This window comes from Olivibacter jilunii, assembly GCF_900607235.1.
Lineage (GTDB): Bacteria > Bacteroidota > Bacteroidia > Sphingobacteriales > Sphingobacteriaceae > Olivibacter > Olivibacter oleidegradans.
The window spans coordinates 288,358-346,028 of sequence record NZ_LR027851.1 but is presented as its reverse complement, the minus strand read 5'-3'; the positions used below and the strand labels follow the sequence as shown (position 1 = coordinate 346,028).

The 57,671-nt window shown below is 40.0% G+C and carries 50 protein-coding genes (1 of these 50 running past the window's edge); 18 read left to right on the top strand and 32 right to left on the bottom strand.

The window, feature by feature from the left end:
- Nucleotides 1-20 precede the first annotated feature (20 nt).
- The 3 genes from E0E36_RS15390 to E0E36_RS15380 are packed head-to-tail and all read right to left on the bottom strand — an operon-like array spanning nucleotide 21 to nucleotide 3,459.
- Entirely contained in the window at nucleotides 21-833 is an 813-nt protein-coding gene (locus E0E36_RS15390) for a DUF4249 domain-containing protein (RefSeq protein WP_130856681.1), read from the bottom strand.
- 17 nt (nucleotides 834-850) lie between these two features.
- Nucleotides 851-3,175 carry a TonB-dependent receptor gene (locus E0E36_RS15385; protein WP_130856680.1) on the bottom strand — a complete coding sequence of 775 codons (2,325 nt, stop codon included), beginning with the start codon at nucleotides 3,173-3,175 and terminating at the stop codon, nucleotides 851-853.
- A gap of 59 nt (nucleotides 3,176-3,234) precedes the next feature.
- Complete coding sequence (locus E0E36_RS15380; RefSeq protein WP_130856679.1) at nucleotides 3,235-3,459, bottom strand: hypothetical protein; 225 nt, start codon at nucleotides 3,457-3,459, stop codon at nucleotides 3,235-3,237.
- Between the two features lie 302 nt (nucleotides 3,460-3,761).
- Between E0E36_RS15380 and E0E36_RS15375 the strand changes: the two genes are divergently transcribed.
- The gene (locus E0E36_RS15375) at nucleotides 3,762-4,838 is read left to right on the top strand and encodes a sensor histidine kinase (RefSeq protein WP_130856678.1); all 1,077 of its coding nucleotides are present in this window, start codon (nucleotides 3,762-3,764) and stop codon (nucleotides 4,836-4,838) included.
- Nucleotides 4,835-5,551 (top strand): LytR/AlgR family response regulator transcription factor, encoded by a 717-nt coding sequence (locus tag E0E36_RS15370; protein ID WP_130856677.1) that lies wholly within the window; start codon nucleotides 4,835-4,837, stop codon nucleotides 5,549-5,551. The genes E0E36_RS15375 and E0E36_RS15370 overlap by 4 nt, the downstream gene beginning before the upstream one ends.
- A 103-nt stretch (nucleotides 5,552-5,654) precedes the next feature.
- Here E0E36_RS15370 and E0E36_RS15365 read toward each other — a convergent pair whose 3' ends face one another.
- On the bottom strand, nucleotides 5,655-6,752 hold the full coding sequence (locus E0E36_RS15365) for a Fic family protein (protein ID WP_130856676.1): 1,098 nt from the start codon (nucleotides 6,750-6,752) through the stop codon (nucleotides 5,655-5,657).
- Between the two features lie 443 nt (nucleotides 6,753-7,195).
- Here E0E36_RS15365 and E0E36_RS15360 point away from each other — a divergent pair, with 443 nt between their 5' ends.
- The 5 genes from E0E36_RS15360 to E0E36_RS15340 all read left to right on the top strand — a co-directional run bounded on the left by E0E36_RS15360 (nucleotide 7,196) and on the right by E0E36_RS15340 (nucleotide 12,944).
- The gene (locus tag E0E36_RS15360; protein WP_130856675.1) at nucleotides 7,196-7,774 is read left to right on the top strand and encodes a Crp/Fnr family transcriptional regulator; all 579 of its coding nucleotides are present in this window, start codon (nucleotides 7,196-7,198) and stop codon (nucleotides 7,772-7,774) included.
- 383 nt (nucleotides 7,775-8,157) lie between these two features.
- Nucleotides 8,158-8,847 carry a hydrolase gene (locus E0E36_RS15355; protein ID WP_130856674.1) on the top strand — a complete coding sequence of 230 codons (690 nt, stop codon included), beginning with the start codon at nucleotides 8,158-8,160 and terminating at the stop codon, nucleotides 8,845-8,847.
- 57 nt (nucleotides 8,848-8,904) lie between these two features.
- Nucleotides 8,905-10,680, top strand: coding sequence for an amidohydrolase (locus E0E36_RS15350; protein ID WP_130856673.1), 1,776 nt, complete (start codon nucleotides 8,905-8,907; stop codon nucleotides 10,678-10,680).
- A 43-nt stretch (nucleotides 10,681-10,723) separates the two neighbouring features.
- Nucleotides 10,724-12,088, top strand: coding sequence for an alginate export family protein (locus tag E0E36_RS15345; RefSeq protein ID WP_130856672.1), 1,365 nt, complete (start codon nucleotides 10,724-10,726; stop codon nucleotides 12,086-12,088).
- A gap of 100 nt (nucleotides 12,089-12,188) precedes the next feature.
- Nucleotides 12,189-12,944, top strand: a complete 756-nt coding sequence (locus E0E36_RS15340; protein ID WP_242627237.1) for a M17 family peptidase N-terminal domain-containing protein — start codon at nucleotides 12,189-12,191, stop codon at nucleotides 12,942-12,944.
- A gap of 444 nt (nucleotides 12,945-13,388) precedes the next feature.
- On the opposite strand, the gene E0E36_RS15335 is transcribed toward E0E36_RS15340, so the two are convergent.
- The 6 genes from E0E36_RS15335 to E0E36_RS15310 all read right to left on the bottom strand — a co-directional run bounded on the left by E0E36_RS15335 (nucleotide 13,389) and on the right by E0E36_RS15310 (nucleotide 16,696).
- A complete protein-coding gene (locus E0E36_RS15335) occupies nucleotides 13,389-13,610 on the bottom strand; it encodes a hypothetical protein (RefSeq protein ID WP_130856671.1) in 222 nt (73 codons plus the stop codon).
- Between the two features lie 48 nt (nucleotides 13,611-13,658).
- Nucleotides 13,659-13,880 (bottom strand): hypothetical protein, encoded by a 222-nt coding sequence (locus tag E0E36_RS15330; RefSeq protein WP_130856670.1) that lies wholly within the window; start codon nucleotides 13,878-13,880, stop codon nucleotides 13,659-13,661.
- 172 nt (nucleotides 13,881-14,052) lie between these two features.
- Nucleotides 14,053-14,496 carry a DUF5675 family protein gene (locus E0E36_RS15325; protein ID WP_130856669.1) on the bottom strand — a complete coding sequence of 148 codons (444 nt, stop codon included), beginning with the start codon at nucleotides 14,494-14,496 and terminating at the stop codon, nucleotides 14,053-14,055.
- Between the two features lie 214 nt (nucleotides 14,497-14,710).
- Nucleotides 14,711-15,262, bottom strand: a complete 552-nt coding sequence (locus tag E0E36_RS15320) for a DUF6266 family protein (protein ID WP_130856668.1) — start codon at nucleotides 15,260-15,262, stop codon at nucleotides 14,711-14,713.
- 50 nt (nucleotides 15,263-15,312) lie between these two features.
- Entirely contained in the window at nucleotides 15,313-15,957 is a 645-nt protein-coding gene (locus tag E0E36_RS15315) for a DUF6266 family protein (protein WP_130856667.1), read from the bottom strand.
- 430 nt (nucleotides 15,958-16,387) lie between these two features.
- Entirely contained in the window at nucleotides 16,388-16,696 is a 309-nt protein-coding gene (locus tag E0E36_RS15310; RefSeq protein WP_013668124.1) for a MerR family transcriptional regulator, read from the bottom strand.
- Nucleotides 16,697-16,986: 290 nt separating this feature from the next.
- Between E0E36_RS15310 and E0E36_RS15305 the strand changes: the two genes are divergently transcribed.
- Nucleotides 16,987-17,238 (top strand): hypothetical protein, encoded by a 252-nt coding sequence (locus tag E0E36_RS15305; protein WP_130856666.1) that lies wholly within the window; start codon nucleotides 16,987-16,989, stop codon nucleotides 17,236-17,238.
- Here E0E36_RS15305 and E0E36_RS15300 read toward each other — a convergent pair.
- Genes E0E36_RS15300 through E0E36_RS15285 form a run of 4 tightly spaced genes read right to left on the bottom strand, consistent with a single transcriptional unit; the run spans nucleotide 17,219 to nucleotide 20,657 of the window.
- A complete protein-coding gene (locus tag E0E36_RS15300; RefSeq protein ID WP_130856665.1) occupies nucleotides 17,219-17,812 on the bottom strand; it encodes a hypothetical protein in 594 nt (197 codons plus the stop codon). The genes E0E36_RS15305 and E0E36_RS15300 overlap by 20 nt on opposite strands.
- A complete protein-coding gene (locus E0E36_RS15295; protein WP_130856664.1) occupies nucleotides 17,813-18,547 on the bottom strand; it encodes a LytR/AlgR family response regulator transcription factor in 735 nt (244 codons plus the stop codon).
- 2 nt (nucleotides 18,548-18,549) lie between these two features.
- Nucleotides 18,550-19,635, bottom strand: a complete 1,086-nt coding sequence (locus E0E36_RS15290; protein WP_130856663.1) for a sensor histidine kinase — start codon at nucleotides 19,633-19,635, stop codon at nucleotides 18,550-18,552.
- Complete coding sequence (locus E0E36_RS15285) at nucleotides 19,623-20,657, bottom strand: lysophospholipid acyltransferase family protein (protein ID WP_130856662.1); 1,035 nt, start codon at nucleotides 20,655-20,657, stop codon at nucleotides 19,623-19,625. The genes E0E36_RS15290 and E0E36_RS15285 overlap by 13 nt, the downstream gene beginning before the upstream one ends.
- Before the next feature lie 500 nt (nucleotides 20,658-21,157).
- Between E0E36_RS15285 and E0E36_RS15280 the strand changes: the two genes are divergently transcribed.
- A complete protein-coding gene (locus tag E0E36_RS15280) occupies nucleotides 21,158-22,192 on the top strand; it encodes a helix-turn-helix domain-containing protein (RefSeq protein ID WP_130856661.1) in 1,035 nt (344 codons plus the stop codon).
- A gap of 79 nt (nucleotides 22,193-22,271) precedes the next feature.
- Here the strand turns inward: E0E36_RS15280 and E0E36_RS15275 are convergent, their stop codons facing one another.
- The 5 genes from E0E36_RS15275 to E0E36_RS15255 all read right to left on the bottom strand — a co-directional run bounded on the left by E0E36_RS15275 (nucleotide 22,272) and on the right by E0E36_RS15255 (nucleotide 30,294).
- Nucleotides 22,272-23,174, bottom strand: a complete 903-nt coding sequence (locus E0E36_RS15275) for a DUF6528 family protein (protein WP_130856660.1) — start codon at nucleotides 23,172-23,174, stop codon at nucleotides 22,272-22,274.
- A 1-nt stretch (nucleotide 23,175) separates the two neighbouring features.
- The gene (locus E0E36_RS15270; RefSeq protein ID WP_130856659.1) at nucleotides 23,176-24,930 is read right to left on the bottom strand and encodes a RagB/SusD family nutrient uptake outer membrane protein; all 1,755 of its coding nucleotides are present in this window, start codon (nucleotides 24,928-24,930) and stop codon (nucleotides 23,176-23,178) included.
- 12 nt (nucleotides 24,931-24,942) lie between these two features.
- Entirely contained in the window at nucleotides 24,943-28,494 is a 3,552-nt protein-coding gene (locus tag E0E36_RS15265) for a SusC/RagA family TonB-linked outer membrane protein (protein WP_130856658.1), read from the bottom strand.
- 138 nt (nucleotides 28,495-28,632) lie between these two features.
- Nucleotides 28,633-29,589 carry a FecR family protein gene (locus E0E36_RS15260; protein WP_130856657.1) on the bottom strand — a complete coding sequence of 319 codons (957 nt, stop codon included), beginning with the start codon at nucleotides 29,587-29,589 and terminating at the stop codon, nucleotides 28,633-28,635.
- A gap of 114 nt (nucleotides 29,590-29,703) precedes the next feature.
- Nucleotides 29,704-30,294, bottom strand: a complete 591-nt coding sequence (locus tag E0E36_RS15255; protein ID WP_130856656.1) for an RNA polymerase sigma factor — start codon at nucleotides 30,292-30,294, stop codon at nucleotides 29,704-29,706.
- Nucleotides 30,295-30,609: 315 nt separating this feature from the next.
- Here E0E36_RS15255 and E0E36_RS15250 point away from each other — a divergent pair, with 315 nt between their 5' ends.
- Both E0E36_RS15250 and E0E36_RS15245 read left to right on the top strand, forming a co-directional pair.
- Entirely contained in the window at nucleotides 30,610-31,089 is a 480-nt protein-coding gene (locus E0E36_RS15250) for a MauE/DoxX family redox-associated membrane protein (RefSeq protein WP_130856655.1), read from the top strand.
- Nucleotides 31,090-31,229: 140 nt separating this feature from the next.
- Nucleotides 31,230-31,502, top strand: coding sequence for a hypothetical protein (locus tag E0E36_RS15245; protein WP_130856654.1), 273 nt, complete (start codon nucleotides 31,230-31,232; stop codon nucleotides 31,500-31,502).
- Nucleotides 31,503-31,555: 53 nt separating this feature from the next.
- Here E0E36_RS15245 and E0E36_RS15240 read toward each other — a convergent pair whose 3' ends face one another.
- From E0E36_RS15240 to E0E36_RS15230, 3 genes are read right to left on the bottom strand one after another with little or no spacing between them, the layout of a single operon-like run.
- Nucleotides 31,556-32,911, bottom strand: a complete 1,356-nt coding sequence (locus E0E36_RS15240) for a RagB/SusD family nutrient uptake outer membrane protein (protein ID WP_165447003.1) — start codon at nucleotides 32,909-32,911, stop codon at nucleotides 31,556-31,558.
- 11 nt (nucleotides 32,912-32,922) lie between these two features.
- Entirely contained in the window at nucleotides 32,923-36,072 is a 3,150-nt protein-coding gene (locus E0E36_RS15235) for a SusC/RagA family TonB-linked outer membrane protein (protein ID WP_165447002.1), read from the bottom strand.
- A gap of 54 nt (nucleotides 36,073-36,126) precedes the next feature.
- On the bottom strand, nucleotides 36,127-37,962 hold the full coding sequence (locus E0E36_RS15230; RefSeq protein ID WP_130856651.1) for a TlpA family protein disulfide reductase: 1,836 nt from the start codon (nucleotides 37,960-37,962) through the stop codon (nucleotides 36,127-36,129).
- A 476-nt stretch (nucleotides 37,963-38,438) separates the two neighbouring features.
- Between E0E36_RS15230 and E0E36_RS15225 the strand changes: the two genes are divergently transcribed.
- The gene (locus tag E0E36_RS15225; protein ID WP_130856839.1) at nucleotides 38,439-39,296 is read left to right on the top strand and encodes a helix-turn-helix domain-containing protein; all 858 of its coding nucleotides are present in this window, start codon (nucleotides 38,439-38,441) and stop codon (nucleotides 39,294-39,296) included.
- A gap of 364 nt (nucleotides 39,297-39,660) precedes the next feature.
- On the opposite strand, the gene E0E36_RS15220 is transcribed toward E0E36_RS15225, so the two are convergent.
- Genes E0E36_RS15220 through E0E36_RS15205 form a run of 4 tightly spaced genes read right to left on the bottom strand, consistent with a single transcriptional unit; the run spans nucleotide 39,661 to nucleotide 42,706 of the window.
- Nucleotides 39,661-40,932 carry an AlbA family DNA-binding domain-containing protein gene (locus E0E36_RS15220; RefSeq protein ID WP_130856650.1) on the bottom strand — a complete coding sequence of 424 codons (1,272 nt, stop codon included), beginning with the start codon at nucleotides 40,930-40,932 and terminating at the stop codon, nucleotides 39,661-39,663.
- Nucleotides 40,933-40,976: 44 nt separating this feature from the next.
- Nucleotides 40,977-41,774: an ImmA/IrrE family metallo-endopeptidase gene (locus E0E36_RS15215; RefSeq protein WP_130856649.1), complete on the bottom strand. Its 798-nt coding sequence runs from the start codon at nucleotides 41,772-41,774 to the stop codon at nucleotides 40,977-40,979.
- Nucleotides 41,764-42,069 (bottom strand): hypothetical protein, encoded by a 306-nt coding sequence (locus E0E36_RS15210; protein WP_130856648.1) that lies wholly within the window; start codon nucleotides 42,067-42,069, stop codon nucleotides 41,764-41,766. The genes E0E36_RS15215 and E0E36_RS15210 overlap by 11 nt, the downstream gene beginning before the upstream one ends.
- On the bottom strand, nucleotides 42,059-42,706 hold the full coding sequence (locus E0E36_RS15205) for an RNA polymerase sigma factor (protein ID WP_130856647.1): 648 nt from the start codon (nucleotides 42,704-42,706) through the stop codon (nucleotides 42,059-42,061). Before E0E36_RS15205 ends, E0E36_RS15210 begins: the two co-directional genes overlap by 11 nt.
- Before the next feature lie 158 nt (nucleotides 42,707-42,864).
- Between E0E36_RS15205 and E0E36_RS27795 the strand changes: the two genes are divergently transcribed.
- The 4 genes from E0E36_RS27795 to E0E36_RS15190 all read left to right on the top strand — a co-directional run bounded on the left by E0E36_RS27795 (nucleotide 42,865) and on the right by E0E36_RS15190 (nucleotide 45,463).
- A complete protein-coding gene (locus E0E36_RS27795; protein ID WP_165447001.1) occupies nucleotides 42,865-43,038 on the top strand; it encodes a hypothetical protein in 174 nt (57 codons plus the stop codon).
- Nucleotides 43,039-43,114: 76 nt separating this feature from the next.
- Nucleotides 43,115-43,879, top strand: coding sequence for an SMODS-associated NUDIX domain-containing protein (locus E0E36_RS15200; protein WP_130856646.1), 765 nt, complete (start codon nucleotides 43,115-43,117; stop codon nucleotides 43,877-43,879).
- A gap of 2 nt (nucleotides 43,880-43,881) precedes the next feature.
- Nucleotides 43,882-45,057 (top strand): nucleotidyltransferase domain-containing protein, encoded by a 1,176-nt coding sequence (locus E0E36_RS15195; protein WP_130856645.1) that lies wholly within the window; start codon nucleotides 43,882-43,884, stop codon nucleotides 45,055-45,057.
- Complete coding sequence (locus E0E36_RS15190; protein ID WP_130856644.1) at nucleotides 45,023-45,463, top strand: type II CBASS E2 protein; 441 nt, start codon at nucleotides 45,023-45,025, stop codon at nucleotides 45,461-45,463. Before E0E36_RS15195 ends, E0E36_RS15190 begins: the two co-directional genes overlap by 35 nt.
- Nucleotides 45,464-45,525: 62 nt before the next feature.
- On the opposite strand, the gene E0E36_RS15185 is transcribed toward E0E36_RS15190, so the two are convergent.
- Nucleotides 45,526-46,524, bottom strand: coding sequence for a HEPN domain-containing protein (locus E0E36_RS15185; RefSeq protein ID WP_130856643.1), 999 nt, complete (start codon nucleotides 46,522-46,524; stop codon nucleotides 45,526-45,528).
- A 541-nt stretch (nucleotides 46,525-47,065) separates the two neighbouring features.
- On the opposite strand from E0E36_RS15185, the gene E0E36_RS15180 reads away from it, so the two are divergent.
- A complete protein-coding gene (locus E0E36_RS15180; RefSeq protein ID WP_130856642.1) occupies nucleotides 47,066-47,962 on the top strand; it encodes a flavin reductase family protein in 897 nt (298 codons plus the stop codon).
- A gap of 384 nt (nucleotides 47,963-48,346) precedes the next feature.
- Here E0E36_RS15180 and E0E36_RS15175 read toward each other — a convergent pair whose 3' ends face one another.
- Entirely contained in the window at nucleotides 48,347-49,711 is a 1,365-nt protein-coding gene (locus E0E36_RS15175) for an MATE family efflux transporter (RefSeq protein ID WP_130856641.1), read from the bottom strand.
- A 168-nt stretch (nucleotides 49,712-49,879) separates the two neighbouring features.
- Between E0E36_RS15175 and E0E36_RS15170 the strand changes: the two genes are divergently transcribed.
- Nucleotides 49,880-51,211 carry a glycosyltransferase gene (locus tag E0E36_RS15170; RefSeq protein ID WP_130856640.1) on the top strand — a complete coding sequence of 444 codons (1,332 nt, stop codon included), beginning with the start codon at nucleotides 49,880-49,882 and terminating at the stop codon, nucleotides 51,209-51,211.
- A 514-nt stretch (nucleotides 51,212-51,725) separates the two neighbouring features.
- On the opposite strand, the gene E0E36_RS15165 is transcribed toward E0E36_RS15170, so the two are convergent.
- The 4 genes from E0E36_RS15165 to E0E36_RS15150 form a co-directional block, all read right to left on the bottom strand.
- On the bottom strand, nucleotides 51,726-53,483 hold the full coding sequence (locus E0E36_RS15165; RefSeq protein ID WP_130856639.1) for a carbamoyltransferase N-terminal domain-containing protein: 1,758 nt from the start codon (nucleotides 53,481-53,483) through the stop codon (nucleotides 51,726-51,728).
- Between the two features lie 118 nt (nucleotides 53,484-53,601).
- Nucleotides 53,602-54,588 (bottom strand): hypothetical protein, encoded by a 987-nt coding sequence (locus E0E36_RS15160; RefSeq protein ID WP_130856638.1) that lies wholly within the window; start codon nucleotides 54,586-54,588, stop codon nucleotides 53,602-53,604.
- Complete coding sequence (locus E0E36_RS15155) at nucleotides 54,554-55,783, bottom strand: cytochrome P450 (protein WP_130856637.1); 1,230 nt, start codon at nucleotides 55,781-55,783, stop codon at nucleotides 54,554-54,556. Before E0E36_RS15155 ends, E0E36_RS15160 begins: the two co-directional genes overlap by 35 nt.
- Before the next feature lie 80 nt (nucleotides 55,784-55,863).
- Nucleotides 55,864-57,671, bottom strand: partial view of a TonB-dependent receptor domain-containing protein gene (locus E0E36_RS15150; RefSeq protein ID WP_165447000.1) — the 3' portion only. 517 nt of this gene lie beyond the right edge of the window; only the last 1,808 of its 2,325 coding nucleotides appear in the window; the start codon falls outside the window, past its right edge — the gene reads right to left on this strand; the stop codon is at nucleotides 55,864-55,866.

The window sequence follows — 57,671 nt, the reverse complement described above, 5'->3', positions numbered from 1 at the left end:
ACCAACAAACTCCATCAACATTATTTCACCGTTATACTTTTTCTTTCCGTGGTATGTGCACTAAAATATCCCAATGATGTGGGTGTGATATTCGTAGGTGGGTCTGCCGGGGTTACGCTTCCGCCCGGGCCATCGCTTCCCTGCTGCGAGGCCAATGAATACCAATAGGTGTAAATTGGCTTATCGATACATTGCATCTCCACCTCAACACGGTCGCCCGGAAGTACTTCTAAATCATCGTCATCATCGCCTAAAGGTAGATCCAATTCAACAGAACGTCCGTCGCTAAACCGATCGTCATTCACAAAATCGCGTTTAACAAGTACGCCGTTCAAGTATAAGACAAACCGGTATTGATTAGAAACGCCTGGAGGATCCTGATAATGGACACTGATTATCCGCGCATTTTCATTATCTCCGAATTCATCCTTTCGGGCGGTTATCGAATCCAATTTTACCCGGGAAGGCATTTTTGACCGGGCACTAAACGTTGTATCTCCCGTAAGCACCTTCAACGAATAAGTTCTTCCATAAACACCAGCCACCGTATCGGTTGTATATATACCGGCGGGGCCCTCCTTAAATATATAAGTGTTACCCGCGTCGTCTTCCACACTAACTTGCGCTCCCGTCACAGGGGGATAGGTATTTGGTTCCGAGAAACGAACGTTGGTGCTAAGCCGAACAGTTTGCGCCCCCTGTTGATCATGAAAGTTAGCCTCTATCACCAGGCGTCCTATATCATCTCGTAGCTCGAGTTCAATCACCCTTTCGCAGGAGCTTAGAAAAGAAACGATAAGGAGATAAATGATGCAGTTTATTGAATTTTTCATCCGTGCTTGTATAAATGTTAAAATTTAAAGTTCCAGGTTACAGAAGGTATCGGTATGGGAAACAGACTCGTCCGTACCGCCTCAGTAGTATTTGGATTGGTCTTGCTATCCCGAAAAGTAATTGCATAAGGATTGTGGTAGCCATATACGTTGTAAATACTAAAAGTCCAGCTCGAGTGATAGCGCTTATGCTCTTTTCCTTCCAGCGTAGCCCCTATATCCAGCCGGTGCGTAGCGGGTAGGCGATACCCATTGCGTTCCGAATAAGAAAACCTGGTTCGATCGCCGAGGCTATACTTGCCGGTAGGATAAGTAACCGCATTGCCCGTTCCGTATATAAACGTACCGGAGAAAGTCCAACGATCGTTTAATTTGTAAATTCCCACGATTGAAAGATCATGCGTTCTATCCTGCCGTGCAGGGTAATAATTACCTTGGTTTATTGCATCAAACTTTCTTTCCGTGCGTGATAAGGTATAACCGATCCAGCCATTGAGTCGGCCGCGTCTCTTTTTCACAAATAACTCCATGCCGTAAGCCCTTCCCGTACCATAGGTTAACTGTGATTCAGCATCCTGATTAACCATCAGTTCAGCACCGTCTTTATAGTCGATCTGGTTTTGCATCCATTTATAATAAACTTCAGCAGAGAATTCGTAATTATTATCGCTGAAATTCCGGAAATATCCGGTTGATAGCTGATCGGCAATTTCCGGCTTAATATTATTACTACTCATCACGTACAGATCAGTAGGCGTACTACTGGTAGAGTTGCTGAGCAAGTGTATATTTTGCGTATTGCGATTATAGGACAACTTAACCGAAGTCCGATCGTTCAACAGATAACTAGCAGAAAACCGTGGCTCCAGCATAAGGTAGGATTTCACCAGATCGCCTGAGCCAACTGCTGTAGTTGTTGAGACCGTCCCATCCGGATTGTATGTTTTAAACGTTCCGGGGCCCATCACAAACATCCCATTCAAGCGTAGCCCATAAAGCAATGTAAGCTTATCAGTTGGCCTCCACTCGTCGCTCGCGTAAATTGCAGCCTCATAACCGTATCGATCTTCTACATGAAGATCATTAAAACTGGAATTAGCGCTAGCGCGGACATCACCCGGCGATATTTTGTGATGCACCACATTTGCGCCAAATTTGATGGCATGATTACTATTTAGTGTGTACTGAAAATCCTGTTTCAGATTAAAATCCCGTATACGCGAGGTAATCTTAACATCCTCCTCATTTTGAAACTGTTGAACGGCGTACCGATAATTACTGTAAATCAGGGAAGTATTAGAAAACAGCTTACTGCTGAACAAGTGATTAAACCGTATAGTAGCCGTGCTGTTGCCCCAATCCGTCCCGAAGATATCTTGCACGCCCAATACGTCCTTACCGAAATACCCCGATAAATAGAGCGCGTTCTTGTCGTCAAAATGATAATTGGCTTTGGCGTTCAGATCATAAAAATATAAGGTACTGCTATTAACCGTAGAATCTGAGGAAGCCTTCAGAAATAGGTCCACATATGTTCTGCGGCCGCTTATCATAAAAGATCCTTTATCTTTCACAATCGGCCCTTCCACCTTTAAACGCGAAGCAATCAATCCCAGGCCACCCTCAACGGTAAATCTTTTATTATTGCCCTCATTCATCTTTACATCAAGCACAGATGATAAGCGCCCTCCGTATTCAGCGGGCATCCCGCCTTTATAAATACTCACGTCTTTGATGGCGTCCGAATTAAAGGTAGAGAAAAAGCCCAGTAAATGAGATGCGTTATAGACAGGCGCTTCATCCAGAAGAATAAGGTTCTGGTCGGCAGCACCACCCCGAACGTAGAACCCCGTGTTCCCTTCTCCTCCCGATTTAATGCCGGGCATCAGCGTGACTGTCTTTAAAATATCCCGCTCACCCATTACCACGGGCACCATATTGATCTGTGCCATATTGAGTTTCTCTACCCCCATCTGTGGCGATCGGATTTGATCATGATCTGAACGATCTGCCCGGATAACCACTTCCTCTAATGTACCCCTCGGTGTAAGCGATACGTTCAACGTTTGATTGCCATGCAATGAAACCTTTTCAACAACCGTTTCATAGCCTATATAACTAAACAACAAGGTGTGTTCTCCTTCCACGGGGGAGAGCGAATAAAAGCCATAGCTATTGGTGGTAGTACCTAAAGCACTAAAGCCCTGCACCCTTATGGACGCCCCGATAAGGGTCTCTCCTGTGCTGGCATCTTTGATCGTTCCATGGATCGTGAATTTCTTTTGCGCATAGCTACTTAAGCCTGGAAGTAGCAGGATAATTAAAAACAGTGATCTACTCATTAAATATAATTGATGTCGGTGAATGTGATACGTTGCTATTAGCCGAGGATAGTTACTCGTTATAATTCATAAGCCATGTTTTCGCAGCAGATCCCTTCTGCTCGTAATAATTTTTCAATTGTTCGCGGATGCAGATCGGTTGAGACAAGCCGCAAGACTCTGTCGCAATCCGTAAGATCAAAACTCCATTGCCTAACCTTACCGGTTGATTCTAAAAGAGCGGCTAGCCGATTTACATCGTCCATACAATCAACGTCTGTTTTAAAAATTAGCACCTGATCCATAATCTCTTTTTTTATTTGAAAAATCCCGCCTGTTGCTCGGAATTAGTGTGGGACAAATGTATATGGCGGTATCATGGCCGGCTGTTTTTTTATACAAAGGGGGGTGGTTTTTTATACCAAATCCGGCTATTGGTCTCATTTGTATACCATCCCCGAAAGACCGGTCAGAAGCATCCCCTAATACGGTGAAAATGGTAGGTTTATATAAAAAAAAGGTACGTTTGTATAAAAATCAGTTTACGACAACAATCTTTTACCTTACTTTGGTATAGCATAATTGGGTGTGCTCACGAATATTGTAAATGAAAGACAATTCCTCCCGACAACACTGGTTTGTAGATTTTCTTGTCGAAGACAAGTATCGGATTTATCGGCATTTACTGATCTGGATTTACATCATCTTAACTGAAATTCCGAATTTCAATGGAACAAAGAAGTATGCAGGAAATTACGACCTATTTTATGGTGCTACAAAATTACTGCTATTTATACCGATGGTGTATATGAATATGTATATTCTTGTTCCCAAGCTATTGTTCAAAGACCGTTATTTCGTTTACTTATTTACGATCCTGATGATGATCCTGATCATGATATCGATCATGCAGGTGCTGTCAAACGGTATCTTCGACTACTTTTTCAAAACCTATCGATTGACAAACGATCAGGAGAATTACGGCCCACTTGCTACCATCATAGATAATTTGAACATATTGGGCATAGCCGTAATAGCCTCCACCTCAATTAAGCTATTGCAGCGGTGGAAAAAAGACTCCACACGGATTAATGATCTGGAAAAAAACACCTTGCAGATTGAGCTTCGCGAACTAAAAAACCAGATAAACCCACATTTTCTGTTTAACATGCTCAACAACGTCAATGTACTGATTTCAAAAGATCCACAAAAAGCCTCAACCGTTATCAAGAAGCTATCTCAGTTTTTGCGCTATCAACTCTATGAAACTCGTGGACAGACCGTATCATTACAGTCAGAAATTGAATTTTTACGGGATTTCTTAGCACTGGAAAAAATTAGGCGTGACGAATTTAGCTTTGAAATTACCAACGAACAACCTACCGATTTATTGGACACTTCAATACCCCCCGGTCTTTTTCTTACTTTTGTAGAAAACGCCGTGAAGCACAGTGCAGATACCGAAGCGCCTTCGAGCATTTCATTATGTTTTAAAAACATCGGAAAAAGGTTGATCTTTACCTGTGTCAATACAAAACCGAATGAACCTTTTTTTATACGAACGGGTGGGCTGGGACTTGCCAACATCATTCGTCGATTAGATTTATTATATGGAAAGAGCTACAAACTTGACATCGACAATGGGGACGATTTATATAAAGTAATCTTAAGTATACCGATATGAATTGTATTATCGTCGACGATGAGCCATTGGCCAGGGAAGGGATACTATTGCACCTGCAAGGAATTCCGGATATCGTCATATTAGGCAGTTTCAACAGTGCAAGAAAAGCCCATGATTTTATCAGCAACAATCCCGTCGATCTTATTTTTTTAGATGTAGAGATGCCCGGAATAAACGGGGTAAATTTTGCCGCATTACTTCCGAAGGAAATATTAGTGATTTTTGTTACCGCCTACTCCGAATATGCTTTAGAAAGTTATGAAGCCGATGCGATCGATTACCTCGTAAAGCCGGTTGAAAGAGAACGATTAGAGCGAGCCATCGCAAAGGCGTTTTTCTATCGCGGCCTTTTAGACAAGCAAGGGATTACAGAAAGTATCGAAAGTGATTTTATCCTTATAAAAGCCGAGCGGCGCTACCACAAAATTTTCTTCGACGATATTTTGTATGTTCAGGGATTAAAAGATTACGTCGTGATCTTTACAGAAAATAACAAGATCGTCACCGCCATGAACCTGAAGACAATTTCCGGATACCTAAAGCCCGGTCGTTTTGTCAGAGTGAGTAAATCTTACTTGGTAAACCTCAAGCGCATCGATTCGTTTGATGTGCACACTATTTATATAAAAAATGCCGAAATCCCGATCGGCGAAGTTTTCAAGAGGGCTTTTTTTGAAATATATCTAGGTAAAAATCTCCCCGATAGCTTGTGATTAGCTGTCAGCCATCAGCAGTCAGCTTTCGGCTATAAAGGGCAGCAACAAAAAATTCCTGCCTACCGGCAGGCAGGCATCACTTATTTCCACGAACGCGCATTTACAAAACCAATTCGTACCTAACAGATCTGCCGGCACCAATTTGATTTAAAATCCCTATAGCATGCAAATGCTGTAAATCTCGCGTAGCAGTTGCTTTAGAAGTTTTAGCTATCGCCATGAACTTTTTAGCCGTCATTCCACCTTCAAAGCCCTCCAATCCATTTTCCAGCATTCGTTTAATGACCTTTAATTCCCGCTCATTCAGAAGAGCGGTAAACCGATCAAAAAATTTGGCCTTTTTTACGGTGAACTCAACCAGCTCTCTTGCATTTCGTTGTGCCTCTACTATAACCTGCGTAAAATAATGAATCCATGCTGTTAAGTCTAAGCCCGCTTGTGCCTGCTTTAGTGCATCGTAATATTGCTTTTTGTCTTTTTCAATGGTTTTAGATATGGATAGCAAAACAGGGCTCCCGAGTGTGTTGGAGAGTGTATATTCGGCCAGGGCTCTTCCAACGCGTCCGTTTCCATCTTCAAAGGGATGGATAGATTCAAAATAAACATGGGCTACTGCAGCCTTTAACAAAGCCCGCATGATGTCGTCTTTTACGTCAAAATGATCGCGGTGAAACCAGTCCATAAACTGTTCCATCTCTTTTGGCACTTGGGAAGATGGAGGTGCCTCGTAATGTATAGTCTCTTTTCCATAAGCGCCCGAGACAACCTGCATCGGCTCTTCACCTTTACGCCATTCGCCTCCACTAATTTTGGGAAAGCCCTCCATTAAAAGTTGATGCCAATGCCGGATCATATTGAGAGACAACTTTTCCGCAGCATCTGTTCTAACAGTGGTCATCAATTTAGCTATCCCGGTCGCTCGCTTATCGCGAACGGGAGCTTCATCATTTAACCCTAAATTTCTCTTGATAGAAGACATAACATCTTCACGGCTCATAAATTCTCCTTCGATTTCAGATGTTTTGATGGCCTCTGCTATCAGAACCTCTATTAGAGCCTCCTGCCTCAACTCATCATTCAAGCCGGTTATAAGACCACCTATCAATCCGAGTTCCTTCGCAAATGCAACACCGGTAGATGCCAGGTGTGTTGTTGAATAGGTAAAATTGGGCCAATCTTTATATTGCCAGTTGTACATAATGAGCCGATTAGCATAATTAATCGGCTCAAATATAACGTTTTTTTGAGCCGATTAAAAGAAATAATCGGCTCAGGTCTTTGCTTTTTGTTAGACTTTCGCACTCATCCTCACATTGGCTAATTATTTCAGCTTTCGGCCATCAGCAGTCAGCTTTCCGCTATAAGGGACAACAAAAAAAATTCATCATTCAACACTCATAACTCCTGCCTACCGGCAGGCAGGCATCACTTATTTGCGTCGGCTTTAGGCAGCACCAGCCGTCATCAAATTGGCTAATCATCACATTGGCTAATTATTTCAGCTTTCAGCCATCAGCTTCCCGAAAGAAAATTAAGCCGTATATTTACACGCTCATAGAAGCGCAGACTGGATAAGCAATTACAGCAGCGGAAACATTTTAAAAAAGCAATCGGCCAAAATTGAACTGCTAATACAGATTTATGTATTCAAATATTATTAACAATGTAAGCAAGCATATTACATTAACCAAAGATGAAACGCAATTCTTCACCGAACTGCTAACTTTCAAGAAAGTACCTAAAAAAACTATTCTGCTTCAACAAGGTGAGATCTGCAAATTTGAAGTTTATATCCAGAAGGGCTGCATCAGGTCCTATTATATTGACGAAGATGGCCTTGAAGTAACACTTTTATTTTCAGTAGAAGATTGGTGGGTAAGTAATATGGCCTCGTTTCACGAACAAACACCTTCACAGATGATTATTGAAACCATGGAGGACTGCGAGCTCTATATAGTGACCCCCCAAACCAAAGAAATACTTTTAAAGAAGATCCCTAAATTCGAACGATTCTTCCGCATCATCGTACAGCGCCATTTATGTACGTTTCAAAATAGAGTGCTTCATACGATCTCCAAGAGTGCAACAGACCGCTATTTAGACTTTTTGAAACTATACCCCGGCATCCCCACAAGAGTGGCACAACACTATATCGCCTCCTACCTAGGCATATCGGCTGAGTTTCTAAGTAAAATAAGAAAGCGTCTTTCCGGAAAATAATTTGGCGGACAACATAGCAGAATAAGCTCGAAATTCCGGTTTTTGCTGAAATTAACGTTATATAAAAAACACCTGCGGCGAATACTCCACGTAAAGCAAAGCTATTTGTTTTGAATTGACCCCATACCACCTTCACCTGCCATCCTAAAGCGAGGTGGGTTTTTCGAAAATAAACATACCGCATTAAGCGGAAAGCGCCCTACTCCAAAGTGTCACATAAAAACTTTATGGGCTTATCATTTCTTGAACCAGTTCAATGGAAAGCGCCCATAGAGTCCCTAGTTTTGCTTAACAAAAGCTTTGTACACAAACCTCTTAAAAAACATATCAAACACAAGGCAGAAACACAATTAATTATAGCAATCACAACAACAAAAACTAAAATGAAAAAGTTACTTTCCACATTCGCTGTCGTATCATTTTCAATAGCGGCATTTGCGCAAAAACCAAGCCCCGAGCTACTAAACCCTACCAACCATACGTTGGTAATGATTGATCACGAAGGGCAAATGTCTTTTGCCACGAAGAGCATTACAATGGATGAATTGAGGAATAATGTCGGTATTGTAGCCGGTGCCTCCAAAATATTTAAAGTGCCCACAGTGGTCACCACTGTGGCCGAGAAATCATTTAGCGGACCGGTATTTCCCGAGATAGAAACGTTCTATCCACAATCTACAAGCGGTTATATAGACAGAACCACCATGAACACATGGGAAGATACAAATGCACACCAAGCAATTACCGGAAAGAATAAAAAGAAAATTGTTTTCGCCGGGTTGTGGACCAGTGTTTGTATCGTAGGCCCTACATTATCCGCTATCAGCGAAGGATATGAAGTGTACGTGATTACAGACGCTTGCGGCGATGTCAGTAAAGAGGCGCATGAGCAAGCTGTTACCCGTATGGTACAAATGGGTGCAAAACCCATAACCGCTATTCAGTATCTGTTAGAATTGCAACGCGATTGGGCAAGACAGGAAACCTACAAACCCGTAACCGATCTAGTAAAAAAATATGGCGGTGCGTACGGCCTCGGTATACTATATGCCCACGATATGCTAAAACACTAATTCTATCAATCGAAGCAGGCTTAGTTCCTGCTTTTGAATTAAATAACAGTTCACAACATGAATATATTTAAAACGCTACCTCTCTTATTTCTACTTTTCAGCTCTATTGCGGTACACGCCCAAAAAGCGGACATCGTTATCATTAACGGAAAAATCACGACGCTCAGCGATGAAAACGCAGAAGTACAGGCAGTGGCCGTCGCCGGCAACAAAATTCTACAAACCGGAACCAACGCTCAAATACTCAAACTCAAAACAAGCAAAACAAAGGTAATAGACGCCCGTGGAAGCCGTATTATCCCCGGCTTATTTGACAGTCACTTGCACGTTATCCGTGGTGGCCGCTTCTATAATACCGAACTACGCTGGGATGGTGTTACTTCGCTAAAAAAAGCCCTGCAAATGCTCAAAGAGCAGTCGGCCCGCACACCCGAAGGGCAATGGGTTCGCGTAGTAGGTGGTTGGAACGAATACCAGTTTGAAGAAAAACGATTACCCACTTTGGCAGAAATCAATGAAGCCACTGGTGATGTACCTACCTTCATTCTTTACCTGTATGGCAAGGCCTGGCTCAACAAGGCAGGATTGAAAAAATTAGCCATCAACGGCGACACCCCTAATCCCTTCCAGGGTTTGATTGAAAAAGACACCGAAGGTAACCCCACTGGGCTCCTAGTAGCAGAGCCGAACGCATCGATCTTATATTCTACCTTGGCAAAACTGCCCGAGCTTTCGCACGATGAAAAGGTAAACTCAACGCTGCAATATATGACGGAACTCAACCGCCTGGGGGTAACCGGCGGAATGGATGCCGGTGGCGGTTTCCAAAATTTTCCGGATGATTACGGCATTACCGACGAGCTGAATAAAGAAGGAAAAATAACGGTACGTTTACCTTATTACCTCTTTGCCCAGAAAAAAGGTACAGAGCTTGCCGATTATAGCAAATGGACAGGAATGGTAGAAATAGACGATCACGGGCACAACGGTTTTAACGATGTAGATTATTACGTAGAAGGCGGCGGTGAGAATTTGGTAATGGATGGGGCCGATTTCGAGAATTTTCTTTTTCCCCGCCCCGAACTACCACCTACCATGGAAAAAAACATGAAGGAAGTACTCTCATTATTGGTAAAAAAACGGTGGCCATTTCGTATTCACGCCACCTATAATGAAAGCATCACCCGCTTCCTGAACGTGATTGAAGATATTGACAGGGAAACACCACTTAATGGGCTGGTTTGGTTTATTGATCACGCAGAAACGGTAACAGATGAAAACCTCAAACGTATAAAAGCGCTGGGTGGTGGTATAGCCGTGCAACATCGAATGGCCTATCAGGGCGAAAGCTTCATCCACCGTTATGGCAAAAAAGGTGCATTGGCAGCTCCACCCGTGAAACGTATGTTAGCACTTGGGCTACCAGTAGGTTTAGGCACAGATGGAACCCGCGTAGCAAGCTACAATCCGTGGGTGGCCTTGTATTGGATTACCTCAGGTAAAACCATTGGCGGCACACAGGTAATGGCAAAGGATAATACACTGGACCGAAAAACCGCATTGGGTCTTTTAACGTACGGAGGGTACAAGTTGATTAAAGACACGTTAAAAGGAAAGATTGAAAAAGGATATTTCGCCGACCTGGCGATCCTCGATAAAGACTATTTCACGGTAAACGAAGAAGAAATCAAAAACATCACTGCTAAGCTCACCATTGTAGACGGAAAGATAGTATACGGAAATGAAGAATATAAAACCGTAGCACCCGCTACACTTCCGGTTATTCCCGCCTGGTCGCCCGTGAAGTATTTTGGCGGATACCAGAAAAATTAAGGTTTTAGCACCGTCCGAAGTTAAGTATTCTGAAAGTCAACGTATGAGGTCTATTTTATTATACTTGTTCTTATTGTCTATACCGATGCATATGCTGGCGCAGCGTTTTCAGCTGATGCGGTATGATGAAGATTATTCAACACTGAAAGACAGTACAAGAACTTTTTACAACAAGATAAAATACATCCCTCTTTCCCAAACCGGTGCTATTTACCTTTCACTTGGAGGGGAAGTACGCGAAGAATTGGATTACTCCGCCAATGAAGACTGGGGAGAAATGCGCGTTGGCCAAGATGTTTTTTTGCTTCAGCGTTATCAAGTCCACGCTGATTTGCATGTCGGAAATCGCATTCGTTTTTTCGGGCAATTGCGGAGCGGTTTAGAAAATGGACGCAAGAACGGTCCGCGCCGTATCGACGAGGATAAACTAAATGTCGAAAATCTCTTTGTTGATTTTGTGGCCTATCGCAAATTGGATAAAGCACTTACACTTCGCGTAGGCCGGCAAGAAATCCAATATGGCAGCGGTCGTTTGATTGATGTACGAGATGGTCCTAATCTTCGTCTTTATTTTGATGGAGCTAAACTTGCTTATGCATCACCAAGCTTAAATGTTGACGCTTTTGTTATGGCGGAGGCCAAAATAAACACTGGCTTTTTTGACAATAGCTCCACACGTGAAGCCAACCTTTGGGGTATTTACAGCACCTATATTATTCAGCAAAGTGGCAATTTTGATTTTTATTACCTCGGCATTAACCGTGCCGATGCTACGTTTGATGAAGGTGTAGCCAAAGAATCCCGGCATACACTTGGTGCCCGGTTTTGGAGAAGAGGCGGTGGTTTTATATATAATTTTGAAGGAGCCTATCAGTTCGGAAAATTCGGTATCGGCAATATAAAAGCGTGGACAGCATCAGCGGAGGTGGGCTATATGTTTGAATACATACCGGGGGCCCCTACCATAAACCTTCGCCACGATTACATTTCAGGCGACAAAACCAAGGGCGATGGTACATTGGGAACATTTAATCCCTTGTACCCAAAAGGGGGGTATTTTGGATTCAATCCCCAGGTGGGCCCCGTAAATTTAATAGACCTTCATCCTTACCTTGCATGGAATGCCGCTAAAAACGTAGCACTCACGTTGGATGTTGTGTTCAACTGGCGCTATTCTTTGCAAGACGGCGTTTACCGTCCCGATGGATCATTCAACATGTCGTCTTCAAACTCCGCAAAAAGATACATCGGAACGGCATACCTCACAAGTGTATCCTGGGATATGAATCGTTTTTTAAATTTCAACATCGGCATACAATACTTTAAAACGGGAGATTACATAAAGGACGTAATACCGCAGTATAAAGACGGCTTCTTTGCAAGTTCCGTCATCGGATTTAAATTTTAACCAAAATGAAAGATAAACCGCCCCTATCTCCGCCGTTCTAATACACCGAGTTAATATGCCTGTATTGCTGTTATTAACAATAATATTAAATCGTATAAAAATGAAAAATCAAAAACTCAGCTTTATTAAAGCAGTGACTTTACAAACCCTATGGATGGTATTTTTCGCTGCAGGGAGCATGGCTACCTTTGCGCAAACCGTTTCCACAAAAACCACACAAGCAAGCCCCGTAGGGACCTCAAAAGAGTGGGGCAGTGTTGATGGGGTTTCATTAATTGGTTTGGTACAGGGGCCTTCCGCTGCCGTGGCCGATTTACAAATAGCCTGTGTGTTTGAGTACACAGAAGGAGATATTTTTAATTCTCCACCTGCCTTACCTGCTGCTCTTAACGGGTTAGTTCACCTTGACGAAGCACTGAAAGGTCAGCTCACCGAAATTCGTAAAACAGGTAAATTTGATGGGCACTTTCTGGAAACTTTTCTTATTACCCCAGACGAAAAAGTGCTAGGCGCAAAAAAACTATTGCTGATAGGGCTTGGTAACCGAAATAATTTTAACGAAGACATTATGGTTGCCGTGGGAGCAATTGCCGCTCGTGAAGCGTTGAAACTAGGTGTTACCAACATAGCATTTGCCAGTGATTTGAAGGATGCGGGTATTGACAGTAAAACAGCCGTAGTATCCGGAAATGTGGTAAAAGGCATCATCAACGAATACCGCACACAAAATGGTTTAAAAACGCAAAAGCTTGCTCAATTTAAACCGTTGAAAAAAGTGTACCTTCTTGCCGGGCCCTCGTTTTTTGAAACAGCAGGTAATGGCATCAAGGAAGCCATCACCGCTTTCAAGAATTGATAACCCTTGATTTTTTCTCACAGAATCTTTGCCGGGCGCACTGCTCGGCAAACTTAGCAGACAGTAAACTATAGATTTTAGTTATCGGATTTCGGATGTCAGTCAGCTTTCGGCTTTACTTGGTGTTACTGCTAATAAGGTTTATGCTATAAGCTCTATGCTTTAGGCAGCACCAGCCATCATCAAATTGGCTCATCATCAAATTGGCTAATTATTTCAGCTTTCAGCCATCAGCTTTCGGTTATAAAGGCGGTAACAAAAAAATTCCTGCCTACCGGCAGGCAGGCATCATTCATCATTTGTATCGGCTTTCAGGCCGCACTAGCCCTTCTTATTATCACATTGGCTAATTGGCTAATTGGCTAATTAAACCTCAACGACTTTTGCACCTGTTAATTCATAAAGAAAGCCCCCTCATATAATTCTATACAAGGGGACTTTCCGTTATTTATCAACTCGCGTATCATCTTTGGCCACAGTTGAGATGGCTGATGCTACAATACCAGCCGTTGCGAGGTAACCGGCGATGGTAACTACCGTTGTCGGTAAAGTAATCGGAGCTGTTAGCAACGCTCCGCCTACCGCACCCAAGGTTAAACCGATGGTTCTTATTCTTTTAAAGAACTTCGGTGTGGGTGATTTGATTCTATCTGTTATTTCGTTCATTTTCGTTATTTGTTGTTCGTTATTTGTTATTGGTTATTGGTTATTGGTTTACGGCTTATGGCCATTTTCCAAAAACTCCATCCGCTGTCGCAGTAAATTATAATTCGCTTTTAAATCTGCTTTCAGCAATTGTATACTCGCTTTCATGATGGACACATCCTGCTCCATTTTCCGGAAGTTACCATGTAACTGTTTTAGAAAATAAGCGATGATTGATAGTAATATGGAGATAAGGGTTCCTAATAAGGTTATTAATTCTAATGATTTCATTGTTATTTAGCTTTTAGGGGTTAGAAATTAAGTATAAGCTATCGGCTTTCGGATGTCAGCTATCAGCGATCAATAAGATGTAAGCTTTAAGGTATAAGCTCGCACTACTACCACAGTTACTTATAAGACCGTAAGCGATTAGCTTTATGTAGCCAAAACATTATCATATTGGCTAATGATCACATTGGCTAATGATCAAACTACTCCCCGCGGCAGCACATTCAGCTAATAAAGGATACACCCGTTTATAGGCATCTGCCGAATGCAGTACCCGATAATCGCCGTCAATCAGCTGATAGTAACTTCCAGTTAAGGGGCAACCACGGGTGTCCGTATGGTAATTTCCGATATGGAAGAACACCAAATTGAAATTGGGAATACCTCTGATTTCTACCATTCCCTTATGCATGGAACTGTATCGGCTCTGATATTTGGCATTCATACCCGCCAGCTTGTTCAAGCCGAGTTGATAGGTCCCGGCCGGGATGGCCGTTTCTCCCGGGATTTTTTCATCCCGTATTTTATCTTCCAGTATATAGCACTGGAAGAGATTGTCAATGTATAACTGGCCGAGGGTCGTGTTTATGCCTTCGGCGATTCTTATTAGTTTAATCATATTATTTAGTTTTTAGGTGTTAGGAATTAGGCGTTAGCTCTCAGCCATCAGCGGTCAGCTTTCGGATGTCAGCTATCAGCTTTATGCCGTAGGCTATAAGCGGTAGGCACTCACTCAAAATTCCTGCCTACCGGCAGGCAGGCATCACTCATAACTCATAACTCAACACTAATAAACCTACTCAACCACTTTCCTACTTAACTACTCAACCACTTCACCATTCCCCCAGATAAACGCTTCGTGAAAAATGTTTCCAATCGCGCGTACGAAATAGGATATACACAAGTACCTCCTGATCTTTCAGTTGCGGAGGCAGTGTAATACTGACCTTTCCATCCGCCCGAATGGATGGTTCTTCATTGATTCCCGCAATACGCAGAGAAGGACTATAGGCACATAAGAGCACGCCATCGTCCGGGTTACCAAAAATGTAATCCGATCTTGCGTTAAACGTTGCTGTCAGGGTGTTTCCATCTCTCTTCAGCTCTATTTCGCGAGCAGACATTAAGGTTCCCTCACTGAGCAGCACCTTAGCCGGATTCACGTATTGATTGGGATACGCCCCTTCAATCGCTCCGCTAAGCACCTTTGACATTGCTCTTCCCATGGCCGATTTTCCACGCTTCCTGGTACTGTATGTGCTTTGCAGGAGTTTTCCCAAGGGTGCCAAAAATTCCATTGCGATCTTAAAACGTTGCTGTACAGCCAATCGTCCATTTGGTTCTTTTTTAACTTTCGGTAATTCAATTTTTGATATCCATTCCATTCTTTCTGCGTTAAGCGGAGGGCACGGTTACCCGTACCCTCTGTCACATACTAAGCAAGGTTCACCGTTCCGAGATACGTGCTTCTCGACACTTTCCTGCCCTGCCTATCGGCAAAGAAAGTCCACACATGCCCCTCACCTCCCAGGAAGTGATTTGGCAGCGTGATATCCACACTTCCATCGCCCCGTAAAGGTGGTGTCGGTGCCGATAAAAACTGATCGATCTCCGGTTGATATAACAGGATGTATACCCGATCGTCATTGTTGGTATCGTATAACGTATTCTGCGTAGTATCCCAGCTCACCGTCATAACACCGGCGTCCACCGTGACACTTTCAGAGCCACCGCCTGCAAAGAAGCCGTCGCTGATACGGATTTTACTATAATCCAGCGAATAATCGGGATAGTCACCCATAAGCGCCAGCACCAGGTTCTCCCTGAAAGCTGTGTTCATGGGGGTCATGCTGTCCACTCGCTTCTGGCCGAAACCGATACGAATGAACGCTGTGATGGGGAGCAGGAAGCGCATCACTGTACGGAATTTAGCCTGTTGCATCAATTGCTCTTCCGTTGCGGGTTTCGTGCGTTTTTTGTAGAGGCCCTTAATGTAGTCTATGCTCTTCCAGCTGCTGCCGATCACACTTCCCGCTTTACCTTTGAAGCCACCATTTGCTCCATTTCTGATAGTTCCCATTTTTTTCTATTTTAAAGTTTAACCATACATTCCGCAATCATTTATACCGGTATCTCATGCGTCATGAGGCAAACATAAAGCGTAAAAAAGGGCTTTCATAGGCGCCGAAGCGCATTGAAGGGAGGGTGAAGGGGATGTATCGAAAAATTGAAGGGATCATGAAGGGAGCGATGAAGCATGTCTTTAGGTTTTTTGTCTTCGCAGAGGTGCTGCGTCCACCGGTCAACTACTTAGCTATTTCCCTAGGTAATATCTTCGCAACCGGCAACCAACTCTCCCTTTTTTTCTAAACGTCATCGGGATTTTATCGAGGTGGTATCGGGACCTGATCGGGAAATTGCCGACAAAAAGCCGATCAGGAGTAAGTAAAAAGCAAGTAAGCGGCAGCATTTGGTCAGAAATTGGCAGGTAATTAGCTTGCAACACACAACTAAAAACCCCAATACATCGTCCTCAACCGTTCCACATCGGCATCCCGAAAATACTTCTTACCCTTTTCCACTTTAGCCACTTTGATCAGGCCCTTATGCTGACAGCGAAGTAAAGTGCTGTCACTAATCCCCACCCGATCCATCGTATAAGCCGCATCACGGTAAACGGTTTCTTCCTTTTCCTTTTGGAGAATGAAGCGTTGAATTTCGATTGTATATTCTTTAAGGCCTCTCACTTCGCGATACAATAAGCGAAGGAGATAAGCACACTGCGGGCATGGCGCAGGCCCTTTAGGTCTTGCGTTCATGATGATTTGATTTAGGGTTTATAGTTTAAAAATTGATTCTTGCCTCATCAGCATTTTATCAATATCTTTGAGAGAAGAATTTTAAAAATTAACAGATGATATAAAAAGGAATATTTAACATATAAATTATTTAGCGACAGCTATTTCACCAAGCACCTCGAAGTCTCAAATTATTGAATGCACATGGTAAATAGACTGATCGCCCGCCAATGCGCGGGTGTCAGTTTGTTCATGTGCAATGGGTTTGAGACCCCAGAGGTGCTGAATGTACGGCCCGTTGCATTATTAACATGGCAGCAATTATCAATACTCAAGACCTCCTATCCCAAAAAATATACACCTTGGGATTTAGCAAAAATTTTCAAGACATCTGCAAGCGGCAAAAGCTCTATACCCTACAAAACATCATAGATCTTGGCCATCAGGACATAGCACACAATCCTGTTTACACTATTCCCTGGTTTAATGAACTCATGGATTTCCTAGACCAAAGGCAGATGCTCTATCTCTTAAACACGAATGTTAGAGGTGGTGGTTATTAATCAGATTAACTAGGTCCATCAGTAAGCGCCTTACCTTTATAATGGTATTGCGATCAGCAGTATGGTACTTTTTCCGCAGGCTTTCGTACGATAACTCTTCATGCTGCAGCGTGCCAATATGCTTACTAATAAACCGGAATAAGTTGCCTTTCTTAGGTGTTTCAACAATACGTGCCTCGTGCATCAGATGAATCAAGAAAAGTAATTGCATCGCTGAGATAGACACTCGAAAATATAAATCCTCTGTCTCTTTCTGCACCGATAATACCGCATTTAGTTCATCCCACACTTCCTTATAAAAGCGGTAATGATCCATTCCAAACAACTTCTTGGTAAGTGGAATGTGCAACTTCTCTTCATCCCAGAGGTCAATCAGCTCACCACGCGAAAGTAACTCCTGTTGCATATCGCCAAAATACTGCTGTATTTCCGTAAGCAGTAACATAAAAGCATCTTGTAATCGCAGCAAGTCGTCCTTTTGCCAATATTCCAATAATTTCTCCTCCTTGAAATAAGCCAAAAGTTTTTCTATACGCTTTAACCTTTCCCGCCAATCATTCATGCCACTTCTCATTTATGACGGATATAAAGCTTGCACGTTCGCTTTAAACTTCGCCCCTACAGATAAAACGGTTTTATTTTTACCTTTCAGTATCACGCATTTCGCCTGTACAGTAGCGATACGGTTACGGGCTACGATGGTCGATTTGCTTACTTGAATAAAACGCGGCGATGAAAGACGTTGCATCAACTCACTCAACGTATGGTCTACTGTAATCACCCCGTTTATAGTGTGAATCTGCACCCGTTTATAATTTGTGGTGATATAATCGATATCAACTAATTCAATAATATCCTTTTTACTTTTACCTGTTTTCACAGATATGACTGCATCTAAATCGTCCGCCTCACCACTATATTGCAGCCCATTACTCCGATTAATTACCCGTTCTACCGCCTTACTGAAACGATCGAACGTAAATGGCTTTACCAGATAATCCACTCCATCCACATCAAAGACCTCGCTACCCAAGCGATTGTCCGCTGAACAGAATACTACATGAATATCCGGTTCCACTATCCGCCTAACCGCCCAACCATCTTTCCCTTTCATGTGAATATCTAAAAAGAGTAAATCAATTCTATGCCTTTCCAATAAAGCAGGTACTTCCTCGGGGTTCGTTGTTGAACAAACCAAATTTAAGTTTGGTATTGCGCTAATGTAATTCTTAACAATGGTAACAGAAGCCTGCTCATCATCTACTACCATGCAGTTAAAGACTTGCTTAATTGAGTATTCGTTTATCATATTTATTGGTTAATGCTAATTTTTACAGTAAAATATGCTTCTTCTTCCGCCACCGTTAATTGAAATTCATTTTTAAATACGATCTCCAACCTTCTCCTTAAGTTTGACAAACCTGTTCCACTTGACGTGATCGGTCTTGACCGCCGATCAAAGCGATTCCTACAGGTAAATTCAACCAGGTCATCTGTCAAAAGTAATTTTATGTAAAGCGCATCTCCGTCGCCTGTAAAATCCCCATACTTAAACGCATTTTCCAAGGGTGTAATGAAGGCCATGGGCAATACGCGCTGGCCGGCAAACTCTCCTTGCACTTCGGGTTTCAGGATTGGAATTTCCGGAAAACGGGCTTGTTGCAAAGCAAGAGCGGCTTCTACTTGCTGCCACTCTTTCGATACGACAATTTTGCGGGTACCTTGAGACGCATGTGTAAACGTATAGCGCGTTAGACCGGAGAATGAGGCCATTAGTTGGGCCCAGCGAGGCGAATATTTAAGTAATTCTCCGAAGAATAAATTAAAAATATTATGCACAAAGTGCGGATCAGCTTGCTTCGCTAATACGTCGTATTTTAGCTTTTCTAGTTCTTTCGCCATCAACGCTGCATACATCTTTGTCTTATATTCAATAATGGCCATTTCTATTTGCTTATTTTTGTATGCGCGGTATTTCAAAAAAACAAAAAGCCCCACAGCAAAAATGACCAATAAAATATAGTGCTTTGCCATGCGCCCTAGAAAACTCCAATCTAGTGGAGGCACCTTTTGATTTACCTTAAAGCCCAAATGAACCATCAACTTGTAGAGATATAAATATGCACCTGGTGCTGCCAAAAAATAAAATATTAGCAATAGCAGTAATCCTTTATACCAATGCTTCTTATTGAATACCAGAAATAGGATCCCTAGCAAAAGGTAAAATACAATCACTTTTAGAACAAAAATTCCAATAAGCGTACCGACACGTTGTTGCGGAAAATTTAATCGGGTGCCGATGTACACGATACCGAAATAAAGTAACCAACAAGCTGCTTGGATGCCCAGTAGCTTTTGTTGACCGGGCGATCGTTTAAATCGTGTTAATTGTACCATTGTTGATGCAAAACGTTAAACTGAGATTGAGGGATTTGATAGGCCTTATAGGTTAGCTTATCCAATAGAAAGAAATCATTACCAAGGGCTAGCAAAGCATGCAGCATCTCCTGAGGTTCTCTTCTACTTTCCGGTTGTTTTTTTGCGGGCACAAAGAAATCATTTCTATTGGCATAGAGGTGTAAGCTCGACCAGTTTTGCCATTGTGCCGGATAATGTTGTAAGTAAGAAGCAAAACCACTGTAGATTTTATACAAGGTGTACTCAATAAAATCCGGCAATGTCATCTCTTTTTTTTCAAAAGGGCCGAGCCATATATAGCGGAGACTCTTGTCTGCTTCACGGAAACAGCAAAGCGTATAAATCGGCACATCCAGTTTGTAGGCGAGGTAAGGCAAACCTTTCCGAAGCAATTGATGCTGTGCCAAAAATGGTGTGCGCACGGTATTGACACCCGTTATAGCCTGCGCTCCTTGGTACCCATCCAAATACGTTAAAACATTCGATCCCTGTTCAAGCGCACGCTTCATTTTAAACGCCACCTTTGGATCTGTTGCATTTAATGTTGAAAAGGCAGTTTTTCTTGAAGTAGAACGCATTCCTTCTTTGATCTTATCAAAGAATTGCCTTTGCTCGCGATATGCATAATCGCCTATCAGCAACGCTAAAGGAATTTGTGATCTGTATAGTAAATAATTAATTAGCCGGTAAGACCCGGTATGAAACGTGCAGATCAATCCGGGTCGTTTCCTTAACCGTTCTAGGTATACCTCATCCCATCCTTGAATTATAAAAGGGTGTTCATCGTTAAAAAATGATTCATCAAGTCTGTTCCATTGCCTATTTAAAATGGCTTCACTAAACCATTTCTGATGCAAAGTAGCCGGAACGCCAGGCATAAAATGCGTTAGATTAGCACTGAAGAAAGCATAAGTATTCAGCATCTGCGGATGGCATTTCCATGATGACTTCGCTAGCCGCTGCTTCAGGCTGATTAATTTATTTTCATAATTGTTCAACATGATTATTTACATAAATGGTTTATAAAAACACTGCCCTTAGGGTCGGGCAGTGCTTGAAAAAATTAAAGATCCCAATACTCACAATCGTCAATCAAATTCATGATTCCATAGCGAAAACACAGATCGGAGAATCCTAGGGCTTGTTCAGGTAAAATCAACGGTTTTAACATTTTATCTATTGTTTAATTTAAGTACCGATTTTATCGAAGGCATCGGTATTAACCTACTCAATAGCTATGAGATTTTGGTGATCACGGTTCAAACATCTAATTTTTTCCGTAAAAATCTAAATAAATCGGCCGTAATTACTTTTACGGGTACCGAAATTGCATTTTTACAAAGATTTCCATTAGAGAATACACCTTATGTCACCTAAATAAAGCCCTCTAGGTTACCCTCGGCCAGTTGACTTCTTAAGGCATAAACGGATTGTCACCCCCGTCACTTGATTCATCATCTTTTCCTGCGTTTATTCGTCTTATTACCAATAAATCGCATATATGAAAGCATCTTTATCAAAAACACACCAGCCCCTTAAACCCCGCGTAAGGATTGAATTTCCATACATCTCCGATCCCGTCCAACTATCCTATAACTTACCAAAAAACACTACCTATCGCTTACGTTATGGACATTGCAGGCACTGGCAACATCCAAAGTTTACCGTCATTGAACAATATTGCCAGACCAAAGACACTTATATATACCTTTCTGAGATTGTTCCTTCCATGGAGTTAACCGTGAATTTTATTTATACCCATGATGACTTGTATTTTTTTTATCAATTAAAAGGTAATACAAGGTTGTGGATTGATCAGAAAAAAGCAACTATCTTACGTATGAAGGAACAAAATTATCAGATTAGCCATCTTCCAGCAGGGCATCACCAAGCCTATTATAAAAAAGAAAAACGGTATCTCACCTTTTATTTTATTATCGATAGATCCTTGCTTTTGCATTTTCAGGATAACTCCTTATCCTTTCTAAAAGATCTTCTCTTTAAGCTAACCTATAAACCGGAAAAATTTGGAAGCACCATTAGCATTCCGCTCAGCGCCAAAGCAAAACTTTATCTTTACAGGTTGTTTCATTTGCCAAGGCAAAATGAGCTCTCACTGGAAAGGTATATCCCTCCCATCTTGTTACAACTGATAACACTTGCCCGGCAAGAATACAGTGAAGAATACCAATCACAGAACAAGCTCATATTAAAGCTGCAACAAATAAGACAACAAGTGCAGGAGAATATAAAAGAAAGTGTTGCATTTACCGTAGAAGAACTGGCACATAATCACCAATTAACCACAAATTACTTAAACCAAGTGCACCGACGTCATTATCATGAGAGTTTGCAGCGTTATATTACCCGAACAAAATTGGCAGAGGGATACAGACAGATTGTGGAGGAAGGCATCACTCCTACTGCAGTTGCTTTAGATTTGCTATTCTACGACGGCGCAGCATTTACTCGAGCTTTTAAGAAAGAATTTGGTATCCTACCTAGTATTTTATACTTGAGGTATCACAAAAAATAAAGTATAATAAAATGTTCAGCATCCTTAAATTAAGTATTGATTAAAATGCCAGTGATAACGACTGGCATTTTATCTCAATCTAGCGAACAACTCGAACCTTATACAATTTAACTGACGGAATATGAAGCTTGAATGTTGGGTTCTCACCGTAAATATTAAAAGTCCACCAGCTTTCTTCTGCAATCGTGTATATCAACGCCTTAGACTCATTATGATAATTGGCAGATTTGATATTGACGCGCTTTGCCAGTGGAGTAAAAGGCTCAAAAGACTCCTTCCGAAGATCAAATGTCCACACGCCATGATGCGTTGAAATCAAAAATTGCGTATTATTTATGCTACTCAATTCATGTCCGCCTTCATCGGGCAATTTGTACGTTTTCAATAAAGTCAATTTAGGTTTGTTACCAGTCCAATTTACCAACTCATAAATCCTTAATTCATCAAAGCCGAGTGCCAGCACTTGCTTGCTTGCTAAATTCCAAACAACCCCATGTCCTGAATATAGACTATCTCTGTAAAGCACCTTTTCCGGATATCTGATATCATATACCTCCAGGCTGTTGCCTTTTTGATGCGTAGAATTAGCCACGGCAATACGTCCTCCCGGCAACAAGTCGGCGGAGTGAGCCATTGGTGTTTTAGCATAAAAAAGCACTTTCTTAGTAGCAATATCGAGCAATATGGTTGCCCCGCTGGAAGCTGTTAAGAGCAACTTAGTACCATTGTCCACCGGTTTACAGTCGTCCAATGTACTAAGTAGTTGCTGATAATCCCGAGGGAGTTGCTTTCCGGCTTCACTCACTTTCCATTTCCATCGATAGTTCACTTGGCCTTTATAAGCATCCTTTTTCGCTAAGATAAATACCTGATCTTCCCCGCAGGCTACCAAATCGCCTGATTCAGGTTTAACGTTATCACCTTGCGCAAACGCGCTTTGAAATACCGTAATCAGTAGAAACAAAACAATTAATTTATGCATGCTATTGTATTTTGTCCCATCCGGGATTTTGTGTCAGGTTCGTGTTCAACGTTATTTCTTCTTGCGGAATAGGACTAAGATACTCCCAATCTTCGAAGTTCTTTTTAGTAATGTTATAGGGCGTCAACCTTCCCGAATTGCCCTCCGAAAGGCCATTTACACTGGACAATTTAAAATATTGCACACCACTTACCCGATCCGTAGGCAATGGATCCGTGCTATTCACCACATATAAATCGTACTTACCATCCCGATCCAAATCGATCAGCTGGTTAAACCCTTTAATATAAATACCCTGGTATTCAGAGCGGAACAGATGGCCTTCGTTCCATCTAATGAGATCATCGCGCCTAAAACCTTCAAAAGCCAACTCCACTCTTCTTTCACGACATATCTCCAACACATTTGGGTCAGTTGTTCTTTTATATCTATTAAGCTGTAGCGCATCAGTCAAAAGCGGCAAGGTCATTTTCTTCATCACGCCGGCCCTCTCCCGCAGCCTATTCACTGTTAGGTCCAAATCACTTTGCGTTAATCGTCCTAATATTGCCCGCGCCTCTGCGTAATTCAGCAGCACTTCCGCATAACGAATCAAAATCGCGTCTCTGCTATCGTTTCCCTGATCTTCCAAAGGAGGGCCCACACGTTTCGTTACTTGATACCCCGTTCTATTCTGCGCGAAGTCATTTACCGATTTAGAGGACGTACCAATCCGTACATAACCAGGGTACACCACTGATTGCTTTAATCTCAAATCGCGATTTTGAAATTCATCAAAATATTCAACCTTCATAATATCACCTCCACGCGAAGTATAGTACGAATCGCCCTCGATGGTTGTATAATCACTTATTAAAGAATGTGTGGCACCGTAATTTCCATTAGAAGTAGAGGTAAACTCCGGCGTATAGTAAAAATAGATCTGGCTGGCAGACCTAGCAAGTATTACTTCATCAGGGTTGGCTTCGGCGGCTTGAAACATTGCCGCATAATCCGTCTCCGGTGTGGCAGTTGTATAGATGTTATATACATTTGCGTCCATGAGTTCTTTTGCAGCAGCAGCACACTCCTCCAACCATTTGTCTGCATCCGGTAAGTTTTCTGCTGAATGGTATTTACGCCATGATCCTTCAAAAAGCGAAATTCTAGATTTTAGCGCCAGGGCGGTCCATTTCGAGATCCTGTTCTTATTTTTTTCTGCCGGCAGATGCTCGATCGCGAAATTTAAATCACTCAATACGTGATCCATCACCACCGTCCTCTCATCACGACCTTTATACAGATCCTCATCATTTGTACCTAAAACCTTGGTGTACAGTGGCACATCTCCAAAGGTTTTTACCTTTTTAAAATAAAACCAAGCTCTAAAAAATTTCGCTAAGCCAAGATACCTATTCTTTAACTCCTCATCTTTAGTATACTGTTCAACGTTCGTTATAAAATAGTTGAGGTTTCGAAGCTCTGTCCAACTCCAGCCACCGCTACCTAAAGCCGTAGGAAGCGTGTATAAAGCGGTCCGTATCGTAGGTGGGCTAGCAATATGCTCCATATTATCGCTAAACTTATCGTCTTTGATACTATTAAAATCCAAGGAGTTGTAAAAACCATTAGAAAAAGTCTGCAGTCCGGCTTCATTTTCAAAAATAGCAGGAGATTCGGCTATCTGCGTTTCAGGTGTTATATCAAATGCGCTTTCGCAACCCAAAAGGCTCCATGCCGAAAACGTCAAGCAGGCTATCTTATATATCACTTTCATAGTTATTTTGCTTTAAAATTTAAGTTCAAGACCAAAAGAATAGGTTCGCTGAATGGGATACGCCGTACCCAACCCCACACTGGCTTCATTTGCATCCGGATCTTTCTGCAAGCCTTCCGGGTCAAGCGTCTCGTGCAAATTGGTCAATTCAAACAAGTTCGTTCCAGCCAGATAAAGCCGTAAATATTTAATGCTGTTCTTAAAAAGATGCGTTGGAAAGGAATATCCGATGATCAGATTCTTCAACCGCAGATAAGATGCATCCTGTAAATACCGGGTCTGCGGAACACCCAAATCATTGTTACCTAAGGCAACATAACCCTGCGGTTTAGGGAAATAAGCATTTGGATTTTCAGGCGTCCACCGGTTTTCCACTACATGTTCCAATAATACTTGGTATTTCCGGTTATACGAGCTCCAGAAATTAGCCGTTTCGGCCGTTGGATAAATATCCCTTTTACCCACCCCGTTAAAAAAAGCACTCAGATCAAACCCTTGGTAGGCGAAGTTCAAATTAATGCCATATAAATATCGCGGCGTCGTATTTCCAATGATCCGATAATCACCATGATTGGCCAAGGTCCAGTCGCCACGATTAATTACGCCATCATTATTACTATCTTCAAACTTTATATTACCAGCGCCAACAAACTGTCTATAGCTGCTGGTTTGCAAAAGCGGGCTATTCTTGGCTTCCTCATCTGATTGAAAAAGACCCAAGGTATTTAAGCCCCAAATCTCACCGATTTCCTGTCCGACGTAGTAATCCCCTAAGTAGTTAGTAGGGTTGTAATAATCCGTAATAACCGCCTTATAATCAGAAAGATTAAACCGTATATCATAAAAGAAAGGTTTAGCGCTGCCGATCTTATCCTTCCAAGACAAGGTAAGTTCCCAGCCCCTATTTCTCAAGGATGCAATATTTTCTTTGGGTACGGCTGCGCCAAATACCGAAGGAAGTGAATAGATCGGTGCCAGCATGTTGTCTGTATTGCGCTGATAATAATCAAATACGACAGCAAGCTTGCTATTAAGCAATTGTATATCGGCTCCTAAATCAATGGTTTTCGAAGTTTCCCAGGTAAAATTTTGTGAGATGGGTGCAGGAGAACTCGTGTAGGCATACCTCTCGCCATTCAACATATAGGTAGATTGGCTCAGGGACAAAATAGACAGGTAGTCAAAAGAGCCTATATTTTGGTTCCCCAACGAACCAAAAGACCCCCGCAATTTAAACTCATTGACGAACGGTTTTAGCGATTCGAAAAATCCCTCTTCCGATACACGCCATCCCATAGAAAAAGACCCAAAATAAGCACCTCTCATATCCTTCCTGAATTTGGACGTATAGTTATGCATACCGTTAACCTCTAACAGGTACCGATTATTAAATTGGTAATTCCCTCTCAGAAATATACTTCTGTTTGCATAACCATCGTCGGTATCACTGGCATTGAAAATTCCGGTAGCCAAGTTTAAAGAATGCTCATCGATTCCCAATATTGGATTTTGGCGCTCTACCGTTTCGTAATGCTCGCTATATCTTTCAAAAGTCATCCCCCCGGTCAAGTCAATCTCATGCAAACCGATTGCTTTTTTGTAATTGGCATATGCGTTTACATTGAAGGTTTCTGCTTCCGTATTACTTTTATAAATTTTAGACGGACCCGCATCTGCATAATGAGACAATACAATATTCCGATTATTGAATGAGTGCGATAGGTACGGGCCTGTATTATCCCACCAACGATTTCTATACCAATGGTAATACATATAAGAGGCGTCTGCATGCAAGGTCAAACTTTTGTTGAGCAAGGATATATCCGTGCCAATCTGGTTCAAAAAACTACTCGTATTCGTTTTATATTCCGATTGGTTCTGGATGAATTCCTTATAGAAACCAATATCGGTTGGAATTTTTTCGCCATTTATGTCAATGTATTCCGGCAGTAGCGGATTGGTATTATCGATAAAACGCCAAGGATTAGAACTAAAGCCATATAAGTAGGTGTTTGGGATATCGTCGCGTCTCAAAGTAGCCGAGCTTTTCGTAAACACACTCACCTTATCACTAAACTGATAGGTCGTGTTTGATCGCAAATTATAGCGATTAATTTTTTCGGGTTTGAACTTCAGATTTCCCTCTTCATAGTTATAATCGCCCGAAACATAATATTTAAATTTGTTGGTGCCACCTCGCACACTTAGATGATGATTCTGTTCCGGTGAATATTCCCGAAACCATTCTTCATAGTAATTGATGACAGGCCCACCCAGCAGAAGCGTGGCTTTCCCGCCAATATTCTGCAAGTCATATAAAGGCAAGGTAGGATCAGCATTCACTAAAAAAGGATATTCTACCTGTGGTTCGGTGAAGTATGTTTGACCGATATTTCCGTTAAATTCTTCTTCCTGTATTTTAGTATAATCTAAACCTGTATATACTTTAGGAACCCGGGTAGCTTTCCCCCATTTAAAATTATTATTGTAACTAATCTCTGTTTTCCCGGCTATCCCCTGTTTACTTTGTACGAGAATAACGCCGTAAGCCGCACGTGCGCCATAAATAGCTGCGGAAGAAGCATCCTTCAAAAAGGAAATATTATCTATATCCTGTGGCGAAATATTATTAAACTCAAAAGAAGAGATCGGTACGTTATCCAGCAATATAAGCGGGCTGCCCCCATTAATAGAGGTTGTACCGCGAATATTAAAGGACGCACCCCTCCCGGGCTTTCCGTCGCTTATATTAACATTCAGGTTGGGCACTTGACTCTGAAGAGCCTCACCCATTGAAGTTAATTTATAACGTTCCAATTGTTCAGCCTCCACTTTATCCACCGCCCCCGTCAAATTAATCTTTTTCTGCGTACCGTACCCAACTACTACGACCTCATCGAGGCCTGCCATGTCTTCCAACAGGGAGATCGTGATACGCTGGTTACCGGCGATAGGCACCTCCGTTGTTTTATACCCTATCGACTTTGCAATCAACGTACCCGTAGATGGCACGCTTATTCGGAACAGCCCGTTCTCATCAGTGCTGACCACCTTCTTGGGATTCGATTGCAATGTAATGCTTACACCTGACAGGGGTCTGTTCAGCGTATCATTTACAATACCCTCCACCATCATTTCCTCTTGTTTATTGACCGATTCCGGAGAACCACTCCGCTTCTCTTTATCCTCATATACCGCAATCTTATTGTCAATCACCTTAAACACCAGCGGAGTATTCTGTAAGGCAAGCGTTAAGATTTTTTCTACACTCATCCTTTCATTTACTAAATTGACCTTCAATCCCTTGATGTCTGTTTCATTATAAGAAAACTGAAAATCTGTGCGCTTTTCTATTTCTCTAAAAACTTCTATCAGCGGCAAGTCTTGCCCAGCAATAGTTAGTTCGGTTGTTTTAATTGTTTGTGCCTGTACCGGGATATATATCAAGATTGATAATAAGAACGTTATCCCTATTACGCCATACCGTGTCGATCGCTTATACAAAATGGACGTTAAGGCTAGATAATTCAATATTTTTTTATGGTAATGAAATAAATATTCCATACTTTAGATTTTAAATAAAATAGTTTTACAGATTATTTTTTAGCTCGGTGTGTCTTGGCCGCGAACTAGGATACACCTTGTTTTTTCTCTTTATTGTTTTATTTGACCATCCTTCTCCTTTTTAAATTTTTACATTTTTTAATTACAACCTTTTCCATATATCAACACTTTATTGCCTTGCATACGCCATTCCACATGATTCACCAGGCTAATCACATCCATAATGCTTTTAAAAGAATCTTTCATTGAAAAAGTGGTTGTTATTAGGCAATTCTTCATTTTCTCCTCCTTAAAAACGATCTCTTTTCCAAATCTGGCTCCTAAGATATCGGTAAGACGAAGCAGGGGTTGATTTTCGATATGAAAACTATCCGATGACCATGCGGTAGCAGCTGAGGCGTCAATTGGAAAATCACGCAGGGTGTTGTTTACATAAACCGCTTGCCTATTCGGTGTAAGCACAGCAGAATGATCTGATGATGTTACGCGCACCTTCCCCCGCAAGAGTATTACATGTTCATTATCTCCAACGGTATTGACACTGAATGCTGTACCTAAGACTTGGGTTGTCAGATGCTTGGTTTGCACCAGAAAAGGGCGATTTGCATCCAACACAACATCGAAAAAAGCTTCGCCCTCCACTTGCAATGTGCGTTTTTCCGAAAAAGCCTCATGATACCGCAATACGCTCCCCTTTTTCAGTATTACCAGACTCCCATCGGGCAGACTAACATATTCCAAGTTATGCCGCGCCTGCACAGTAACATCCCATTCCGAATCGCTGTAAAACTGATATAAAACATACGTAGCCATTAGCAGCAGCGCCATGCAAGCCGCTGCAAACCACGGCAAATAAGAAGTATGTTTTTTACGAGGAAGCTTTTTAAGCGTACGGTCAATGCGCTTTAAGCTTTCTTCAGTAAGTGTTTTATCCTTCGTCTGCCGTTCTGTTTCCCATAACGCTTCGAATAAGCTTTCAAACCGCTCTTTATTATTCGGATTATCTAAAAGCTCGAAAAACTCTATTTCCTCCTCCTCATTCAATCTATTGCCAATATATTTGGCAAAAAGTTCATTTAGCCGATCTGTGTTCATTTGCTTGTATGACAAAGCTGAACATGGTACTGTACCATGCAGCAACTTTAATTTTTGATTAACTTTTGATTAAGAAATAGTACGTTAGCTGCTAGGTTGGCAGCGCTATTTGGATTATTTATTGATCAGAAGACCAATCAACAAAAAACAGGCATGTTCTGTTAGCAGTTTTCTTATTTTCCCGTAAGATTTTGTCAGTTGATTTCTCACGGTATAAGGCGATAGATCCAGAAATTGACCAATTTCATCCACCGTCATCCCTTTTTCGGTTTTCAGTTTAAAAATAAGCTTACGTTGCGGGGGCAATTGGTCTACAAGTTCATGAACGAGCAGGCTTAATTCTTTTTCGTGAATCTGGTCTTCCAAGTCGCAAATCTGCTTTTGGTTATCTGCATAGTCCTGTTCCCTCAACCGTCTTGCAGCGTGCTCTTTTAGTTTATTATAAGCATGATTTCTACCCATCGTATACAACCATGCGGATAATGATTCTACATGAGCAAAATCTGCCGCTCGTTCCCATATTTTTAAAAACACATCTTGCGTAATCTCTTCTGCCAGCATGCCTGACTTAACCAGCTTAAAAACAAAATTGAATACAAGGGGCTCGTACGTAAGCATCAAGTGTCTAAAAGCTTTGACATTGCCGGTCGCAATTTGGTTCAATAACTGCTTATCAGATGCATTTTTTAGCCCATTCGGAAACATATGATATAAGTTGATCTCGTATCAGCAAAGCTACCATTCGCATATTATCTAAATATTAATTCTTGTATTTCTAACCAGGTAAAAAAGACTCCGTTATATATTGGTTTTCTGACAGGTTTTGCATCGGTACAAGCATAAGGTGAATCGGATTTTTTAAGAAAACACGGAAAATACGCGCCGAAAAAGCCGTGAAAGTGACAGAATCAGCCAAAACACCTGGAATCATGGGAAATTTACAAGTCAAATTGCAAAGAAAGTTACAAGCCGGAAAGAGAAGGCCGTGCTAAATTTACTTTCAGACCAATTGATAGGATTATGAAAACAGAAAAGATCATTTACCTACTCAGCTCGCTACTAGCCATGCTATTTTTCTACGCCGTGGTTAGCAAAATGGTAAACTATCAGGAAAGCTTACGCGAAATGCACAATCAGGTGTTTCCGATTGCCATGGCCGATATACTGGTGTGGTTGATTCCATCCATCGAGCTTGGCATTGTTTGCTGCCTTATTTACGAACCTTTCAGGCGCGTGGGCCTATGGCTTGGATTATCTCTGCTAAGTTCGTTCTCCATCTACGTCCTATTAGGTGTAAACGAGGTGTTTGATCGTGTGCCTTGCAGTTGCGGGGGCATACTCTGGAAGAATAGCAGCTATTGGGATCAATTTTGGTTCAATATACTATTTATAGTCATGGCAGTTATCGCTTTATGGTTGCACTACCTAACCGATCGAAGAAGAGGGGGTGCACAGCCTCATCAACAGATCAGGAAGGAGGATAGCGTCAAACTTGCCTGAAGAGATAAAGCAGGGATGGCTTCCCCTGCACATTCAAAATGGAGACATACCTCGAAGATAGGAGCCTTGGAAAATCGAAGGGGCAGGTAATGTGCTCGTACCTGAGGAATTCAGCACGTGTTAACCGGTTAAATTTAAATATGATGAAAAAAGTATTTAGAAAACTGAATGCGTTAGCGTTAGTAGGTTCTTTGGTTGCCGGTGGTGTTGCTTACGCTGCCAATGTTAATCAAGACGAGCCCAACGTTTATTTCGATTCTTCAGACGCACAATGGAAGGACCTGGCAAGTATGGAAGAGGGTACAGACTATCTTTGTGATACGGAAATCAATCAATCTTGCGTTGGACACCGTGCTAACCCAACTGCCCCGGTTACCAATATCGAACCAGGGCAGTTTACCCCTTTGAATTAGAAAACGAGCGATAACTGCCGGCAGGGCTCTCTAATAGGAAGAGCCCTGTTTTTTTATCGTGGATTTTGTTCAATACCACCCAATTCGAGCTCATCCATTGCAATGGGAAAAACATAACGTGGATCGCCCGGGCTTAAAAGATATTCTACGCCTTGGTAATTTCTCTTTAAGGAAGTCTTAAACATTTCCTCCTGATTGAGCCTACGGAGATCAGACCAACGGGTTCCCCTCGTAAGCAGCTCTTTGCGCCTTTCCGATAAGATCATTTGCAAGACTTCGCCGTCTTCTAAATCTGTTGGAACGTTGTAAATGCGATCCTTCTTCCATCTCGTTCTCATCAATTGCGTCAAATCATCTCGTGCTTCCGCTGTGCGCCCTGCTCTTGCATAACATTCCGCTCGGATGAGATATAGTTCATCCGTGGCCAAACCGGTAAAGATAAATAAAGCACTTCCTCCATAAGAACCTTTGAACCGTCCGTTATTAAAGAAAATAAGCTTTCTTAAATCGTTGTCATCATATAGATCGTACAAATCTTCTACAACTCTGGTATTCGCTGAATTAAAAAATGTGTTGGTGATCCGGTCTGTGTAATAGATAATCTCTTTATTATAAACAGAACGCCCGGATGGGAAAGGGCTTGCGGCTACCGTATCCAATGTATTAAAATTCATTAGATCGTTCTGAAAAGACAGCGCCTTATCAGCAGCGTGAAGCGCTGTTTCATAATCAGCCATGGATAAGGTTATCCGAGCTAGCAAAGCCCACGCTGCCGCCTTTGTTGGCCTCGTTTTAGGTTCAACAGTAATAGGTAATAAAAGTTCCGCCTGTTGGAGATCATCGATCATCAACTGGTAAGTATCTTGTAAAGATGCCCTGTTTGGATGACTATTTACATCGGCACTCGTCCTAAGCGGCAAACCTAAGTCACTAGCTGCCCTTTCCGCATGATAAGGAGGCGTAAACTCCTGTGCCAAGTTGTAGTAGGCATAGGCTCGGCAAAAGAGCGCGGTACCGCGCAATCTGTCAATATAACGTTGATCGGGATTCCCCTTTATTTTTTCCAGGCCTTCTAAAACGATATTGGCATAAAAAACCTGTTCGTACATCCTGTTCCAATCCGTACTTGTAGCTCCCTCATAAATATCGTCTTGCCATAGATAGATATTTCGCGACAAATTTGCCAGGGATGGAATGCCATTTTCCGTCACGTAAAAATCGCCATCTGCTATCTGATTCATAAAAGGAGACACGCCAAATACATTGAAACTATTATCTAAAATCGCCTGAAAATTCTCCAAACTAGACGGCACCACTAAGGATTTGTTTGGCTTTTTATCCAAAAATTCTTTGGTACAGGATGTGTTCAAGAGCATCGCCACCGCGAGCAATCGTATTATTCTTTCCATAATTTCACTCATTAAAAATCAATTTTAACACCCAAAGCAATTGTCCGCATTGGAGGTGAGGCAACCCTGGCATAATCCGGATCCAGTTTCGTATTCGTCGCCTTCCAGAGAATCCCGATATTATTGGCATATACATACAATTGAGCGCTGCTAACTGGCAGTCGAGGCATGGTGGCCTTTGTTAGCCGGTAGCTTAAATTGATGTCCTGCAAACGAATATGGTCTGCCTTATCTACCAAAATTGCGGAGTTTGTGTAAAAAGTGTTGCGGCTTTGGATCGGCTCATCCGGCATGGAAGGAACTTGGGTAAATTGTTCATCTCCAGCCTGCCTCCATCTGTTTTCATAATCTCCGTGTCCTCCATAACCCAATAGCAGCGCATTGTAGTCAATAGAGGCCCGTCGAAAATAATATTTGAACCGATAGGAAATATTGACTGAAATACTCCATGCACCGTAAGAGAAGGTATTACGGAACGCACCAAATAGGCGCGGTCTACCGGCGCCCAGATAAACTAAGTTCTGCGGAGTAGCCGCAGCTAAGATTGCCGAGTAGTCTTGACTGGGCTCGCCATTCAGAACACCCAAAGGATCGCCCGTTGATGCATCCAAACCGGCCCATTGATAGGCATAAATCGCCGAAAGTGGCCTACCTTCCATCGGTGCAATAATATAATCATCCAGATAGGACGCTACAGAAAAAGACTGTTTATAATTGGTTACCTTCTCTCCAATGGCACTGAACAATAAATTATTGTCCCACTTTAATTTCCTATCCAGTATCTGCGCATTGATCACCAGATCCAGTCCATCGCCTTTCGTATCCGCATAATTTCCGGTAAAGGAAACAATACCTGATGATGGAGCATAAGGCCTCACGCCAATCAAATCCATACCATCCTTTTTAAAATATTCGATGCTACCGTTCAGGCGGTTGTTGGCGGTACCAAAATCTAAACCGAGGTTCACCACACGTACCCGTTCCCAGCGTAAATCAGGATTAGGCGGATTAAGAATGGTTGCATAAGGCAACCTGGTATTTGGATCGTTGCTGCTATATCGTGCCGTTACGAAAGCAGACATAGACTTATCGATATTTCCATTGTAACCAAAGGTGGCCCGTAACTTTAAGTACGGAACCGATTTAAACCAATAAAAGTCTTCATCACTTAACAACCAACTTAAACCCACGGAATAAAGCGGAACCCCTTTATTATTTGTTTCTACGCCAAACAAATTACTCTGGTCCAATCGGCCGCTTGCAGAGAGTGTATACTTATTTCGCAGTGTGTAGGATAAATTGCTATAATACGATAGAAAACGATCGGTCAATTCCCGCTGGCTATCCACATTCGGTATCCGGAGGTTCGTTTGGCCCGGATTCACATAAGAGGTATAGCTCCCTGTATAATCCACCGCAGCACTCGTTGCATATTCATCATTATAACCATAAAGCCTGTGTACGCCAACGACTGTACCCTGATCGCGCATTTCAACACCGGCAAGGCCGTTTATTTCATGCTCATCATTCCATTTATGTGCCGCATTCAACTGGAGCCGCAAGCTGTGCGTCTTCTGTTGGCTGGCTGTCTGATCCAAAATCCCGCCTAGGGGAATGGGCCGTTCTACACCGGCAGTACGCACGATAGAATAGCGATTGATCAAATTACGAACCGCATAAGCCTCTTGGGGCTGTAAGTTTCGCTGATCTGTTGCCGTTTTGGCATATTGATAAAAAGCCGATAGGCTAATTGCTTTCGAGAACTTGTAATTGAGGTTGCTGTTAATGCGATAGTCAGTGATGCGGCTACTATTATCTGCAAAGCTCAGTTCATCCAACGGTCGGTATTGCCAATCCAACAAACCATCGCGCAGGGCATTATCAACAAAAGACATTCGATAATCCTTTACAACCGCCAAGTGGTTCCCTTGGCCGTCACTAAGCCGCGCATATGGATATAGATCAATCTGCGAGCCATAGGCAGAAGTCATATTGACCGACGAAAAGCCATTTGTTTCCCTGCCACTTTCTGAAAAATAGATATCCGAGGTCAGCTCCAAACGTTTATCAAAAAACAGGTAGGTATTTTTTGCATTCAGCGAAACCCGACGATAGGCATTGCCCACCAAAGTTTCCAGATTACGGTCATAACCCGCAGAAAAGTAAAAACGCTGGTTCTCACTCCCCCCATTTAAGTTAATGGCATACTGCCGGTTAAAAGCATTTCGGTTAAGAAAACGATCATAATCATTCCGTACATCCTGCCACTTTAACTGCTCTATCTCCGCCTCTTTGCCTCCCGCTATTAACATCTCTACCACCGGTGTCAATGCATAGTTGTTAAGCGATTGCTCCGCATCTGTATAATAACCACGAGCGAACAGCAATTTTTCCACCTCAATATAATCTGCGGTAGAAATTTTAGGCTGGTAGAACTGATCAGGCTTTGCCGCAACCGTTATATTGGTATTAAAAGAAACGTTGGTTTTGCGGTTGAAACCCCCTCTCTTCGTCGTGATGACAATGACCCCATTACCGGCTCTGGCCCCCCAGATGGATGCCGCCGCTGCATCTTTTAATATTGTAATGCTCTCTACATCGTTGGGATTAATTGTATTAAAATCGCCTTCATAAGGGAAATTATCAATCACAATCAGCGGTTCCGTTTTAGCATTGATGGTACTTTGCCCCCTGATGGTAATAGGTGGATTCCCGCTGGCAATTGGCCCGCGATCAAAAATAAGCCCCGGCGTAACATCCTCTATCCTACTGAGGATGTCTGTACTGACCCGTCTATTTAATAAGCTATTATCCAATTGCACGAAAGAACCCGTGGCCCGTTCCTTAGGAAGCAATTGATAACCTGTATTTATCTCCACCGCAGCCAATTCACTGATCGCCGGTTCCAGTTTAACCCGCAGGGTATCTTGCATACCGTCGCCTATCTCAATCACCTGATCCAAATAGCCCAGATGCGAGATAACAAGCATACGCTCTTGGTTGTTTATTACTAACCTGAAAAAGCCGTTTGCGTCTGTACGTGTACCTTGCCTAGTGCCCCTTAGCCAGATAGAAGCCTGATCAATCGCCTTGCCATTGATGGCATCTTCCACCAGGCCGTGCACAACTACTTGAGCCCAAAGCAACGTGTTCGTCATCATACAACATGATAACATCAAAAAAATCTTCATCACATTCATGGTAATAGGTTTGGTTTATTGTTTTAAAACAGAGTCACTAATTTCCAGCACTTTTATATTACGTTTCACTTCTTTTAAGGCCAGATCATATTTGGCAAGCTCACGGTTCAGCTCGTCCACTTTGGACAGGTTGCAATCCAAGGTGAGCGTCACGAAATCCCTGTACCCTGTTTCATCAATCACCGGTGTGGGCAACATTTGTAAAGAAAAAATATTAAGGTCATCAATGAGGTTTGATAGCGGCCCGTTATTGATGGAATAGACCAATTTGGTACTTTCCAACCCTTCCCCGGGCTTTGCCTTCAACTTATCTATGTTGGATGTGCGCACCAGAGCTAAACAGCGCATTTTCTTTTTCTTCAAACGTGCACGGTACTGTGGAAATAAACGCGCTAAATCCGCTTGCATCATCCGGTAAAAGCGGCTATTCAACGCAGGCGGAACTTTCAGCTCATAGCAATACGCATATTTCATACGCCATTGCTTAAAGCTTTCCCCCTCTCCAGGCATGATCGGCTCGGACTCTTTTACCGTTAATAAAACACGGTTATCGCCAATGTAATCATACCTTTCTCCGTATGCAAAAGCGTAAATTTTATACAGCGGCATATTGGAAAGCGTTATCTTATCACCGTTTACCGAATCAATCTTTAAATGATAACCCGAAATACCCGGTGTATACTTCGCCAGCTGTGAAATATATTGCAACTCGTCACCTGTTCCCCCATTACCATCAATAAAAAGCGGTTTGGCATAATCTACCTTTACCCGTTTCTCATCGATCTTGAGCGGCAGCTTCACGTTTTTTCCATTCAATACCGATTCGATATTAGACTGATTTACTTCCCGAAAAGCTGTAATGGCCCGCACCCGCCCTTTATAAATCCAAACGTAATGCGGTAAGTAAACATGTGGAAAAGCCCGGTATAAGAAATTCTTACCATTAACTAATGGTATATGGAACTGTTGCTTTAAACGCTGTTCCAGTTTGGCTATAAAAGGCAATACCTGTTCCTCCTTTTGAGATGAGCAGGAGATAAATTGTACCTGCTTGCTAAATGTCTTTTGCAGGGAATCCATTTTAGGAATCATCGCTATACAGGGAGTGCACCACGTCGCCCAAAAATCAAGAATAATAAGCTTGCCTCTATAATCATTGAGTGTTATGGCAGTACTTCCCTCCTGCCCTGCTTTCACCATTTGCAAAGGCATATGCCATAAAGCCTCTGGAATGGTGTCCCCAATTTGTAACGGCCTAATAGAATCCGTGGATAAAGCCACGCCGTGGGCAGCCTCCAGGGAGGAGGACTGCCGGGCGTTTGCCAAACAAACACAGAACAAGATCTTTAGGGCTATAAGGTATACGGTGTAAGGTTTACGGGCACAGAGGCCACTAGCTCTTACCATCCCGACGTTGCGAAGTGCCGTCATTTCGACCTTGCGGAGAAATCTCCGAGCGTCGGTATTTCTACTGCAACGAATAAATCTATACGCGAATTCCCAGCACTTTTTTATGCAAATTTTAGTGGTAAAAAACCACCAAAAAGCGCCTTGAATACTTCTTAAACCCTGTTTTCCTGTAACTCGCGAGTTACAGGTAGTTTTTTCATTTATTTTTTGTATACAGTCAGTCGTGCTGACAGGCTTTACCACTTGCATCATCCTGATCCTGCTACAGATCGAGACGAAGGACCTTCGAGGATCTGGCATGAGCGCATTCATCATTAATAATTCACACTCCTGCCTACCGCAGGCAGGCATGATTAATGATGGCATGCGCGCGATGACCGTTTTATTTTTTAGTTTAAATTGGGCAAAAAGCTCCCTGATGTAGCTTGTAAAAAGCTTCATTTCTGTAATGATTAGGTTGTTTAGAAAATCTTTTAACGAGAAAATCTATCAGCAATTTTCGGCTGAAAGAAGGCTAAAGTCTATCTACTCAGGTGCAGATATAAGATTTTTGAGAAATTGCTTTTTTGGTTCCATGATCACCTTTTAAGTTTAATACCTAAAAAGCTTTAGAAAGGATATATATTGTGTAGGCTCCCTCCGTGCGCCCGACGCCCCCTAGGAGAGGCAGAAACCGAAGTTTCCAAGCATGCAACACGGAGAGAGCCCACATCTGTAGTTCAAATATACAAATAGTGGGCATTTTTCTCACCGCTGCTTTGCATGCTTTAAGATTTCCTAGGTCTGTCGAGCAAAGCTTTCTAGTTCAAAAATGCATTGTCCCAGTTTAAAAAACAGGATCATCCAAAGATAGTAAAAACTAAAATAATAACCAAATATTTTGGATTATATTTTAGCCTTCATAGGTAAATTAACCTATGGATAAAAACATATCTTTCCTAGTTGGTCAAAGGCTCAAGTTATTGAGAGAATTGCTATTATTTACCGTGGAGGAAATATGTAAAATAATTGGAATTCCACCCACTACATTAAGGAGAATAGAAAATGGAGACACGAATTCTATCGAAAAATGGATAAGTAAACTAAGTGATTTATATCAGGTAAATGAAGAAACTATTCTTGATGTTAAGAACCCCTTACCTAATTGGAAGACACTAAGACGAAACATACTTTCCAAACATAGAAACAAGAATTTCATCATTGAATCTATTGATAAAACTCCATATCCAAAGAAAGCTATCCAGTTTCGAGTCTTACAATCCAACTTTCTCAACTTATTTAAAAGCACTCAGGAGGTATTAGATCATTTGGTAAAAAGATACAACTGGACATATGATTATGAGAAAATTTTAATGGCACTTGACAGCTTGGTTGACGACGGCGTTTTAGAAATCGAAAACAAAAATCTGAATCCGCGAAAATTTAGAAAGTCTAGAAAACCAAATAAAGCTTTACAATCAATTCCTTCAGCTATTGTCATTAAATTAGAAGAATTAGTCAATAAAAACAAGATTGACTATGTTACCCCAATATATGACAGAATGGCTAATATGTTACTTGTCCTTAGAGAAGGAGATATTTCAAGAAGCAAATTGTATCAACGTATAGACTACAAGAACCTTTATAAGAATCATCAAAAATCGCTAAAAATTTTAGAGACTCTTATATTAGTGGAAAAAACTGAGGAAAAGCCTACAAGTAGCAAGCAGATGTATCGACTGACAGAAAGAGGTAGGAAGCTTTTAAGGGAACTTAATATTGAAGTGACTGGTTAAATTTCCACCGAGCACATACCGTCAGCAATAAAGATAAAAGAAAGCCAGCTAATTTTTTAGTTGGCTCGTGCAATTACTACAGTGTGCAGTCGCCGAAAGAAACCAAAACTGCTTCCGCAACAATTTCTTCCCAAAACGTCGGAGAAGTGGTTGTTGTATAAAGAAGATTGGTAGCTTTCCTTGGGAACAGTAGATTATGAGTCTGATGGTCATATATCTTGGAAATGGGGCAAAAACACCATTTCTGCTTTACAGAGGCAATATATGAACAATTTTGAAATCGCGAAATTTTCTTCTGTTGCGTATTTGTTACGGTTTTTCTAATTAAATGAGGTTAATGTATGATAGCTATCACCTTATAAAGCTAATAGTGGTTGTTTAGAATTTTCTTTTGTTCCATCAATATATTATCAGCAGGTGGATGAAAATCAAATCTTCTAAGGACTTTTATAACCAATTCATTAGAAATTTTAAGACTATCCATTCTTAGTTGAGTGGCCTGCAAATTGATTGATTCAGATATATTATCAGCCTTTGTCGTCTTAGTACCAAGCGTCCACAACCTTTCATAGGAGTCAAGATTCAGTTTTCTATCTTTAGTTTTATAATACGTCAATTCAACTTTAACATTGCCGTCGATATTTTTTTCAATGATTACTCTCTCCAGAAAAGAAATAAATGCCGTTATAGGTTCTAATATCGTGGTAAAGTAAAATAAGTACTCACCAGAAGAGTATCTTTCCTCCATGCCCTTCCTAAAGAAATCCCCTTCGTCTCCGAACCAGTCCTCTGTAAAAGCACTAATAAGAGAGAAGGAGCCATCAGTAAAAAAACGCCAAAATTCTTTTCTTGACCACATATCCAGTTCCATTTCAAGGAAATTATCTCCGAATTGTAAAGAGTTATTTTCCTGTAACGGTCTGGAGTGGAGATAAGGATAAGTCCAGTTAAAATTCACTTGACACCTTCGAATAATATCTTTCAACTCTGTTAAATCTAACTCCAGTATTGGAGAAAAGGCAAACTTAAATTCAATAAAACCCTTCGATTTTATTTTATTTATTAATTCCGAACTTGGCAGATCCAGTTCTGACTGTGTATTCGTAACGGTATTTTGGGTTAGTCCTAAATCCCGATATTTTTGAAACATTTTAATGGCTGCATGTTCTATGACGGCTCTCAAATCATGTGCATTAGAAATAGCAGCGCTTTGTACTCTTTGATTTGTATTTCGATAATAGATGGTGTTGGCAACTAAATCTTTATCCCAGTCCCTGACACATATCACTGGTATTTCCTTGAATGGATGCACTTTTATCACAACAAAAGTTTTTCCATTATTATCGGACGGAAAATGCAGATCAAAGTCTACAGGGGGATCTGTATATTTCGTGAGCTTATCCTTCATTTGATCTTTATTGTAAGTTGTCAAATTTGCATCAGACACTCCTATAGCTTCAAATCCTGTTTCTTGCTCTTTCACTCCTATAACAATCAATCCGCCATCTCTTACATTAGACATAGCTATAATATCTTTTGCAAGCCTTTGGAGACGTAAGGGAGAATCCGCTTTGAAATCAAGGCTAGGATTTTCGGTCTGACCTTCTATTAATAATTTAAGTTGTTCGTAAGTCATTATGTTTTTTTACATTAGAAGTAATATCTCAACGTATAAATCCTTTAATCTTCCCAAATAATACTTAGAGCCTTATCCTTATAAGGAATACAATGCTCATAAAAAGCCCTTCCCGTGTCTCTGTCTTTGACATAGTTAAACCAATCCATCGCCCAAACCTGCTCAGTTTTGTATATGTCTCGTGTATTTGATTGCGTGAAGTATTCCCCCATAACTGTATTTGCAGGTACATTCTTATCATTAAGTAGCCACTTATAAGGGAAGTCATCGCTTTCCAATTTCCATTTAACTATTCCACATTCCGCGTATACGATCATAATTGGATGATTACCTATTTGGGCAAAACGGAACGCACAGGCTGTTCTGCTAACTTTATATTGAGTGCACAAATTGTCGATCAATTGAAAGCTGAATTTCTTTTTGAAAACATCTTGTTTAAATCTTGATTCAGGCATCAAAAGACAGGATGCAAAATAGTCTGCCTCCCTTTCGATGGAATTAAACTGCTTTCTATTGATTATTGAAGGGTGTGGTTCTAATATTCCTTTTTTTAGCCCTATTCGATGAGCATCTATAAAATAGTGACCCAATTCATGAGCCAGTGTAAACCGTCCTCTCTCGGTATCTTCTCTATTACCGTTATCTGTATTCAAGTGGATGTAAAAGCGGTTGTCTGTGTAGACAGTCATTCCATCAAATGTTCCCTTATCATACGCATCGTAAAAGAGCTCCAGCTCCTCATGGTTTGCAATTCGATTTACAGGAGTGATTTTTTCTTCATACTGCAATGCAATATATTCGGCAAGCTCTTTAATATGATGTAAAGGCGTATTATTTATCATCCTTTCTGTGCTTTGCCTTCATTTTATCAATAACATGCTGAGGTAGATTGTTTCCCTTTCTGGCGACCATTCGTAATTCCTCTATCTCTTCGCTCAAAGAATCTTCACTCACAAATTTGATTTGCTGTAATTTTTGAAGTCCTCTTTTTATGATTTGTTCGGGAGCCTCCCAGTCTGCTGGACTTTCATTATTAACAGGGTTGAATAATTCAAATTCCTCAACTTCCTTCTCAGTCTCTGGAAAAAGCAACCCCTTCGACTGAAATAAATCGATTATCTTTTTTTTATTTGGCATGTTTCAGAGGTGTTAATTGAGTATGTTTTGAAAAGTATTCCACTATCTTTTTTTCACTTCGTTCTTTAATCTTTCTGATATTCACAGGTGTGGTATCGTAAATTTTGCACAACATCTTTAAAACATCAGATGGTGTTTTCTTGCCTTCCTCATAGTATAGATACAATGTTAGAAGTATATGCTTATCTCGTTCTGATAGCATATTTAACGCTTCATCCAATACTTTAAAATTGACATTGGCAAAAAGATCCTCTGCTAATTCATCGCTCTCAATCGCTGGTTCAGAACTCATCTTTTCCAACGAAACAGTATCTTTATAATATTCGGCTAAAAGCCGTTTAAATTCATTTTTAGCAACTCTGGACAGCCAGGCCTTAAACCCTTTGTCATCAACCGCTTTCTCCGGAAAGGAAAAAATCAAGGGGTTTTCGTACAGCTTATAGAATGTATTGTTTACCACCGTATTCAATATCTGTTCATCATAGATGCCACTGTTTTTCAATGCTCTTGAAACAACCGAATTTAAAAACTTACTGTAGTCATGGTACAAAGTTGTAAAGGCTGCTACAGCTGAATCTTCATCATTCAATTTTTCAGAAATGACCAGTAATATATCTTCTATTTCTTCTATTGTCATCTATGCAATGTAAATACATAATAAAATTCCGTGACAAATTACAAAATTAATCTCTATGTCACGGTTTTCCCTTTATACTTATGAAACATGTTTTGTTTCGGGGTAAATCCTTTACACCAATAAGTTAAAGGAATATGTTCAATATAATTTATTTTAAGATGGCAACAAATCCACCAAAAGACAACGCAAGGAAAGGAGCTGTTAAAGAGCGCTCTCAGACTTATAATCCGAAAACGGATTCATGGATCAAACGAGATACAAATACTGGTAGGTTCATGGATATGAAAACCACTAACAGCAAGCCTTTCAAAGGAGTACGTAAAGAAAAATAATCCTTATTTGCTCGGTCACTGAAAACAGAAAGGGGGGTGAAACGCCCCTTTATTTAAAAACTAAATTCTAAAGCCTATGGCAGAGATTTTTACATCGGTAGTGGCGTTAACGAAGCCAATCCTTACAAAAGGAGCAACAATTGCGTGGGAGAACCGCAATCATTTAAAAGTATTTTTCAAGACGAAATATGGAAAATATAAAAATAAGGACATTCGTTTTTCAATGAGTGGTCTGTATAAAATTCAGATACCTGACACCAACAAATACCTATTGGTGTTAAATCGCAGGATTGAGAATCAACTTCAGCCGGTCGGTGGTGCTTATAAGCGGTATGGCGACGATCGTCTGTTCAATAAATGGGGATATAAGCCCGATAATTCCAAAAATGGTCTTAATGTGGACGAAAAAAGCTCTTCAGACTTACGTTTTACGGTTAAAGGGAAAAATGTAGTCGATGTGTTGAACTGGTTTGAAGCAGGTGGAGAAAGGGAAACGGAGCCTCGAAGAGAGTTCAAGGAGGAACTACTGGATACGGGTATTCTCGATCCTCAAATTTTCCAGCACTTCAACCACAAACATATTAGGAGATATTCAAAGAACTTATCCTGGAGCGATTACTTCAGCTGTTATGAGATATTGACGTTCGATGTTTTTGAATTATTGCCGAACGAGGAGCAGAAGGAAGCACTTATTGGCCTTTCCAAACAAGAGAATGATCTATCCCAGGGTTATGCAATTGTAAGTTGTGATGATATAGAACAACTCAGGTTAATGAGCGGAGATAAGCAAATTGCTCGTATAGGGCAACATACCAAATTATTAATTAACAAAGATTTTTAGCGATGATAGACATATTTGACAACTATATTCTCCAAAGAGAAGAACTTTTGGCAAGAATTGCCCAAGAATTACAACTAGATAAAACTAGGCTGGAGCGCATGGAGTCGGCTTATAATGCCGTTGCGGAACTGCTGAAAAAGGATGAAGAATTTTTTGATGGCCTTATAATCGAGGTGTACGCTCAAGGCTCCAAACGAATCGGGACAACTGTACGCCCTATTAATGAGGAAGATTTTGATTTGGATGTAGTACTCCATATCTACGATCCGTATTACAATCATACTCCAGAGCAAATCTACAATGCTTTGGTAAAAGCCCTGGAAAAGCACGCTTATTACAAATCCATAATGGAGAAGAAAAAAAGATGTGTCCGCTTAAACTATAAAAGCGATTTTCACATGGATATCCTCCCTGCTTGCATGCCAAACTATTTTGAAAAGGAAATGATAAAAATTCCGGAAAAGGCCCTCAGAAACTGGTCCTCCGGAAACCCAAAAGGATTTTCTGGTTGGTTTTTAGGAATTGCTAACTCTGTAAAAGAACCGATGTTGAGAAAATATGCAGATGTCTTATTAAAGGCTCAAATAGAGACAGAGGAATTACCTAAAGAAATGTACCTGAAAACCCCTTTACAAAGGGCAGTTCAATTGCTAAAAAGATATCGGGATATCTATTTCCAGAATCGAGATTATAGGGTTTCCAGTGTTGTCATCACAACTCTAACTGCGCAATTTTATCAGGGTGAAAGCTCAATTTATGAGGCTATAGATAATATAGTATCAAGAATTAAATCTAATTATACAGAGGCTGTAAACAGAGGATACAAATTTAAGGTTCTAAACCCGGTGAATCCGGAAGAGGATTTTACTGACTCTTGGACTAGCCAACATTACGAGAGCTTCTACAGCTTTGTTACTGATTTTTACAAAAAATGGCAAAACTTGAAAGACTCTTTTGAAACCAGTAAAGAAGACTACATTGAGCTATTTGGAGAGGGGGTCTATAAGAAATCATTGAACGAGCAATTTAGAAGGTTCTCGAAATCGACTAATAATCCACTTGCCAGATCCAGTGGGTTAATCATTGGTGGCTCGGCTTATACAAATGCGAAAGGCAATATTAACACGGACACAGGATTAAAAAATGGAGCTCATCACAATTTTGGAGGAGAATATTAGAAAAAATCACCAGAAAGACTGGTATATATTCCTCTACGTTCAAAAGATACTGATGGAAAAATATTTCGATTGGTTAGAGCTATATATCAATCCCAAATCAAAGTCTTTGATAGGTAAGGGACAACTAAGTATCGGGAGCAAAAACTACAGTATTTTGCTCTCATATTCTCCATTTCATAACCATAGATATGATAGAATATATATAGACGATAAAACTATTAAATATAATAAAGAAATCCATTTGTACCGAGATCTCTCTTTGTGTTTATATCATCCTGTGATTGATAAGCCGGCATTTCAAATCATACCTCTTTTTAAGATTATTCCATGGATAAGCGAATGGATTGTTTTTTATGAACAGTGGAAAAAATACGGAGTTTGGTTGGGTAAAGAAATTAAACACTGAAAGAGTCTGACTCATTATAAATATAGGACGAATAAAATGTGTTAACACAATACGGGGTTCTGTTAAGCCAAATCTTGCTGTACAGGAAATATCTTTTGTGTCATTTCATTAAAGGTGAAGTTAAAAACAATCTTGTCTGTTTCTAGAAATAGACCGCCTTTTTCTCCAATTAGTTTATTGAAGATAGTACGAATTATGTTCTCAAGTTTTATAAGAATTTCTTGTTGCTGCTTGAATTCTTTAGCGCTTTTAAGCGACTGTCCGTGAAAGTATTTAGAACGTATGTCGTAAGCTTTATTTATCAATCTTTCATTTTCTTTTATTTTGCCAATCGTTTCTGCTCCAATATAGCAAGCAGCCCGTTGACACACCATTTTGCTTATCTTCTCACCCCCACCGTTGAATAGGTTTTCAAGAAGCGATATGCAAAGTGCAATCCTTAGAATAACATATATTTCTTCCCGTATCTTGTCCAGAAACAGCTTTGCTTTGTGAATTCTACTCAACTTATTTAGGCTTATGTCGTTTAGATTGTACCCTTGTAAGTGCTTTCTTTTTTCTTTCGGAATTATGTCCAGGTTTGGTAATAAAAGGTTATTGCTGGTCTTATAAAAAGTAAGAAGATCATTGAACTTCTTCTCGTTAAGTAATGTGACTTTTTGAGTAAAATCTGCCCTTTTCGGGCTAAAGGTGTTATAATTCCTAATAACCTTACCTTCATCAATCTTGATAAAAAACGTTTCGGGAAAAAATATATTGCTATCCTCTAGAAACCATAAGAAGTTGAAGAAGCTATTCAATCTTACTTGAAAATCGAAAACCAGTTGTGGGATATCTTCGTAGCTTCTAATTTCCGACAGCCTTAGCACTGTGAAAGCATATGCACCATTATAAAGTTGTCGTTTCAAATATTCGCCCGCTTCTTTTCGTAATGTTTCTCTTTCAAACCATTCATCCAAGTACTTATGTTCATTAGTAATAAGAATATTTTCGAAAGAAAATGTCTTTTCATCTTCGAGAATCTGTAAGTATCGATTGGGGGCCACTATAGCTATATACATCTAAAGCATTTTGATATTCAAAGATAGTGTTTCCAAGATCTCCATAATAATCCTTTATGGACAAAATTACTAAGTATCCCGGAAGAAATTGACTCCATAATCCGTTAGTAAATCGAAAGCGTAAGTTCGTTTAAATGAGCTAAGTACATACCAATCCGACGCATACTGACCCTTCTAGGTTTTTTGGTTTGTTTAAGGTCATCACCAAACAGGAGATCCTCGATGCCGAAAAAAGAGTCCTATGAGTCAAATAAAACAATTGATCAGGTTGCACCAGTATGAAATATCAATCATAATGAATGCGATATTCTGGTTATGATCTTCCTATTGCACGAACCAACTTTTCTATTTCGTTTTCCTAAAGAATGGTCCTCTATAAACTGTTTTTCCAAAAGTCAACAATGTTTACAGAAATTTCTGTAATTTTATCTCTAAGCGCAGGATTTTGGTATTTGTTAATGAATGTTGTCGATCATTTGCAAGCAGAAACCATACCTTTTGTTTACTTTTTTATTCCAAACTCACGTTAATAAAAATTTGAATGAGGTTAAAAACTTTTGATACGTCATCATTAACATCGACGGAGATGCAAGGTTATTTGCACTATGCCATTGCGCCCCGGCCGATATGTTTTGTATCCACTGTTGATAAAAACGGCGAGGTTAATTTAAGTCCGTTTAGTTTTTTTAATGTGTTTAGTATCAATCCACCGATATGCGTTTTTTCGCCGACAAGCAGGATGCGGGATAACACCGCTAAGCATACGCTTGAAAACGTTTTGGAAATACCCCAATGTGTGATTAATGTTGTGAGCTATGATATGGTTCAACAGACCTATTTAACTAGCAAAGATTATCCAAGAGGAGTAAATGAGTTTTCGAAAGCAGGGTTTACTGAATTGGCTTCGGAGACGGTAAAGCCACCTAGGGTAGCGGAATCGACTGTTCAATTGGAATGTGTAGTGAATGATGTTATATCGTTAGGGAAAAACGGAGGGGCAGGTAATTTGGTTATTGCAGAGGTGAAACGGATTCATATCAATGAAGATATTTTGGATGCCTATGGCAAAATAGACCCTCATAAAATAGATCTCGTGGCTCGTTTAGGGGGTGATTGGTATTGTAGGGTAACCGGTGATAGTTTATTTAAAATTGCAAAACCAATTGATTCTACTGGAATAGGTATCGGCGTAGATGCTTTTCCTAAAGAGGTTAAAAACTCCAATGTATTAACGGGGAATGATTTGGGACTATTGGGGCTTGTTAAAAATCTACCATCCGATGAGGAGGTAGAAGCCTTTAGCAAAACCGATGAAATGAAAGAATTGCTTGATGCTACCATTGACAGCCACACCCGCGCCATTCACCTACATTTAAAAGCCAAGCATTTATTAGATAAAGGTCGTGTAATGGATGCCTGGAAAGTGTTGTTGATATAACTTGTAGAGTTGTATTCAGGATTGATTGTCCTAAGATTTATCGGCGGCATTATCTTTACTATCTCCCTGTTAACTAAAATAATCCATAGTCACTTGTTTCAATGTTGGACAAGTATCTTCTCTGTAACATCCGGAACCGCGCGTTTTAATTTCATCATAGGCAGATTGAAAGCAAATCAATTCTTACTTCTACCGAAACCCATCAATTTCATCCATCGGATAATTCATATAAAAGATCTTGCTGAAGTAATTTATAAAATAGTTAAGCACAATTATGCGTATACGATGCAGCTAGGGCATAGGTCCCAAAACGATATAATGACCTATTTAAGAAATCTGAAATCATCCGTAAATTCCTCATCGAACATTAAAGGTTGAAAATACTTATTGATCAAAGGGATCTATTCTTTTAAGTATGTCATGTAGTTTCATATACACGAGAATGAGGCAGATGAAAGAGATCAAAATTTCCGTGAAACTTAACGCTGTAAAAACTCCAGTTACGCCGTAATAGTGGCTAAACCATATTAAAATTGGCATAAATAAGAATATTTGCCGTAGCAGAACAATTACGGTTGCGGTATTACCTAAGCGGATCGCCTGAAAAAAACCAGTACCCATATAAAACATAGTAATAGTTAATAATGGCATTACTAAAATCATATAGTTTGTAATTTCATCCTGTCTTAATTCGAAATTTCGCGTTGTTAACGCAAATACATCTTCTTTAAGAAAAAGTACAATCAATGCCACCCCCCCTAAAATAAGCATACCCGTAATAGAAAATTTGATGAATAGTGATTTTAGTCTTTCGAACTTTTTAGCCCCGAAGTTTATACCTATTGCAGGTTGCATCGCCCTCATTAAGCCAATTGCTGGCATACTGGAGAATGTTGCCACCCTGTTGGTAACGCCATATACCAGCAAATCTCTGCTGGAACCATATTTGTCAATATAAAAGTATAGGACCATCCCCTGAAATACGGAAACAACCGACATCGCAAACGCTGAAAAACCTGTTTTAACAATATCTCTCATGACACGGAAATCACATTTCAAACTTCTGATATCGCTTATTATGGAGGATTTATTAGTGGAATAATAATAAATAGTGGTAGCACCTAAAAAAAGATTCGCTACAATTGTTGCAATGGCGGAGCCAGCAATGCCCATGTTGAATGTTTTTATAAATATCGGATTAAGGGCGATATTGATTAAAAATGAAATACTGGAAAATATCATAGATTCTTTAAGCTTACCTTCTCCTCTGATTAACATGTTTCCAGCTATAGCGAAAACAATAATAAACGTTCCGAGAGAATAACAATCGTAATATCTTTTTCCCTCCTCTAAATTTCTACCCGATGCACCGATAAACGATAAAAGCGTTGACGAAAAATTAATGGTCATCAACATGGTAATAACCGACAAAATAAAGATCAACCAGATCATCGTTCCCCAGATTTTTTGCTGAGTTTTCAAATCCGATGCACCTATAGCAATACTTAATATTGATGCAACACCAGAGCCGACCATTACTCCGATCCCAAACTGGATTTGGGTAAGCGGCAATGCTATAGACGCTCCGATCAGCGCCTCTTCTCCAAGTAGCTTGCCAATAAACACAGCGTCAACAAATGAATTTAAGCCAACCATCAGCAACCCAATTATGCTTGGCAAAGATAGCTTGTACACGACCTTCCATGTTGATTCATTAAGGATCATCTCTATTTGATCGTGCTTATTCATATTTCGATTTTAACAAAAGTAACTTAATTTTTTATAACTGAAAGATAATAAAAATCAAATTTTAACTTGGTTAGGTTAGACGGCTTTAAAAAAAGTTAAATATCAATTGCTTGTTGCAGTATAAACTGTATATTAGCCATACATTGATATTATCCTAAATTATTAAATATGAAGAAAAAGAAAAATGCGTTTGTCGTCCTGGCAATTGACGGTATATCAACAATTTACTCCGGCGTTGGAACCATTGTTTATTCCTTTTTTGAAGCTTACGATGAAATCAAAAGCTCATTTGGCGAACATGACTTTGATCTCTTTGCGTTTACCCCATATTTCAATATGAATGATAGCCGATATAGTTCGCGTGTATTGAACGACGTTTCGGAAATATGCAGGCGTAACGAAGGCGATGTTATATACTTACCGACCATGTGCCATGGGGAGGCTCATACAAATTCATGGCGGGGGAACGACCACGTGCCGATAAAGACTCAGTGGGAAAGCGCATCTATATCCGCTGCTTCATCGCTGAATTTATTATCTCGTCTTGGCGGTTACAATAAAATTTTTGTACTGTGCCACGACACCTTATTCGCCAATGTATCCAAGTTCATATTACACGCCAACATACATCTTTGTTGGGTGCCTCATAGTTTATCTTCTATTTTCGACGATCATATACAATCGGACAAACTCCAATATGAAAAGGAAAGTATCAATACGCTTTTAAAAAACGGACACAAAATTGCATATTTAAGCGAATTGACAAAAAGCGCTCTTTCGGACGTCTTTTTTTGTAAAGAAGAACAGCTGGTTTCGTTATACTCTGGTATCTTTTTGCGATCTGGCAAATTCAGGATTCCCGCAGATAAAATGAGCGTGTTGAAGAAATACAATATCCCCCAGGACAGACCCCTTGTGTTCTCTTGGGCAAGATGTGCTTATGCCAAAGGTATCGACACGATTCTGAAGGCCTTTATCAGCTACAAGAAAAATAGCCCATTAAATAATAATGCTCATCTTGTACTTCTTTGCCCCGATAGCACAGCCATAAACTCCTATACAGATGAAATTAATGGACTAAAAGGTCAGTTATCACCAGAACATTGCACACTTATCACTCAATTTGATGAACAACTGCCATTGGTGGTCTTAAAATACGACCGGACGAAATGTGTGATTCTTGCGTCGAGATTTGAGACCTTTGGTCTTAGTTCATTGGAAGCGCTTGCCTTTAGGCATCCTAATGTTTTCATCATGTATAGCCGTATACCTACCTTCGAGGAAGTATTAAACGGAAAAAACAAAACCAAACCCTTTTCGCCTGAAAATTATTTGGAATTGGCCGATGATTTAAATACCACCCTCATGGACAATGGAAATTGCATTGCCAAGGAGCGCCAGACATCAGAATCAAATTTACCGGATGAAAGGTTTGACTTGGTTAAGAATTATTCATATGGACTATCAAATTTCATCAACCAGTTTAACCAGAGCCACTAAAATCTAAAATAATGCTTTTTGATTTGGATGCTACACTTCTAAATCCCCAAAAGGAAATATTTAAAGAAAATGTGAAACTCTAATAAAGTGCATATCGTGTGGAATTTTAGTTGGCTGGCAACCGCTCGACCTTTAAGATTTTTAAATTCATATTGCCATTCGAATAATATATCAAGGTTTGGAAACAGTGCCATAAATTGACCAAGCAATTTGCCATTGACCAATGCGTTTTCTGGAATAAAATCGCTAAGGAAAGCACAGGAAAAATAGCAGGTATGTGAAGGACAGTGTTCATCTACTTCGTGGTATTTGTTTTTTTAAATTTGATCAGCACAAAAGCGATAGACAAGTACTTCAAGGCAGTTTATGAAGTCACAGATAACTATTATGGCCTCCAATTATGCACATTTGATCACTTGTTGAACGCGGAAAGTGTAGAAAAAACACTTATCTTCGATCATCTAAATCCAAACCTTGATTTTACCTCTCCTTTTTTGACGGATTACTAATTAAACTATTCATTGTCAGTATTTGTCACACAACATTGATTCGTTTTTGATAAAATTTTAGAATACGCGGAATCTTTCTTAAAATAAATACGGCCGTTATTCCAGATAAAATCAGCCTTGCCCCATTCCATTACGCTTTTTATGTCCGGAAAGAATCCTTTACCATTAAAATTTGCGCTTGTATTACATAATAACGGAATTCCGCTTAATTTTTTATAATGGGAAAGCAATTCATAGATTACGGGATTCTGATCTTTATTTACTGTTTGAAGCCTGGCTGTTCCATCCAAGTGACAAATTGCCGGAACTTTATCTTTCCAGCCTATTCTGACTATATGCTCATACAACATGTAAGGATCTGGCACCCCAGGATCAAATACTTCCATAGCATTTTCCTCCATACATATTGGGGCTACTGGACGATAATCTTCACGCCCTTTCATTTTGTTCAGCATTTTCTTCATATCAGGACTAACAGCGGGTGAAAGAAGACTTCTATTTCCGAGAGATCTTGGGCCCATTTCTGCAGATCCATTGATAAAGACTACTGGTTCGTTGTATTTAAACAATATATTAGCCAGTTCTTCCAGTGTACAATCTTTGGATAGATATTCTGATTCTGTTAGGTTACTTTCCATTACTGGGGGGCCACTATATACACTCCATTCCAAGGCCTTTAAATTATCACTAACAATCATTTCACAACATGCTGCGCCAATAGCACACCCTGCGTCATTAGGAAAAGGAGGAACCCAGGTCTCATTAAAGATGCTGCTTTTCCGTATTCCGCTGTTCCATTTAATATTTAGCGCACTACCGCCCGAAAAACATAGATTTTTCATCAGATCGGGTGTCTCTCTTACCTTTTGTTCTAGGTTTTCAATCAATAGTTCCTGCAGAAAAACTTGGAATGTAGCCAGCATATTTGCATGTAAGATCTTTTTCGAATCGCAAAATTCTTTAGATTGTCTGATAAAGTCAGCAGTAATTTTCATTACACGATCGATATTCATGGTTAAGTATTCGACATCCTCAATCAATTCAGTATAGATTTCCCTAAACTTATCCATAACCATAGTATCAAGTTTTCCCAAAGCAACATAGGCCATGACTTTACCAGCCACCGATAGATCCCCTTTCTTTAATAAATTAAATGGTTCAAATTCCTGAGAAAAAATTATATACATATATCCCATAAAGGGGAAAAGGGGGCCCAAGTTCTCTACAGTATTTTCATTATATCTGTAATAAAACAGCTGTGGAGGCATCCCACCATCCCATACTAAAATATATGAATCTTCCCCCCTCTTTGCGAACGGACTTGTACAATAAGCAGCAAAAACATGACTGGAAACATGTTTGTAACTATTATAAGCTAAGCTGTAAGCGGTAACTTCAAAATTTTCCTGCTTTAAAATATTTTCTGTTTCTCCTACAAAATGTCCATATTCAGCAATTTTGTCAATTACCATCGAATTTTCTGCATCTATAGTTATTTTAAAGGACAGCTTCTCACGCTGTTCAGCAGACAGGTGTGCATTTATGGTATAGAAATCCCATCCATCTAAAACCAATCTATCAATCTCCTTCAAACTATACCCGTGTGATGATAAAATATCTTCTACCTTTTCTAGTGTGATTGAAAAGTCCGAGTGCCTCGGCATATTATCAAGTTTTTCCATTTCATAAGAAAAAATCAATTTTCCATTATCAATAAGAGCTACCGCTCCATCATGTGTTAATTTAATTCCGCAAATAACCATATTTTTTAAAATAATATTTCGTATTGAAAAAGTTTATACTTTATAGGACAATTGAGAACCACGTTTGAATAGTGCCGGCAGTACAACTAAAATGACCACTTTATACTTTTTTCAAATCTCAACAGTTGTATTTTATATTCTTTTCAACCTCTGCTAAGGACATAGATACAACAATATCAGTTGTAATAACTTTAATATTTTCTTCACAAGACACATACTCTGTTTTTTTTAACATGTTTTCGGTGTAGTTTAGAATTCTAGAAATGACTTCTTCTCCAACCATATCATAATGTGCAATACACTCATATCTATCAGAAAATAATCGAATATGACTTTTTAAATATTTCAATTCAGTGTGAATATCACTCAAATCTGACACGATGCTATTATATAAATGACTCATGTTAAGTGCAGGGCATTTATAGACAAGATATTCTATACATATTTTACTAACTTTATCTTCAATTTCGCTTTCACGAAAATGGTTATTAAATAACTTTCGCACGCGATCATCACCAAACGCAATCCATAGATCTTGTAAATCACCAACTGCATTTTCCAAATCGTCAATAAAATCTACAAACACCGACACACTATAATCTAATTTACTGTCACTGAATGTAATAAACGGTTTAACTGGTAATGTGTCGAATAGATTTCTTTCATTTGTTATTTGGCCTATACTAGAGTATCTATGAAATAAAAGCCTTTCTGATTGAATAGAATTTGAAAACTTTCTGTAATTCATTAAATACTTTGCTATAGCTCTTTCGCCAGCATGCCCATATGGCGGATGTCCAATATCGTGCGTAAATATTCCCTTTGCAACATCGTTCCAAAAACATTCACGATATATATTCTTGTTGTTGTCCAGTTTTGATAATACCTTGAGAATATCTATCATATTTTTCACATGTACATATCTACTCCTCGTGTTTTGGAAAGAATTTATTGGAAGTAATTGTGGAATTTCGCTTAAACGCTTGATGTGTTTACTTAAATAAATCTCCCTTATTGGATAATCACCGAAAATTACCGACCTTTTAATCATATTTGTAATGGTCGGGGAGCTAGATGATTGATATATGTTGCTGTTCGATTCCATGAAATGTTGAATTACTACTCCAAACAGGATTATTCAAATCATAAAGAGGTTTAATCTCACTGATCCCGTTAAAAAATTGTGTAAATATTTCCTTTATCTCCTCTGTTACTAATGCTGCTGCAAGACAAGCGTGAATTCCTCCACCAAATGACATATGTCTTTTATTTCTTTTTCCAAGATTAAATATCTCGGGATTTTCGAAGACTGCTTCATCTCTATTAGCAGCACCCAGCATTAAGTAAATGGAATCTCCTTTTTGTATTTTCTTTCCATGAACGAGTATATCTTCTTTTGCGTGGCGTGTTATAAATTGAATAGGAGCTTCAAACCTCATTACTTCTTCAATTAGAAGTGGAATAAAATTTTCATTGTTGTTTATAAGCAAATGATAAGCACTTGGATTGGTTAAAAGGCAATGAAGACTATTTGTTAAAAGATACTGAGGTACTTTATGTCCCCCAAAAATCAAATGGATTAATTGATGCACTAGATGTTCTTCTGTAATATCACTCATTGGACTATTAAGCCCTTCAATTAAACCACTTAATAAATCCAACTTTGGAGATGTTTTTCGACGCTCGATTGCCTCTAGAAAGGCTAATTTCATTTCAAGAAGGCTTTTTGCAGCACCCTGTGCAATTTGTGTATTAGGCGTTGGTGAAACTACGAAATCTTGCATAAAAATGGATATTGAATCTGACCACTCGAAAAATTTAGAAAGATCGATGTCTTCTAATCCTATCAATATTCTTAAAACCTCGGCAGAAATAGGGTCGGCAACAGATTTAACAAAATCAAATCCATTTCTTAAATCGCACTCAGCTATTCTTTTCCTGACAAGCTCTTTAATAAGCGGTTTAACTTTTTGAATATTCTCGTTTATAAAAACATGGTTCATAAATTTCCTGAACTTTGTATGCACCGGGGCTTCATTGTATATCATCCAAGTTTTTAAAACATTGGTTATTTCTGTTATACTGGGATCTGGTTTTTCTATATTGAGCAATTTGTCATTAACTAGGTGACTAGTTGAAACTAAATCAGACTTTAATAATTTCATAATATCATCGTATCTAGTTACCAACCAACAATTCATATTACTATACCAGTATATTGGTTCTTTTTCTCTAAGCTCTCTATATACTCCATACCTTATAGCGTTAAAATCAGGTGACGATAAAACAAAATCTCTCATAAGCTATTTTTAGAATTTTTAAGTTATTTTTAGAACATATTTGAATTCAACCCAATTATTTAATTTCTCATAACCACAAATTAGTTTACTCGGTTTTCTTCGGATACGTGGTTCCTGTCTATAATTTTACCCAGTCCAAAGGACCATTTATAGGAGAGCCTAAATATCCGAGTCTCCATTTTGTAGCCGCGAAACACTGTCAGGTCCCCAATGGGTAGTCTATTTCTATCAAGCCATATATTTTTGTTGAAGATATCGTTGGCTGTAAAAGTTAAACTGGAGCTTTTGCTTATTTTTTTCTGTAGACTCAAGCTCAAGTCCCAATAGGTTTGGCGTTTGGTCAGACCTATAAGGGAGGGCATCTGCAGAAAGAAAGATGTTTCGAAACGGAATCCCGCCGGGAATGAAAGGCTGTTTAAAATATTGAATAATACTGAATTTTTATTCAAGCTAATATTTTCGGAGTCACCGGTTTTCACCAAACTATACGAATAGGTACTATTAGCATTGACCTCCCACCAATTTTCTACTTTAATTGGAAGCGATGCTGTGAAAGTAACAGTTTTGAGATTGTTAATATTTATTGGTGTGAGAGAAAACACATTCGTTTGCTCATTAAACTGGGGTTGAAAATAATTGATATTATTTTTTCCGTTCGAATAATCGAGAGACAAATTCAGGATCTTTGATGAAAACCCTATGGAAAAATTATCGAAAATCGCCGGCACCAGAAAGCTGTTACCGGAAACATAAGTTAAAGGATCAATAAACGAAACAAAAGGAGCCAGGTCAACAAATGACGGACGTTGAATTCTTCTAACGTATCCTGCATGGAAATGATTTTCCGTGGTAAACGCATAGTCAAAGCTGATAGCTGGAAAAAAATTACCGTACCTGTTGTCAAAGTAAGTGGTCGTGTCATTCCGAACCATTTTTGAAGAAGTATGCTCATATCTTAATCCAACATTTAGTTTTATGCGTTTACTTATCTCATACTCGGATGTCAAATAGGAGGCAAATATATTTTCCCGCAAAGCATCCTTTCCATTCAGGTTCGCTATGGAAGTCTGGTCTGAATTATCTTGGAAATAGTCTAGCACGTTATTATTAAATGTGGAAAACGAGCCTTTAACGCCGAATTTTATATGTAATCCTTTACTAAGCTGACTTGAATTTCCCAAGCTTAAAACCACTATCTTAATAGGCGTTTGTTTATCAATGATATTAGTTTCCCCAGAATAGGGTGTATCAAGGTCCTTAAAAGAATAATCGTGGTCATTCTTATTTCTGTAACTAAGAAAATCGACACTAGCGGTTAAAGCCCCCTGTTTAGCATACTGATAGTTTGTTTCGATTCCAGTCAGTATATTGGACCAGCGATCCCTTTCGTGATCGATCATTTGGGAGGGGCTTGAATGGTTGGCCGTATAACTGTTGGTTGCATCCATTTCCCATAGCCGGTTGAAATATTGCGCATTGGCATTTACTCGTAATTTAGGACTGAAGTCGTAGCTTAGAACCAAGGTGGCTGAATGACTTTTGAAGACTGGCTCCCGCAACGAAAAAGTATTAAGGCTGAAATCAGTATTTTCAAAACGATTATCTCTGTTTACATACATCGATTCCCTTGTATTATTATAATTCCCGGAATAGGTAAATGAGTAATAAAGTTTCTTAAAGTTATTTCCATAATTGAAATCCAGACCAACTTTAGCTCCAAGGCCATAACCGGAAGTCAGACCAAAACCGATCTTTTTTTTATCGAAGCCACTTCTGTCTTTAAGGATAATATTAATGATTCCACCATTACCAGAGGCATCCATATCAGAAGACGGATCTGAGATTACTTCCACTTTAGAAATTGTATTAGCACTCATACCCTGCAATA

What these genes read in the sequence shown, in the direction of transcription:
- E0E36_RS15325 (WP_130856669.1), bottom strand. Translation starts at nt 14,496, where the DNA reads ATGATTAAACTAATAAGAATCGCCGAAGGCATAAACACGACCCTCGGC.
- E0E36_RS15260 (WP_130856657.1), bottom strand. Translation starts at nt 29,589, where the DNA reads ATGAACACAGATCGGCTAAATGAACTTTTTGCCAAATATATTGGCAAT.
- E0E36_RS15305 (WP_130856666.1), top strand. Translation starts at nt 16,987, where the DNA reads ATGGCAGCAATTATCAATACTCAAGACCTCCTATCCCAAAAAATATAC.
- E0E36_RS15235 (WP_165447002.1), bottom strand. Translation starts at nt 36,072, where the DNA reads ATGATGACGAACACGTTGCTTTGGGCTCAAGTAGTTGTGCACGGCCTG.
- E0E36_RS15350 (WP_130856673.1), top strand. Translation starts at nt 8,905, where the DNA reads ATGAATATATTTAAAACGCTACCTCTCTTATTTCTACTTTTCAGCTCT.
- E0E36_RS15180 (WP_130856642.1), top strand. Translation starts at nt 47,066, where the DNA reads ATGAGGTTAAAAACTTTTGATACGTCATCATTAACATCGACGGAGATG.
- E0E36_RS15390 (WP_130856681.1), bottom strand. Translation starts at nt 833, where the DNA reads ATGAAAAATTCAATAAACTGCATCATTTATCTCCTTATCGTTTCTTTT.
- E0E36_RS15290 (WP_130856663.1), bottom strand. Translation starts at nt 19,635, where the DNA reads ATGGTACAATTAACACGATTTAAACGATCGCCCGGTCAACAAAAGCTA.
- E0E36_RS15300 (WP_130856665.1), bottom strand. Translation starts at nt 17,812, where the DNA reads ATGAGAAGTGGCATGAATGATTGGCGGGAAAGGTTAAAGCGTATAGAA.
- E0E36_RS15375 (WP_130856678.1), top strand. Translation starts at nt 3,762, where the DNA reads ATGAAAGACAATTCCTCCCGACAACACTGGTTTGTAGATTTTCTTGTC.
- E0E36_RS15370 (WP_130856677.1), top strand. Translation starts at nt 4,835, where the DNA reads ATGAATTGTATTATCGTCGACGATGAGCCATTGGCCAGGGAAGGGATA.
- E0E36_RS15295 (WP_130856664.1), bottom strand. Translation starts at nt 18,547, where the DNA reads ATGATAAACGAATACTCAATTAAGCAAGTCTTTAACTGCATGGTAGTA.
- E0E36_RS15230 (WP_130856651.1), bottom strand. Translation starts at nt 37,962, where the DNA reads ATGAAGCTTTTTACAAGCTACATCAGGGAGCTTTTTGCCCAATTTAAA.
- E0E36_RS15225 (WP_130856839.1), top strand. Translation starts at nt 38,439, where the DNA reads ATGGATAAAAACATATCTTTCCTAGTTGGTCAAAGGCTCAAGTTATTG.
- E0E36_RS15155 (WP_130856637.1), bottom strand. Translation starts at nt 55,783, where the DNA reads ATGAGAGATTTTGTTTTATCGTCACCTGATTTTAACGCTATAAGGTAT.
- E0E36_RS27795 (WP_165447001.1), top strand. Translation starts at nt 42,865, where the DNA reads ATGGCAACAAATCCACCAAAAGACAACGCAAGGAAAGGAGCTGTTAAA.
- E0E36_RS15220 (WP_130856650.1), bottom strand. Translation starts at nt 40,932, where the DNA reads ATGACTTACGAACAACTTAAATTATTAATAGAAGGTCAGACCGAAAAT.
- E0E36_RS15265 (WP_130856658.1), bottom strand. Translation starts at nt 28,494, where the DNA reads ATGGAATATTTATTTCATTACCATAAAAAAATATTGAATTATCTAGCC.
- E0E36_RS15175 (WP_130856641.1), bottom strand. Translation starts at nt 49,711, where the DNA reads ATGAATAAGCACGATCAAATAGAGATGATCCTTAATGAATCAACATGG.
- E0E36_RS15335 (WP_130856671.1), bottom strand. Translation starts at nt 13,610, where the DNA reads ATGAACGAAATAACAGATAGAATCAAATCACCCACACCGAAGTTCTTT.
- E0E36_RS15285 (WP_130856662.1), bottom strand. Translation starts at nt 20,657, where the DNA reads ATGTTGAACAATTATGAAAATAAATTAATCAGCCTGAAGCAGCGGCTA.
- E0E36_RS15250 (WP_130856655.1), top strand. Translation starts at nt 30,610, where the DNA reads ATGAAAACAGAAAAGATCATTTACCTACTCAGCTCGCTACTAGCCATG.
- E0E36_RS15170 (WP_130856640.1), top strand. Translation starts at nt 49,880, where the DNA reads ATGAAGAAAAAGAAAAATGCGTTTGTCGTCCTGGCAATTGACGGTATA.
- E0E36_RS15190 (WP_130856644.1), top strand. Translation starts at nt 45,023, where the DNA reads ATGGAGCTCATCACAATTTTGGAGGAGAATATTAGAAAAAATCACCAG.
- E0E36_RS15240 (WP_165447003.1), bottom strand. Translation starts at nt 32,911, where the DNA reads ATGGAAAGAATAATACGATTGCTCGCGGTGGCGATGCTCTTGAACACA.
- E0E36_RS15195 (WP_130856645.1), top strand. Translation starts at nt 43,882, where the DNA reads ATGATAGACATATTTGACAACTATATTCTCCAAAGAGAAGAACTTTTG.
- E0E36_RS15340 (WP_242627237.1), top strand. Translation starts at nt 12,189, where the DNA reads ATGAAAAATCAAAAACTCAGCTTTATTAAAGCAGTGACTTTACAAACC.
- E0E36_RS15330 (WP_130856670.1), bottom strand. Translation starts at nt 13,880, where the DNA reads ATGAAATCATTAGAATTAATAACCTTATTAGGAACCCTTATCTCCATA.
- E0E36_RS15310 (WP_013668124.1), bottom strand. Translation starts at nt 16,696, where the DNA reads ATGAACGCAAGACCTAAAGGGCCTGCGCCATGCCCGCAGTGTGCTTAT.
- E0E36_RS15270 (WP_130856659.1), bottom strand. Translation starts at nt 24,930, where the DNA reads ATGAAAGTGATATATAAGATAGCCTGCTTGACGTTTTCGGCATGGAGC.
- E0E36_RS15245 (WP_130856654.1), top strand. Translation starts at nt 31,230, where the DNA reads ATGATGAAAAAAGTATTTAGAAAACTGAATGCGTTAGCGTTAGTAGGT.
- E0E36_RS15280 (WP_130856661.1), top strand. Translation starts at nt 21,158, where the DNA reads ATGAAAGCATCTTTATCAAAAACACACCAGCCCCTTAAACCCCGCGTA.
- E0E36_RS15205 (WP_130856647.1), bottom strand. Translation starts at nt 42,706, where the DNA reads ATGACAATAGAAGAAATAGAAGATATATTACTGGTCATTTCTGAAAAA.
- E0E36_RS15355 (WP_130856674.1), top strand. Translation starts at nt 8,158, where the DNA reads ATGAAAAAGTTACTTTCCACATTCGCTGTCGTATCATTTTCAATAGCG.
- E0E36_RS15275 (WP_130856660.1), bottom strand. Translation starts at nt 23,174, where the DNA reads ATGCATAAATTAATTGTTTTGTTTCTACTGATTACGGTATTTCAAAGC.
- E0E36_RS15215 (WP_130856649.1), bottom strand. Translation starts at nt 41,774, where the DNA reads ATGATAAATAATACGCCTTTACATCATATTAAAGAGCTTGCCGAATAT.
- E0E36_RS15320 (WP_130856668.1), bottom strand. Translation starts at nt 15,262, where the DNA reads ATGGAATGGATATCAAAAATTGAATTACCGAAAGTTAAAAAAGAACCA.
- E0E36_RS15360 (WP_130856675.1), top strand. Translation starts at nt 7,196, where the DNA reads ATGTATTCAAATATTATTAACAATGTAAGCAAGCATATTACATTAACC.
- E0E36_RS15165 (WP_130856639.1), bottom strand. Translation starts at nt 53,483, where the DNA reads ATGGTTATTTGCGGAATTAAATTAACACATGATGGAGCGGTAGCTCTT.
- E0E36_RS15185 (WP_130856643.1), bottom strand. Translation starts at nt 46,524, where the DNA reads ATGTATATAGCTATAGTGGCCCCCAATCGATACTTACAGATTCTCGAA.
- E0E36_RS15345 (WP_130856672.1), top strand. Translation starts at nt 10,724, where the DNA reads ATGAGGTCTATTTTATTATACTTGTTCTTATTGTCTATACCGATGCAT.
- E0E36_RS15160 (WP_130856638.1), bottom strand. Translation starts at nt 54,588, where the DNA reads ATGGAATCGAACAGCAACATATATCAATCATCTAGCTCCCCGACCATT.
- E0E36_RS15385 (WP_130856680.1), bottom strand. Translation starts at nt 3,175, where the DNA reads ATGAGTAGATCACTGTTTTTAATTATCCTGCTACTTCCAGGCTTAAGT.
- E0E36_RS15365 (WP_130856676.1), bottom strand. Translation starts at nt 6,752, where the DNA reads ATGTACAACTGGCAATATAAAGATTGGCCCAATTTTACCTATTCAACA.
- E0E36_RS15200 (WP_130856646.1), top strand. Translation starts at nt 43,115, where the DNA reads ATGGCAGAGATTTTTACATCGGTAGTGGCGTTAACGAAGCCAATCCTT.
- E0E36_RS15380 (WP_130856679.1), bottom strand. Translation starts at nt 3,459, where the DNA reads ATGGATCAGGTGCTAATTTTTAAAACAGACGTTGATTGTATGGACGAT.
- E0E36_RS15315 (WP_130856667.1), bottom strand. Translation starts at nt 15,957, where the DNA reads ATGGGAACTATCAGAAATGGAGCAAATGGTGGCTTCAAAGGTAAAGCG.
- E0E36_RS15255 (WP_130856656.1), bottom strand. Translation starts at nt 30,294, where the DNA reads ATGTTTCCGAATGGGCTAAAAAATGCATCTGATAAGCAGTTATTGAAC.
- E0E36_RS15210 (WP_130856648.1), bottom strand. Translation starts at nt 42,069, where the DNA reads ATGCCAAATAAAAAAAAGATAATCGATTTATTTCAGTCGAAGGGGTTG.